This window comes from Bradyrhizobium sp. FW305-F6 (assembly GCF_058782905.1).
On sequence record NZ_JBYSYD010000004.1, the window covers coordinates 55380 to 111907 of the forward strand.

51 protein-coding genes (1 of these 51 only partly in view) are annotated in these 56528 nt (G+C 65.4%); 22 read left to right on the forward strand and 29 right to left on the reverse strand.

From position 1 onward, the window contains the following. The 3 genes from AC3WLX_RS24805 to murJ form a co-directional block, all read right to left on the reverse strand. Positions 1 to 306, reverse strand: the 5' portion of a protein-coding gene (locus AC3WLX_RS24805; protein ID WP_492337960.1) for a universal stress protein. 189 nt of this gene lie to the left of the window's left edge; 306 of the gene's 495 nt are visible here — the first part of the coding sequence; it begins with the start codon at positions 304 to 306; its stop codon lies beyond the left edge, outside the window. Positions 307 to 412: 106 nt separating this feature from the next. Next, complete coding sequence (trpS, locus tag AC3WLX_RS24810; RefSeq protein WP_492337961.1) at positions 413 to 1465, reverse strand: tryptophan--tRNA ligase; 1053 nt, start codon at positions 1463 to 1465, stop codon at positions 413 to 415. 81 nt (positions 1466 to 1546) lie between these two features. After that, on the reverse strand, positions 1547 to 3079 hold the full coding sequence (gene murJ / locus AC3WLX_RS24815; RefSeq protein WP_492337962.1) for a murein biosynthesis integral membrane protein MurJ: 1533 nt from the start codon (positions 3077 to 3079) through the stop codon (positions 1547 to 1549). 124 nt (positions 3080 to 3203) lie between these two features. Between murJ and AC3WLX_RS24820 the strand changes: the two genes are divergently transcribed. Beyond that, positions 3204 to 4205, forward strand: a complete 1002-nt coding sequence (locus AC3WLX_RS24820) for an adenosine kinase (RefSeq protein WP_492337963.1) — start codon at positions 3204 to 3206, stop codon at positions 4203 to 4205. A 108-nt stretch (positions 4206 to 4313) separates the two neighbouring features. Here AC3WLX_RS24820 and AC3WLX_RS24825 read toward each other — a convergent pair whose 3' ends face one another. Then, entirely contained in the window at positions 4314 to 6008 is a 1695-nt protein-coding gene (locus tag AC3WLX_RS24825) for an AMP-binding protein (RefSeq protein WP_492337964.1), read from the reverse strand. Positions 6009 to 6098: 90 nt separating this feature from the next. Next, the gene (locus tag AC3WLX_RS24830; protein ID WP_492337965.1) at positions 6099 to 7292 is read right to left on the reverse strand and encodes a serine hydrolase domain-containing protein; all 1194 of its coding nucleotides are present in this window, start codon (positions 7290 to 7292) and stop codon (positions 6099 to 6101) included. A 345-nt stretch (positions 7293 to 7637) separates the two neighbouring features. On the opposite strand from AC3WLX_RS24830, the gene AC3WLX_RS24835 reads away from it, so the two are divergent. Continuing rightward, positions 7638 to 7958, forward strand: coding sequence for a hypothetical protein (locus tag AC3WLX_RS24835; protein WP_291628533.1), 321 nt, complete (start codon positions 7638 to 7640; stop codon positions 7956 to 7958). A gap of 169 nt (positions 7959 to 8127) precedes the next feature. Further along, complete coding sequence (locus AC3WLX_RS24840; RefSeq protein ID WP_492337966.1) at positions 8128 to 9621, forward strand: NAD-dependent succinate-semialdehyde dehydrogenase; 1494 nt, start codon at positions 8128 to 8130, stop codon at positions 9619 to 9621. Positions 9622 to 9750: 129 nt separating this feature from the next. Here the strand turns inward: AC3WLX_RS24840 and AC3WLX_RS24845 are convergent, their stop codons facing one another. From AC3WLX_RS24845 to AC3WLX_RS24855, 3 genes are all read right to left on the reverse strand, one after another. Next, entirely contained in the window at positions 9751 to 11967 is a 2217-nt protein-coding gene (locus AC3WLX_RS24845; RefSeq protein WP_492337967.1) for a SulP family inorganic anion transporter, read from the reverse strand. A gap of 239 nt (positions 11968 to 12206) precedes the next feature. Continuing rightward, positions 12207 to 13121: a phosphoribosylaminoimidazolesuccinocarboxamide synthase gene (locus AC3WLX_RS24850; protein ID WP_492337968.1), complete on the reverse strand. Its 915-nt coding sequence runs from the start codon at positions 13119 to 13121 to the stop codon at positions 12207 to 12209. A 63-nt stretch (positions 13122 to 13184) separates the two neighbouring features. Beyond that, a complete protein-coding gene (locus tag AC3WLX_RS24855) occupies positions 13185 to 14102 on the reverse strand; it encodes a pirin family protein (protein ID WP_492337969.1) in 918 nt (305 codons plus the stop codon). Between the two features lie 294 nt (positions 14103 to 14396). On the opposite strand from AC3WLX_RS24855, the gene AC3WLX_RS24860 reads away from it, so the two are divergent. Both AC3WLX_RS24860 and AC3WLX_RS24865 read left to right on the forward strand, forming a co-directional pair. Continuing rightward, the gene (locus tag AC3WLX_RS24860; protein ID WP_492337970.1) at positions 14397 to 15452 is read left to right on the forward strand and encodes a helix-turn-helix domain-containing protein; all 1056 of its coding nucleotides are present in this window, start codon (positions 14397 to 14399) and stop codon (positions 15450 to 15452) included. Between the two features lie 145 nt (positions 15453 to 15597). Further along, positions 15598 to 17025, forward strand: a complete 1428-nt coding sequence (locus tag AC3WLX_RS24865; RefSeq protein ID WP_492337971.1) for a serine hydrolase domain-containing protein — start codon at positions 15598 to 15600, stop codon at positions 17023 to 17025. A gap of 213 nt (positions 17026 to 17238) precedes the next feature. Here AC3WLX_RS24865 and AC3WLX_RS24870 read toward each other — a convergent pair whose 3' ends face one another. Next, a complete protein-coding gene (locus AC3WLX_RS24870) occupies positions 17239 to 18606 on the reverse strand; it encodes an MmgE/PrpD family protein (protein WP_492337972.1) in 1368 nt (455 codons plus the stop codon). Positions 18607 to 18723: 117 nt separating this feature from the next. Here AC3WLX_RS24870 and AC3WLX_RS24875 point away from each other — a divergent pair, with 117 nt between their 5' ends. Both AC3WLX_RS24875 and AC3WLX_RS24880 read left to right on the forward strand, forming a co-directional pair. Next, positions 18724 to 19839, forward strand: a complete 1116-nt coding sequence (locus AC3WLX_RS24875; RefSeq protein WP_492337973.1) for an FUSC family protein — start codon at positions 18724 to 18726, stop codon at positions 19837 to 19839. Positions 19840 to 19854: 15 nt separating this feature from the next. Next, a complete protein-coding gene (locus tag AC3WLX_RS24880; RefSeq protein WP_492337974.1) occupies positions 19855 to 20268 on the forward strand; it encodes a barstar family protein in 414 nt (137 codons plus the stop codon). A gap of 29 nt (positions 20269 to 20297) precedes the next feature. On the opposite strand, the gene AC3WLX_RS24885 is transcribed toward AC3WLX_RS24880, so the two are convergent. Genes AC3WLX_RS24885 through AC3WLX_RS24895 form a run of 3 tightly spaced genes read right to left on the reverse strand, consistent with a single transcriptional unit; the run spans position 20298 to position 22830 of the window. Next, entirely contained in the window at positions 20298 to 20948 is a 651-nt protein-coding gene (locus AC3WLX_RS24885) for a 2-hydroxychromene-2-carboxylate isomerase (protein ID WP_492337975.1), read from the reverse strand. After that, a complete protein-coding gene (locus AC3WLX_RS24890; protein ID WP_492337976.1) occupies positions 20945 to 21433 on the reverse strand; it encodes a DUF2867 domain-containing protein in 489 nt (162 codons plus the stop codon). The genes AC3WLX_RS24885 and AC3WLX_RS24890 overlap by 4 nt, the downstream gene beginning before the upstream one ends. Then, positions 21430 to 22830 (reverse strand): MATE family efflux transporter, encoded by a 1401-nt coding sequence (locus AC3WLX_RS24895; RefSeq protein ID WP_492337977.1) that lies wholly within the window; start codon positions 22828 to 22830, stop codon positions 21430 to 21432. Before AC3WLX_RS24895 ends, AC3WLX_RS24890 begins: the two co-directional genes overlap by 4 nt. Before the next feature lie 160 nt (positions 22831 to 22990). Here AC3WLX_RS24895 and AC3WLX_RS24900 point away from each other — a divergent pair, with 160 nt between their 5' ends. From AC3WLX_RS24900 to AC3WLX_RS24920, 5 genes are all read left to right on the forward strand, one after another. Beyond that, positions 22991 to 23725: an outer membrane protein gene (locus tag AC3WLX_RS24900; protein ID WP_492337978.1), complete on the forward strand. Its 735-nt coding sequence runs from the start codon at positions 22991 to 22993 to the stop codon at positions 23723 to 23725. Then, positions 23607 to 24422 carry an RNA polymerase sigma factor gene (locus AC3WLX_RS24905; RefSeq protein ID WP_492338404.1) on the forward strand — a complete coding sequence of 272 codons (816 nt, stop codon included), beginning with the start codon at positions 23607 to 23609 and terminating at the stop codon, positions 24420 to 24422. Before AC3WLX_RS24900 ends, AC3WLX_RS24905 begins: the two co-directional genes overlap by 119 nt. Beyond that, positions 24419 to 24847, forward strand: coding sequence for a hypothetical protein (locus AC3WLX_RS24910; protein ID WP_492337979.1), 429 nt, complete (start codon positions 24419 to 24421; stop codon positions 24845 to 24847). The genes AC3WLX_RS24905 and AC3WLX_RS24910 overlap by 4 nt, the downstream gene beginning before the upstream one ends. Continuing rightward, positions 24844 to 25293 carry a periplasmic heavy metal sensor gene (locus tag AC3WLX_RS24915; RefSeq protein WP_492337980.1) on the forward strand — a complete coding sequence of 150 codons (450 nt, stop codon included), beginning with the start codon at positions 24844 to 24846 and terminating at the stop codon, positions 25291 to 25293. Before AC3WLX_RS24910 ends, AC3WLX_RS24915 begins: the two co-directional genes overlap by 4 nt. 78 nt (positions 25294 to 25371) lie before the next feature. Continuing rightward, positions 25372 to 25674 (forward strand): cysteine rich repeat-containing protein, encoded by a 303-nt coding sequence (locus tag AC3WLX_RS24920; RefSeq protein ID WP_492337981.1) that lies wholly within the window; start codon positions 25372 to 25374, stop codon positions 25672 to 25674. Positions 25675 to 25680: 6 nt separating this feature from the next. On the opposite strand, the gene murA is transcribed toward AC3WLX_RS24920, so the two are convergent. The 11 genes from murA to rpsT form a co-directional block, all read right to left on the reverse strand. Then, positions 25681 to 26973, reverse strand: coding sequence for a UDP-N-acetylglucosamine 1-carboxyvinyltransferase (gene murA / locus AC3WLX_RS24925; RefSeq protein WP_492337982.1), 1293 nt, complete (start codon positions 26971 to 26973; stop codon positions 25681 to 25683). A 120-nt stretch (positions 26974 to 27093) separates the two neighbouring features. Further along, positions 27094 to 27561 (reverse strand): hypothetical protein, encoded by a 468-nt coding sequence (locus AC3WLX_RS24930; protein ID WP_492337983.1) that lies wholly within the window; start codon positions 27559 to 27561, stop codon positions 27094 to 27096. 267 nt (positions 27562 to 27828) lie between these two features. Continuing rightward, positions 27829 to 30264 (reverse strand): DNA topoisomerase (ATP-hydrolyzing) subunit B, encoded by a 2436-nt coding sequence (gene gyrB, locus AC3WLX_RS24935; RefSeq protein WP_492337984.1) that lies wholly within the window; start codon positions 30262 to 30264, stop codon positions 27829 to 27831. 283 nt (positions 30265 to 30547) lie between these two features. Then, complete coding sequence (locus AC3WLX_RS24940) at positions 30548 to 31231, reverse strand: hypothetical protein (protein ID WP_492338405.1); 684 nt, start codon at positions 31229 to 31231, stop codon at positions 30548 to 30550. Between the two features lie 100 nt (positions 31232 to 31331). Next, positions 31332 to 33488 carry a hypothetical protein gene (locus AC3WLX_RS24945; RefSeq protein ID WP_492337985.1) on the reverse strand — a complete coding sequence of 719 codons (2157 nt, stop codon included), beginning with the start codon at positions 33486 to 33488 and terminating at the stop codon, positions 31332 to 31334. Positions 33489 to 34490: 1002 nt separating this feature from the next. Beyond that, on the reverse strand, positions 34491 to 35234 hold the full coding sequence (locus AC3WLX_RS24950; RefSeq protein WP_492337986.1) for a hypothetical protein: 744 nt from the start codon (positions 35232 to 35234) through the stop codon (positions 34491 to 34493). 109 nt (positions 35235 to 35343) lie between these two features. Further along, positions 35344 to 36480: a DNA replication/repair protein RecF gene (recF, locus tag AC3WLX_RS24955; RefSeq protein WP_492337987.1), complete on the reverse strand. Its 1137-nt coding sequence runs from the start codon at positions 36478 to 36480 to the stop codon at positions 35344 to 35346. Positions 36481 to 36526: 46 nt separating this feature from the next. Continuing rightward, on the reverse strand, positions 36527 to 36802 hold the full coding sequence (locus tag AC3WLX_RS24960) for a GIY-YIG nuclease family protein (RefSeq protein ID WP_291626296.1): 276 nt from the start codon (positions 36800 to 36802) through the stop codon (positions 36527 to 36529). Between the two features lie 64 nt (positions 36803 to 36866). Then, positions 36867 to 37985 carry a DNA polymerase III subunit beta gene (gene dnaN / locus AC3WLX_RS24965; RefSeq protein WP_492337988.1) on the reverse strand — a complete coding sequence of 373 codons (1119 nt, stop codon included), beginning with the start codon at positions 37983 to 37985 and terminating at the stop codon, positions 36867 to 36869. A 255-nt stretch (positions 37986 to 38240) separates the two neighbouring features. Further along, positions 38241 to 39650 (reverse strand): chromosomal replication initiator protein DnaA, encoded by a 1410-nt coding sequence (gene dnaA / locus AC3WLX_RS24970; RefSeq protein WP_291629967.1) that lies wholly within the window; start codon positions 39648 to 39650, stop codon positions 38241 to 38243. 1281 nt (positions 39651 to 40931) lie between these two features. Continuing rightward, complete coding sequence (gene rpsT / locus AC3WLX_RS24975; RefSeq protein WP_035704405.1) at positions 40932 to 41198, reverse strand: 30S ribosomal protein S20; 267 nt, start codon at positions 41196 to 41198, stop codon at positions 40932 to 40934. 422 nt (positions 41199 to 41620) lie between these two features. Between rpsT and AC3WLX_RS24980 the strand changes: the two genes are divergently transcribed. Both AC3WLX_RS24980 and AC3WLX_RS24985 read left to right on the forward strand, forming a co-directional pair. Next, positions 41621 to 41938, forward strand: a complete 318-nt coding sequence (locus AC3WLX_RS24980; protein WP_291629963.1) for a hypothetical protein — start codon at positions 41621 to 41623, stop codon at positions 41936 to 41938. 278 nt (positions 41939 to 42216) lie between these two features. Further along, positions 42217 to 42957: a polysaccharide biosynthesis/export family protein gene (locus tag AC3WLX_RS24985; RefSeq protein WP_492337989.1), complete on the forward strand. Its 741-nt coding sequence runs from the start codon at positions 42217 to 42219 to the stop codon at positions 42955 to 42957. 151 nt (positions 42958 to 43108) lie between these two features. Here the strand turns inward: AC3WLX_RS24985 and AC3WLX_RS24990 are convergent, their stop codons facing one another. The 3 genes from AC3WLX_RS24990 to AC3WLX_RS25000 form a co-directional block, all read right to left on the reverse strand. Then, the gene (locus AC3WLX_RS24990; RefSeq protein ID WP_492337990.1) at positions 43109 to 43780 is read right to left on the reverse strand and encodes a dienelactone hydrolase family protein; all 672 of its coding nucleotides are present in this window, start codon (positions 43778 to 43780) and stop codon (positions 43109 to 43111) included. A 207-nt stretch (positions 43781 to 43987) separates the two neighbouring features. Further along, positions 43988 to 44323, reverse strand: a complete 336-nt coding sequence (locus tag AC3WLX_RS24995; RefSeq protein ID WP_492337991.1) for a hypothetical protein — start codon at positions 44321 to 44323, stop codon at positions 43988 to 43990. Between the two features lie 24 nt (positions 44324 to 44347). Further along, positions 44348 to 45112: an alpha/beta fold hydrolase gene (locus tag AC3WLX_RS25000; RefSeq protein ID WP_492337992.1), complete on the reverse strand. Its 765-nt coding sequence runs from the start codon at positions 45110 to 45112 to the stop codon at positions 44348 to 44350. A 488-nt stretch (positions 45113 to 45600) separates the two neighbouring features. On the opposite strand from AC3WLX_RS25000, the gene AC3WLX_RS25005 reads away from it, so the two are divergent. The 3 genes from AC3WLX_RS25005 to AC3WLX_RS25015 all read left to right on the forward strand — a co-directional run bounded on the left by AC3WLX_RS25005 (position 45601) and on the right by AC3WLX_RS25015 (position 49850). Continuing rightward, entirely contained in the window at positions 45601 to 46092 is a 492-nt protein-coding gene (locus AC3WLX_RS25005; protein WP_492337993.1) for a (2Fe-2S)-binding protein, read from the forward strand. Beyond that, the gene (locus AC3WLX_RS25010; protein WP_492337994.1) at positions 46089 to 48371 is read left to right on the forward strand and encodes a xanthine dehydrogenase family protein molybdopterin-binding subunit; all 2283 of its coding nucleotides are present in this window, start codon (positions 46089 to 46091) and stop codon (positions 48369 to 48371) included. Before AC3WLX_RS25005 ends, AC3WLX_RS25010 begins: the two co-directional genes overlap by 4 nt. A gap of 384 nt (positions 48372 to 48755) precedes the next feature. Then, a complete protein-coding gene (locus AC3WLX_RS25015; protein ID WP_492337995.1) occupies positions 48756 to 49850 on the forward strand; it encodes an HD-GYP domain-containing protein in 1095 nt (364 codons plus the stop codon). Positions 49851 to 49968: 118 nt separating this feature from the next. Here AC3WLX_RS25015 and AC3WLX_RS25020 read toward each other — a convergent pair whose 3' ends face one another. Then, positions 49969 to 51549: an AMP-binding protein gene (locus tag AC3WLX_RS25020; RefSeq protein ID WP_492337996.1), complete on the reverse strand. Its 1581-nt coding sequence runs from the start codon at positions 51547 to 51549 to the stop codon at positions 49969 to 49971. A gap of 223 nt (positions 51550 to 51772) precedes the next feature. Further along, the gene (locus tag AC3WLX_RS25025) at positions 51773 to 52180 is read right to left on the reverse strand and encodes a VOC family protein (RefSeq protein WP_492337997.1); all 408 of its coding nucleotides are present in this window, start codon (positions 52178 to 52180) and stop codon (positions 51773 to 51775) included. Between the two features lie 141 nt (positions 52181 to 52321). On the opposite strand from AC3WLX_RS25025, the gene AC3WLX_RS25030 reads away from it, so the two are divergent. The 3 genes from AC3WLX_RS25030 to AC3WLX_RS25040 all read left to right on the forward strand — a co-directional run bounded on the left by AC3WLX_RS25030 (position 52322) and on the right by AC3WLX_RS25040 (position 54010). Next, positions 52322 to 53296, forward strand: a complete 975-nt coding sequence (locus tag AC3WLX_RS25030) for a Bug family tripartite tricarboxylate transporter substrate binding protein (protein ID WP_492337998.1) — start codon at positions 52322 to 52324, stop codon at positions 53294 to 53296. Between the two features lie 78 nt (positions 53297 to 53374). Continuing rightward, positions 53375 to 53644 (forward strand): DUF3551 domain-containing protein, encoded by a 270-nt coding sequence (locus AC3WLX_RS25035; protein ID WP_492337999.1) that lies wholly within the window; start codon positions 53375 to 53377, stop codon positions 53642 to 53644. Between the two features lie 99 nt (positions 53645 to 53743). Further along, positions 53744 to 54010, forward strand: coding sequence for a DUF3551 domain-containing protein (locus AC3WLX_RS25040; RefSeq protein ID WP_492338406.1), 267 nt, complete (start codon positions 53744 to 53746; stop codon positions 54008 to 54010). 66 nt (positions 54011 to 54076) lie between these two features. Here the strand turns inward: AC3WLX_RS25040 and AC3WLX_RS25045 are convergent, their stop codons facing one another. Further along, on the reverse strand, positions 54077 to 55324 hold the full coding sequence (locus AC3WLX_RS25045) for a S1C family serine protease (protein ID WP_492338000.1): 1248 nt from the start codon (positions 55322 to 55324) through the stop codon (positions 54077 to 54079). Positions 55325 to 55526: 202 nt separating this feature from the next. Between AC3WLX_RS25045 and AC3WLX_RS25050 the strand changes: the two genes are divergently transcribed. Then, complete coding sequence (locus AC3WLX_RS25050; RefSeq protein WP_492338001.1) at positions 55527 to 56144, forward strand: hypothetical protein; 618 nt, start codon at positions 55527 to 55529, stop codon at positions 56142 to 56144. After that, complete coding sequence (locus AC3WLX_RS25055; protein ID WP_291618711.1) at positions 56131 to 56505, forward strand: transcriptional regulator; 375 nt, start codon at positions 56131 to 56133, stop codon at positions 56503 to 56505. Before AC3WLX_RS25050 ends, AC3WLX_RS25055 begins: the two co-directional genes overlap by 14 nt. The last annotated feature ends 23 nt before the right edge of the window (positions 56506 to 56528 follow it).

A 56528-nucleotide genomic window follows, 5' to 3' on the forward strand; every position in this document is an offset into this window, starting at 1 on the left:
CGGTGCGCCCTCGCGGATCACCCGCTCCGGCGTGATCGCGGCGATGCCGTTGGCGCGGCCGGCGGCACGGTCGAGCGCGGCTTCGGCGGCCTCCTGCGCCTCGGCGCGCATGATGTCGGCGACGCCCAGCCATTCCTGGCTCTGCTGCTCCGGCTCGATGATGCGCAGCATCACGACGCCGCCGCCGGCGCGGATCGCCCAGCGGCTGGCATAATAGACGGCGCGATCCCATTCGGCGGTGTCATCGACGATGACGAGGCATTTGGGCTTGTGGCCCGGCTCGTAGCAAAGTCGCTTGCTGGTCATGCATGTCCCGGAATGTGCATGGCGACCATGCTGCCACACTCCCGCGATGTTTGGGAGAGGCGAAGCGGCGGGCGCCGCGGCGCCAGCCGGTCTTGCAAAGCGCGCCTTAGCGCCGGCGAATGAAGCCGACGATGTCCTTGGAGAGCTTCATCGTCTCGTCCGCGATGGCACGGGCCCGGTCCGAGCCGTCGATGAGGATCGCGTCGATATGGCCGGGGTCGGCGACGAGGCGTTTCATCTCGCCGGCGATCGGCGCGAGTTTTGTCACGCACAGCTCCGCCAGCGCGTTCTTGAAGCTGGAGAACTGGCCGTTGCCGAATTCGCGCAGCACGTCGGCCTTGGAGCGGCCGGAGAGCGCGGCGAAGATGCCGACGAGGTTGTCGGCCTCGGGCCGGGCTTCCAGGCCCTTCTCTTCCGTCGGCAGCGGCTCCGGATCGGTCTTCGCCTTGCGGATCTTTTGCGCGATGGTGTCGGCATCGTCGGTGAGATTGATGCGCGAATTGTCCGACGCATCCGACTTCGACATCTTCTTGGTGCCGTCGCGAAGGCTCATCACGCGCGTCGCCGGGCCGGTGATCAAGGGTTCGGGCAGCGGGAAGAACAGGCCGTCATCGGTGCCCTGGGCCCGGATGGAATCGGCGAAATCGTTGTTGAACTTCTGCGCGATGTCGCGCGAAAGCTCGAGATGCTGCTTCTGGTCCTCGCCGACCGGCACATGGGTGGCGCGGTACAGCAGGATGTCGGCCGCCATCAGCACGGGATAGTCGAACAGGCCGACGGAGGCATTCTCGCGGTCCTTGCCGGCCTTCTCCTTGAACTGGGTCATGCGGCCGAGCCAGCCCATGCGGGCGACGCAGTTGAAGATCCAGGCGAGCTCGGCATGGCCGGAGACCTGGCTCTGGTTGAACACGATGTGCTTCTTCGGATCGATGCCGGCCGCGATGAACGCCGCGGTCACCTCGCGGGTGTTGCGCGTGAGCTCGGCCGGTCCGCCCCAGACGTCGACGCCCTGCGTGATCGCGTGCATGTCGACGACGCAATAGACGCAGTTGTGGGTTTCCTGCATCTTCACGAAGTTGACGATGGCGCCGAGGTAATTGCCGAGGTGCAGATTGCCCGTCGGCTGGACGCCCGAAAAGACCCGTTCAACGAATGGCATGGTCAGCCTTCCCATAGGTATTCGGCCGTCGTTTCCAACAGCGGCGCTGCCCCGTCAAGGGTCTTTCGCGGCAGAGGTGGTTCAGCTCGGTCGTTTCAGGGCATTGGTGGCCTCGCGCCAGGAGGCGACGCCGAGGGTCTGCAGCAGCAGGCCGTAGACGGCAATCCCGGCCGCGATCTGAGCGGCCAGTGCGATGAGTTGGATCAACCCATGGCTCTCCGCAGGCACCAGACCCGTCGTCAGCCAGAGCAGGGCGCCCATGACGATCGCGGCAAGCACGATGCGCGGCAGTCGCGCGCGGGCGCTCGCATCGACCGAGAAGCCGAATTCGCTCGAGCCTTTGCGAAGCAGGAAGAGCGTGCTGCACCAGGCGCCGGCCGCGATGCTTGCGGCGATCCCGCTCGCGCCGAAGGCATGGCCGAGCAGCAGCGCGAGCGCGACGGTCACCACGAAGCCTGCCATGGTCGCGCGCAACGGCGTCATCGTATCGCCGCGGGCATAGAAGGCCGGCGACAGCGCCTTGATCAGCACATGCGCCGGCAGTCCCAGCGCCAGCCACATCAGCGCGCGCGCGGTGGCCGCGCTGTCCTCGGCGCCGAACGCGCCACGTTCGAACAGCAGCCGCACGATCGGCTCCGCGAGCACGATCAGGCCGAGGGTTGCCGGCAGCGCAAGCCCGGCCGCAAGCTCCAGCGCGCGGGATTCGGCGTGCGCCACGGCACCGCGGTCGCCGCTATTCACCGCACGCGTCAGCTCCGGCACTAGCACCGTTCCCATGGCGACGCCGACGATGCCGAGCGGCAGCTCGATCAGGCGGTTGGCGAAATAGAGCCAGGACACCGCGGACGGCGTGGCGGAAGCGATGATCGCGCCCGCCACCATCAGCCATTGCGGGCCCGAGCTTGCGATCATGCCGGGAATGGCCTTGGCGAAAAACGCCCGCATCTCCCGGTCGAAGCTGACGCGCAGCGGCGTCGCAAGGCGCGCGCTTCGCTGCGACAGCAGCATCATCAGTTGCAGCAAGCCGGCGACGCCGACGGTCGCTGCCAGGATCCATGCGGCGGAGCCGGCGTCTGCGTGCCGGACGAGCAGCACGGCGATGGCGGCGATCAGCACGATGTTGAACAGCAGCGGAGAGAACGCCGTCAGCGCAAATCGACCCTGCGCGTTCAGCAGCCCCATCAGCACGGTGACGGGGCCGGCAAAGGCGAGATAGGGCAGCATCAGCTGCGCATACTCGACCGCGCGATCGAGCGTGCCGCTGCCGACGAATCCCGGCGCGATGACCGTCATGATCAGCGGCATCAGGAGCGCAAGGACGATCGAGGTCGCGATCAGCGCCGCGCTGACGGTGCCGAGCACGCGTCCGGCGAATGCCGCCGCAGCCGCCGCCCCGTCGCGGTCGCGGCTCCGTAGCCAGGCCGGGATCAGCGCCGCGTTCAGCGCGCCCTCGCTGAGCAGCCGCCGCACCACGTTGACGAGCTGAAACGCCGCCAGGAACGCGTCGGCCACGGCACCGGTGCCGAGCAGCGCCGCGATCAAGGAATCGCGGGCAAAACCCAGCAGCCGGGAGGCCAACGTGCCGGTCGAGACGGTGAGAAAGGAACGGATCATTGCTCTCGAGAATACCGTTGCTTGCCCGCCGAGGCCCGGTCGTGATAGGCCGCGAGCCAGATTTCAGGCCGACAGGAAGCGGATTTCCGCGGGGACCGCAATCCGGCAAACAGGATCAAGGTGAATGGCTGACGTGAAATATGACGTTCTCGGCATCGGCAACGCGCTGTTCGACGTTCTGGTTCGGACCGACGAGGCCTTCCTGGCCAAGCATGGCATGACCAAGGGCAGCATGTCGCTGATCGACGAGGCGCGCGCCGCGGCCATCTACAAGGACATGGGGCCGGCGACCGAGGTCTCGGGCGGCTCGGCCGCCAACACCATCGTCGGCATCGGCAGCCTGGGGGCGCGCGCCGCCTATGTCGGCAAGGTCAAGGACGACCAGATCGGCAAGCTCTACGTCCACGACATCCGCGCCGCCGGCGTTGCCTTCAACACCCCGGCCGCGCAGGACGGTCCCGCCACCGGCTGCTCCTACATCCTGGTCACCGGCGACGGCGAGCGCACCATGAACACCTATCTCGGCGCGGCGCAGGACCTGTCGCCCGCCGACATCGATCCGGCGGAGGTCGCTGCTGCCGGCATCGTCTATCTCGAGGGTTATCTCTGGGATCCCAAGAACGCCAAGGACGCGTTCGTCAAGGCGGCCAAGATCGCCCATGACGCCAAGCGCAAGGTGGCGCTGACGCTGTCGGATTCCTTCTGCGTCGACCGCTACCGCGACGAGTTTCTCGCCTTGATGCGCGACGGCACCGTCGACATCGTCTTCGCCAACGAGTCCGAGCTTCACTCGCTCTACACGACCTCGGACTTCGACGCCGCGCTGAAGCAACTGCGCGACGACGTCAATCTCGGCATTGTCACCCGCAGCGACAAGGGCTGCATGGTTGTCTCCTCCGAGGACGCCGTTGCCGCGCCGGCGTTCCCGGTCGACAAGGTGATCGACACTACCGGCGCCGGCGACCTCTTTGCGGCGGGCTTCCTTTATGGCCTCGCGCGCAACCTGGCCTACAAGCAGTGCGGCGAACTTGGCGCGCTCGCCGCCGCCGAAGTGATCCAGCACATCGGCGCGCGGCCGCAGGTGTCGCTGAAGGAGCTGGCGCAGCAGCGCGGACTGACGGGGTAAGTCCCGCGCTCGCCCCGTCATTGCGAGCGTAGCGAAGCAATCCAGTCTGTCTCCGCGGAAAGATTCTGATTGCTTCGTCGCAAGAGCTCCTCGCAATGACGATGCGCCTCACGCCGTCTTCGCCGCCTTCAATCCCAGCCGCTGCTCGACGGCATCGCGCATCAGGAATTTCTGGATCTTTCCGGTCACGGTCATCGGAAACTCGTCGACGAATTCGACGTAGCGCGGGATCTTGTTGTGGGCGATCTGGCCCTCGCAGAAGGCGCGGACCTCCTCGGCGGTCAGGGCCTCGCCCGGCCTGACGCGGACCCAGGCACAGAGCTCCTCGCCGTAGCGGGTGTCTGCGACGCCAAAAATCTGCACGTCCTGGATCTTGGGATGACGGTACAGAAACTCCTCGATCTCGCGCGGGTAGAGATTCTCGCCGCCGCGGATCACCAGGTCCTTGATGCGCCCGACGATGTTGCAATAGCCCTCGTCGTCAATCGTGGCGAGGTCGCCGGTGTGCATCCAGCCGTTGGCGTCGAGCACATCGGCGGTCTTCTCCTTCTCCTCCCAATAACCCAGCATGACGCTGTAGCCGCGGGTGCAGAGCTCGCCGCGTTCGCCCCGCTTGACGATCCTGCCCTCGAGATCGACGACCTTGACCTCGACATGCGGGTGGACGCGGCCGACCGTGGAGACGCGCCGCTCGAGCGGATCGTCGGTTGCACTCTGAAAACTGACCGGGCTGGTCTCGGTCATGCCATAGGCGATGGTGACCTCGCGCATGTTCATTTCGGTGTTGACGCGCTTCATCACCTCGATCGGGCAGGGCGCGCCCGCCATGATGCCGGTGCGAAGTGACTTCAAATCGAAATTCTTGAACTCGGGGTGATCGAGCTCGGCGATGAACATGGTCGGCACGCCGTACAGCGCGGTGCATTTCTCCTGCTCGATTGCGCGCAGCGTCGCGAGCGGATCGAAGCCCTCGCCCGGATAGACCATGGTGGCGCCGAGCGTGACCGCGGCGAGGTTGCCCATGACCATGCCGAAACAATGATAGAGCGGCACGGGAATGCAGATGCGATCCTGTTCGGTCAGGCGCATCGCGCGTCCCGTGAAATGGCCGTTGTTGAGGATGTTGTGATGGGTCAGCGTCACGCCCTTGGGCGATCCCGTGGTGCCGCTGGTGAACTGGATGTTGACGGGATCGTCGAACTGCAGCGCGGTGCCGAGCGCGGCGAGCCGTTCGCGATGCGCCGCTCTGCCCATGCCCGCGACCTCTTCGAACGGCATCGTGCCTGACGCCGCCGGGCCGCCGACCTGGATCACCATCCGCAGGGCCGGCAAGCGCGCCGCTCGCAACTGTCCAGGCCTGGCGCCAGCCAGCTCAGGCAACAGCGTGTTGAGCATCTCCATGTAATTGCTGGTCTTGAACGCGGTGGCGGTGACGATCGCCGCGCAGCCCACTTTCCGAAGCGCAAATTCCAGCTCGCTGAGGCGGTAGGCGGGATTGATCGTCACCAGGATCAGGCCGGCCTTGGCGGCGGCGAACTGGGTCAGCGTCCATTCCGGCCGGTTCAAGGACCAGATGCCGATCCGCTCGCCGCGGTCGAGCCCGAGCGCGAGAAAGCCCGCGGCAAGTGCGTCGACGCGCTCGGCGAATTCTCTCCACGTCCATCTGACGCCGTGGCTGGGCGAGACCAGCGCCTCGCGGCTTCCCCAGCGCCGCACCGCATGGTCCAGGCTGCGGCCAATGGTTTCGCCGAGCAGCGGCGTGTCCGAGATGCCGCAAACATAGCTGTCCGCTTTATCAGCCAAGTGGAAATCCCCCGTCAAAATCCCCAGCATGCTCTCTCAGTCGTCATGCCCGGGCTGCCCCGGGCATGACGTGTGGAGAGCGCCTTCCTATCACGCCGCCTTCTGACCGCTCCCCGCATCGAGCCCGGCATAGACGCCACGCTCGAATCCCGCGAACGCCTCCAGGCATTTCGCGTCGCCGAATGGCAACACCTGCATCAGGATCACGCCGGTGACGTCGCGCGCTGGATCGATCCAGTAATAGGTGTTGGCAAGGCCCGCCCAGGCGAGGCTGCCGGCGCTGCGGCCTTCGGCGGTCTTGGCGGTGTTGATCATGAAGCTGAGGCCCCATTTCTTCACCTGCTCCGGATAGAGATCGACGTCGTTGGTGTACATCGGCGCCGCTGTCGTCATCTTGGTCATGTTGAGATCGCCCATCTGGTTCTGGCTCATCATGGCGATCGTGTCGGCCTTCAGGACCTGATTGCCGTTGCCACGGCCCTTGTTCAGGATCATCTGGGTGAACTTGATGTAGTCGGCCGCCGTCGAGTAGAGGCCGCCGCCACCCATGTGGAATTCCGGCTCCTGCTCGAGCTCGAACGGGATCGACGCGAGCTGGCCGTCCTCGCCGCGCGCATGCATGCCGACCAGCCGCTTGCGCATGCTGTCGGTGATCTTGAAGGCGGTGTCGCTCATGCCGAGCGGGTTGAACAAATTGTCGCGCAGATAGGCGTCGAGCCGCTTTCCGCTGGCCGCTTCCACCGCCTTGCCGACGAAGTCGATGTTGGTGCCGTACTCCCAGCGCGTGCCGGGATCCGACATGATCGGCGTCTTCAGGGCCGCGTTCTGGCAGGTGGTGATGGCGGGAATGCCGTTCTTGTCCAGATAGACCGCGAGATCGCCGTTCCACATATTGTAGCAGAAGCCGGCGGTGTGGGTCATGAGCTGGCGCAGCGTGATCGGCCCCTTGGCCGGGCGCAGCTTCGCTTCGCCATTGGCGTCGAAACCTTCGAGCACCTGCGGATTGGCGAGATCGGGCAGCACATCGCCGATCGGCGCATCCAGCGACAGCTTGCCCTGCTCGACCAGCTGCATCGCGCCCGCCGTCGTCACTGCCTTTGTCATCGATGCGATCCAGAACACGCTGTCGGCGGTCATCGGATCGGGCTTGGACAGATCGCGCTTGCCGAACGCGCCCTGGTACAGCACGTCGTTACCGCTCGCGGCGATGGCGACGACGCCGGGAATCTCCTTGGCCTCGCTCTTCTGACGCAGAATCTCGTCGATCTCGGCTTTGCTCTGCATGGGTTTCCTCGGGTTTGATTATTGTTGGAAGCGATCGATTGTCCTCCCGGATGTCCGGCACGGCAAGCGCCATCTATGGACCTGCACCGGTCGCGATGTCGTGACTTGACGGTCTTGATCCAACGCAGGACGACAACGAAGCTGAGCGCGTCCGCTCGTTTACAATTTGAGGTAGATTGTCGTACCTCGTCTCACCTTGGATGGGTTTCTCGCGACAAGCTTCGTGGCTTTCGGACCCTTGAAACATTTCGTGAGCTGCCGCGTTCAGCACCCGGCCCATCCGCGGGCCGACAGGACTTGATGCAAATGTTGCCGGCCGTGGATGGGCGGCGAGGGGGACCTCAGATGATTTCGACCTGGAGCGAATGGAAGCGCTATCCCCGTCCCGGACGGGGCGAGAACCTGGAGGCGCCGATTTTGCCGGGGATCTACGAGGTCCGCGTCGCCGGCACCGGCGCGCTTTACTCCTTCGGGGCGGTGGACAATCTGGCGCAGGCGCTGGCACTGTTGCCGGTCGGCTCGAAATCATGGTTCGGCCGCCGCGACACGTCTCATGTCCCCGATCTCGAATACCGGACCTGCGCGACCTCGTCGAAAGCCGATGCCAAGGCCGCCGCCGAACGGATGATCGGCCGCCGCGAGACCTATATGAGCGGCGCGGCGTAATCACGGACAGCATCTGCTTCCGCGTTCGCGGTGCCCACCTCTCCCCGCTGGGGAGCGGTGAATAACCAGCCGCTCCCAGCTCTCATCTGACGTGCGTTGCGGGGCGGTGCATTGCGCACCGTCTGTCCCTATATTGCGGCCGATCCGATCGCCGCCAGGGAGAAACGCCATGACCCAGACCGCCGCCGCACGCGCCTCGCAAGCCACCGCCACCCTCCGTGACCGGCTGAAGGACCCTTCGCTGCTGAAGGAGGCCTGCTACATCGATGGCGCCTGGGTCGGCACGCCGGTCTTCGCCGTCAACAATCCCGCGACCGGCGCCGAGCTCGCCAAGGTTCCGCAGCTTGGCGCGGCTGAGACGACCAAGGCGGTCGAGGCCGCCGAACGTGCCTTTCCGGGCTGGGCCAAGCACACGGCCAAGCAGCGCTCCAACATCCTGCGCAAATGGTTCGAGCTGATCACGGCCAACCGCGAGGACCTTGCGCTGATCCTCACCTCCGAACAGGGCAAGCCGCTCACCGAGGCGCTCGGCGAGGTCGATATCGGCGCGGCCTATATCGAATTCTTCGCCGAGGAAGCACGCCGCGTCTATGGCGAGACCATCCCGACACAGCGGCCCGATGCGCGCCTGCTCGCAATTAAGCAGCCGATCGGCGTCTGCGGCGCCATCACGCCGTGGAACTTCCCGAACTCGATGATCACGCGCAAGGTTTCGCCGGCGCTCGCGGCCGGTTGCACCGTCGTGCTCAAGCCCGCCAACGAGACGCCGCTGTCGGCGCTGGCGCTGGCGGTGCTTGCCGAGAAGGCCGGCATCCCCAAGGGCGTGCTCAACATCATCACCGGTGATGCGCCCCCGATCGGCAAGGTGCTGTGTGAGCACCCGGCCGTGCGCTTCGTCGGCTTCACCGGCTCGACCGCCGTCGGCAAGATCCTCTACCAGCAGGCTTCCGTCGGCGTGAAGCGGCTCGGCCTCGAGCTCGGCGGCAATGCGCCGTTCATCGTGTTCGACGACGCCGACGTCGATGCCGCCGTCGAGGGCGCGATCGTCTCGAAGTATCGCAACATGGGCCAGACCTGCGTCTGCGCCAATCGCATCTACGCCCAGGACAAGGTCTACGACGAGTTCGTGCAGAAGCTCTCGAAGAAGGTCGCGGCGATGAAGATCGGCGACGGCACCGAGAGCGGCGTCACGCAGGGGCCGCTGATCAACATGAAGGCGGTCGACAAGGTCGAGCGCCACATTGCGGACGCCGTCAAGCGCGGCGCCAAGGTCGTGACCGGCGGCAAGCGCAGCGAGCTCGGGCGCTCCTTCTTCGAGCCAACCGTGCTGGCCGACGTCAAGCCGGACTCGCTGGTGTCGCAGGAGGAGACCTTCGGCCCGCTCGCGCCGGTGATCCGTTTCAAGGACGAGGCCGACGTGATCGCGATGTGCAACGCCTCGCCGTTCGGTCTTGCATCGTACTTCTATTCCCGCGATCTCGGCCGCGTCTGGCGCGTTGCCGAAGCGCTGGAAACCGGCATGGTCGGCGTCAACACCGGCCTCATCACCACCGAAGTCGCGCCCTTCGGCGGCGTCAAGGAAAGCGGCCTCGGCCGCGAAGGCTCGCGTCACGGCATGGAAGAATATGTCGAGATCAAATACGTGATGATGGCGGGGGTGTGAGGGCATCGTCATCTTCACACGTCATGGCCGGGCTTGACCCGGCCATCCATGTCTTAGCTGCAGCACGAAGAACGTGGATGCCCGGGACAAGCCAGGGCATGACGAAGGCTCATGCGGGCGACGCGTCGACTACCGCCGCAGCACCGCGATCGTCCGGTTCGCAAACGTGAGCCGCTCGGCCATGACCGACACGAAATACGTCAGCAGCTTGTGGCTGAGCGCGGGGTCCTCGGTCTTGATCGCGTCGAACTGGTGGCTGTTGAGAACGTAGAGCACGCTGTCGACTTCGGCCTGGATCGTCGCGCTGCGCGGCGTGTGCGACACCAGGCCCATCTCGCCGATCGTGGTGTAGCGGCCGAGGCTGCGCACGCGGGTGCTGCGACCGTCTTCGGCGGGCACCATCACCCCGACGCGTCCCTCGAGGATGAAATGCATGGAATCGGCGGGGTCGCCGGCCTGCACGATGACCTCGCCGGCCTCGACCTCGATGCGCTGGCAGCGGTGGATCAGTTCGTCGGCATGCTTCTCGCTGCCGAGTATCCTCGTGAACCAGTCGCGCAGGCTGGCTTCTTCCCGCACCAGGCCCTGATGCTGCGAGATGATCTCGTTCTCGCACCATTCCAGCGCATGATCGAGCTCGGCTATGATGGTGACGCCTTCGCCGACGAAGTCGCTCGAGCGCAGCACCTTTTCGGCTGCGGTCGGCAGGTGCACCAGGATAAGCTCGACGCCGAGATCGGCCGCGATCCGCTTGATCTGGGCGAAGCTGTAGGCCGCCGACGAATCGACGCCGGTGACGAGCTTGAAGTCGAACAGCAGGTAGCGGCACTCCGGACGCTCCTGAAGCAGGCGCTTGACGTGCTGGTAGAGCCGGTTGGCGGAGCCGAAGAACAGATAGCTCTGCAGGTTGAGCCCCTGGATTTGACCGCCATGCGCCAGCAGCACCTCCTGGTCGTCACGCGAGCGATCGAGCGAGGAGCGGTATTCCGAGCCGTCGAAGCTGTACTTGATCGACTCCACCCGCGCCGCGCTGAACGCAAAGGTCGCGCAGCCGATGATCACGCCGATCAAAATACCTGGCACGAAGCCCCAGGTGACGATGATGACGATAATGGCGATCAGCGAGAGATATTCGAGCTTCGAAAGCCGCCTGCGCGATTCGACGATCCATTTGTGCAGCTGGTCGGCGCCGAGATAGAGCAGCAATCCGCCGAGGACGAATTTCGGGATGTAGCCGAGCAGCTCGGGGGCGACCGCCAGCACCAGCAGCGACAAGGCGGAGACGGTGAGGCCGGACAAGCGGCCACGGCCGCCGCTGGAGAAATTGAGGATCGTGCGGCTGACCGAGATGCAGCCGGCATAGCCGCCGAGCAGGCCGGTCAGCATGTTGGCCGCGCCGGTGACGTTCAGCTCGCGCTCCAGATTGGCCTCGCGATGCACGGCCACCTCGATGCCGGTGGTGTTGAACAGCGTGCTTGATGCGGTGACGAAGATGACGGCGACGAGATTGCCCAGCAGGTCCGGCACCGCGAACCAGGGATATCGAACGAGGCCGTCGGTGTGCCAGGGCACCGTGAAGGAAGCGGCCGGCGGCGGCCGGAAGGTCCAGCCGAGCGCGCGGGCATCATCGGGCGAGATGCCGGAGATCCAGAACGCCAGATGCGCCGTGAGCACGCCGCCGATCAAAATGATCGGGAGTCCGAGCGGCCCGCGCGAGCGATGCCAGGTCAGGTACAGCACCAGCGCCATGGCGCAGGCCGCGCCCAGTTCCGAGAGGGCGACACCGTCGACCAAGCGCGTCAGCGTGGCGAGCTGCACGGGATGATCGGTGATCACCCGGATCGCACCCATGACGATCAGCAGCCCGGTGGCACCGAGGAAGCCGCCGACCACGGGATAGGGCACGTAGCGGATGGCGCGGCCCATCCGGGTCAGGCCCAATCCGCACAACGCGACGCCCGTCAGCACCGTGGACAGGCACAGCGTGATCAGCACGGGTGAGAGCAGCGATGTCGACGGGTCGGCCGCCACGACGCGTTCGACCAGCGAGGTCGCCAGGATACCCGTCACCGCGGCGGTCGAGCTGTCGGGCGCGGCAATCGCGAAGCGCAGGGAGCTGCCGAGCGCGATGACGGCTGCAAGCACCGCGGAGCTGATGAAAGTCGCCGCGATCCCGTAGGATAAAAAGGGCGACAAGGGCCCGGCGAAGATCAGCAGCGAATAGGACAGTCCGAACGTGACGGTCAGGACGCTGGCGGCACTTCCGCCCAATATATCGTTCAGCGCACGCCTGATGGCCGGACTCAATCGATGCGCCGGGCTGAAAATAATGGCTGGATCGGTCACGCCGTCGTGCTCGCCCCTGAAAAGTCCGTCGTAGACGACTACAGGCTTAACGCAACAGGATTCTCGAAACTATGAAACCTTCGACGGTCTTGCGGAGGTTTGCCGAAGGTGCGGCGCACGGCGTGCGAACGGCCGATCACATGCCGCTGGCGGACGACGAGGCGAAGCATCGTCCGTCGCCGTCGTGAATCCGCCCTCCGCTTAGCTGCGCGTGTCCAGGACGACATCAGGAGCCGCGCCTAAACCTCCAGCTCATTCCCCGTCACGCGCCGATAGGCTTCCAAGTATCGCTTGCTGGTCGCGTCCACCACGGAGACCGGCAGCGGCGGCGGCGGGGCGTCGCCGTTCCAGCGGCCGGCGCTGCGCTCGGCGTCGAGATAATCGCGCAGCGGCTGCTTGTCGAAGCTCGCTTGCGGCTGGCCGGGCTTGTAGGCGTCGACCGCCCAGAATCGCGACGAATCCGGCGTCATCACCTCGTCGATCAGGATGATGCGGCCGTCCTTGTCGCGGCCGAATTCGAACTTGGTGTCGGCGATGATGATGCCCTGCTCGCGGGCGAGCTCCTCGCCGAGCGTGTAGATCGCCCGCGTCATGCTCTCCAGCGTATAGGCGACCTCGTCGCCGACGACGGTGCGCATCTGCGCGATGGTGATGTTCTCGTCATGGCCGCTCTCGGCCTTGGTCGCGGGGCTGAAGATCGCGGGCTCCAGCTTCTCGCTCTCGACGAGGCCAGCCTTCAGCTTCTCGCCGGCGAGCGTGCCGCTGGCCGCATATTCTTTCCAGGCTGAGCCCGACAGATAGCCGCGGATGACGCATTCGATCGGAAACACGGTGGTGCGCTTGCACAGCATGGCGCGGCCCAGGATCTCGGCGCGGTGCGGCCTCAACGCCGGCACGGCCGCAACGATCTCGTCGGTGTCCGCGCTGATCATGTGGTGCGGCACCACGCCTTCGAGCTCGTTGAACCACCACGCGCTGATCTGCGTCAGCACCGCGCCCTTCATCGGGATGGTCTCGCCCATCACCACGTCGAAGGCGCTGATGCGGTCGGTGGTGACGAGCAGCAGGCGGTCGTCGTCGACGGCGTAGATGTCGCGCACCTTGCCGCGTCCGATCTTGGGGAGCGGCAGGTCGCTGGAGAGCATGGTGGTCATCGGCAAGGCCTTCGCACGAGAATTCCGGCCGCACCTGGTTACGCGGCTGGAAACCGGATTAGCCTATTCCGGCAGCGGAATGAACTCATGTTCCTGCGGAACCGGCGCGAAGCGGCCGGTTTTCCAGTCCTGCTTGGCCTGCTCGATCCGCTCCTTGCTGGAGGACACGAAATTCCACCAGACGTGGCGCGGGCCTTCCAGCGCATCGCCGCCGAGAAACATCATCCGCGTCGCCTTCAGCGCCTTCACGGTGATGCGGTCGCCGGGCCGGAAGATCAGCAGCCGCGGCCCTTCGTAACGCTCGTTTGCGATCTCGACCTCTCCCTCCACCACGTAGATCGCGCGTTCCTCGTGGTCGGGGTCGAGCGGCACGCTCGCGCCCGCGACCGCCGTGACTTCGGCGTAGAACCAGGGAGAGACCATCGAGACCGGCGATGTGATGCCGAACGAGGATCCCGCGATCACCCGGGCGGTGAAATCGCGCTCAGAGATCATCGGCAAGTCGCCCGCCGCATAATGCTGGAACGACGGCGCGATCTCCTCGGAGCCGGCCGGAAGCGCAATCCAGCTCTGCAGGCCCAGCATCTTCTGCCCCGAGGCGCGCTGCGCATCCGGCGTGCGCTCGGAATGCGCAATGCCGCGCCCGGCCGTCATCAGGTTCATCGCGCCCGGCGCGATCTCCTGGACGTTACCCTCGCTGTCGCGATGCATGATCGCGCCGTCGAACAGATAGGTGACGGTGGCAAGCCCGATATGCGGATGCGGCCGCACGTCCATGCCCTTGCCGGAGACGAACTGCACCGGGCCGAAATGGTCGAAGAAGATGAACGGCCCGACCATCTGCCGCTTGCCGTGCGGCAGCGCGCGGCGTACCGCGAACCCGTCGCCGAGATCGCGCGTCCGCGGCACGATGACGAGATCGAGCGCATCGCAGGACATGGGATCGCCGAGCACGGGATCGTTCGAGGGCTGCCAGCTCATGGGGGACTCCTTGTTGGATTTGTTGGACGCGACGATAGCAGAATTTCGCATCGTCGTCGCGACGACGCCGGCGCCACATACATTCCGTTGTCATGCCCCGGCTTGGCCGGGGCATCCAGTACGCCGCGGCCTCTCGATTGATCACTGCTGCCTCGGAGTACTGGATCGCCCGGTCGGAGCCGGGCGATGACAGGGATGGGTGCCGCTGCAACATTGGGTGCGGTTGGTCCTTGAAAAAACAAGCGCAACGAACGATGGTCGGCTGCATTCAACCGCGACCGTTCGTCCCAGCCGATGACCCTTGCCGCTACCGAGCTCGCCTTCCGCGCTGCCAGCGTCGCGCTGCTGCTCGTGCTCGCGGCAGCGCTTTTCTCCCAGTTCCGTCATGTGCTCGCCGCCCGCCTTGGCGCGGCCTTCGCGCTCGGCTCGGCCGCGCATGCGGCGAGCTACTCGATCGGCGTCTCGCCGCTCGTTCCGGCCTGGCATGCACCGCTGATCGCAGTGTCGACCGGAAACATCGTCGTGTTCTGGCTGTTCACGCGCGCGCTGTTCGACGACGAGTTTCGCGTGCGATGGTGGCACGGGCTGATCTGGGGGCTGGTGACGGCGTTCAGCTTTGCGGGGTGCGTCTGGATTGCACCAGGCGGCAACGCGCGGTTCTCCGTGACCGTGGTGAACCTGATCGTGCTCGGATTCATCGCGCTTGCGATCGGGCAGACAATCGCCTCGTGCCCGGCCGATCTGGTGGAGCGGCGGCGGCGCGTTCGGGTCTTCATCGTCTGCACGTCGGCGATCTATGGCGGGCTGAGCGCGCTGCTTCAGATCGCGATCGGCGGCAGTGCCGGCGACGTCGCCAACACCGTCAATACCGGTGTGCTCGCCTGCGTCGTCGCGATCATCACCTATGCGATGATGCGCGTCGATGGCGCGGATTTGTTTCCGGCCCCGGCGGCGACGCCGGCAATTCTGACGCAGGCTGCGGCGGTCGATGAATCCACCGACCAGAAACTCATTCACGCCCTGATGCGCCTGATGGCGGACGAGCGGATCTATCGCCACGAAAACATCACCATCGGCGTGCTGGCGGGGCGGCTCAAAATTCCCGAGTACCGGCTGCGCCGGTTGATCAACCAGCGCCTCGGCTATCGCAATTTCAATGCGTTCCTGAACAATCACCGGATCGAGGAGGCCAAGGCCGCGCTGGCCGATCCGGCCCAGGCCGAGGTCCCCGTCATCACCATCGCGATGGACGCCGGCTTCCAGTCGTTGGGGCCGTTCAACCGCGCGTTCAAGGCCGTGACGGGCGTCACGCCGACGGAGTACCGGCGGCTGAAGGCTGTCGAGGCCTAGATCCTCAGGTCTTTGAAATCACATAAGAATTCCGAAATCTACCAGCCTCGGCAATTTTCGACGAGGTCGTCTTTCAAATCCGGCGAGCGCATATCGGCTGCATCCTGCCTGCTCTCCCGCATTCGCCCGAAGCCGGAGAAAGCCCGTGATCCGCCGCCGCAAGATCATCCTCGTCACCACCGCCATAGCCTGTGCCGGCCTCGCGCTCGGCGCAGCGCGAGCCCACGACGTCCCGAAGGTCGCCACCGGTTTCGTCGCCGACATCCTGTGCTCCGAGACGTTTGTCTCCGGCCTTGACCCGCAGCGCACCTTTAACGAGACCACTGATGCCATGCCCGGGACCGGCCTGATTGCCTGGGCGATGGACTACCAGGTCGATCGCATCCGCAAGGACGTCACGGTGACGCTGTTCGGCCTCGGCCGCAGCCGTGCCGTCTATCGCGAGGGGCTCGGCTGCACGCTCGACCATGGCGTGGGAAGCGCTGTCGTCGAGCCGCCCGCGACCGACAAGCAGCCCGCGCTGCTGCCTGAGATCGCCGGCCCCGGAATCGTGCCGCCGCAAAGCCCGTCGCTTGCCGCCGCGATCGAGCGCGCCTTCGCCGAGCCTGTGCAGCCGCCTTACCGGCATACCCGCGCGGTGGTCGTGATGAAGCGGGGCCGCGTCATCGCGGAGCGCTATGCGGACGGCATCGGTCCGCAAACGCCGCTGCTCGGCTTCTCCATGACAAAATCTGTGGTCTCCGCACTAATCGGCGTTCTGGTGCGCCAGGGCAAGCTGAAGCTCGAAGGTCCTGCGCCGGTCGCGGCCTGGAAGGACCCCGGTGATCCCCGCCACGTCATCACTGTCGACCAGCTGCTGCGCCACACCGCGGGCCTCGCGCTCGGCAGCTCGTTGCAGGCTTCGCTTCTCTCCGCCTTCGAGCCGGTCAACCGGATGAAGTTCGTCGAGTCCGACATGGCGGCCTATGCCGAGACGATTCCGCTCGAGACCGCGCCCGGCACGGTGTGGAATTATCACGACGGCAACATCCTCATTCTGTCGCATCTGATCCGCGGTGCGGCCGGCGGCACGCCGGAAGACGCGCTACGCTTCGCGCGCCGCGAATTGTTCGCCCCGCTCGGCATGCGCGACGTCGTGCTTCAGCTCGATGGCTCGGGCACGATCGAAGGGTCGACCGAGATGCTCGCCTCAGCGCGCGACTGGGCCCGTTTCGGCCAGCTCTATCTCAATGACGGCGTCGCCGGCGGCAAGCGCATCCTGCCGGAAGGCTGGGTGAACTATTCGGCGACCGCCACGCCGAATGCATGGGTCGGCATCGGCGCCGGCTTCTGGACCAACCAGGGCGACAGCTTCGGCGCAAGTTTTCGCGTGGAGCACGGCTGGCCGCGCGATGCCTTCTTCGCCAAGGGCACGATCGGGCAGTACACCATCGTGATCCCGTCGGAGCAGCTGGTGATCGTGCGCCTCGGTCGTTCCCCAAACGCACCGCCCCAAGCCGACGGTGTGTTCGATCTTGTGCGCGATGTGGTGGCGGCCACGCGCGAGAGGGGGAAACTGGCGGGAGGGGATTGATCGATGGTGTGAGGCGCACTCTCTTCCCTTCTCCCCTTGTGGGAGAAGGTGGCGCGAAGCGCCGGATGAGGGGTATGCCTCCGCGGACTCAAATGCGAGAGAAGTGCGAGCGGAGAGAGACCCCTCACCCGTCTCGCCGCTATGCGGCGAGCCACCCTCTCCCACAAGGGGTCCCACAAGGGGAGAGGGTACAGCGGTCGCGCTGAGAGAGCCCTAACGCCCCAATTCCGTCGCCTGCGCCACGCGGTCGAACCGCTCCAGCGTCATGATCGCATCGGCAAACTTTTCAGCGCGCGCGTCCAGCACGGGGCGGGCCAGCGTCAGAAATTTCTGCTGCATCGCCTGCGTATCCGGGAACGAGGTCGGCTCTCCGGATGGATCGGCGTAGAGCCGCTCGTGCACGCCATCATCCGTCGTGATGCTCACGCGCGCGCCAAAGGGGTGGGTGCGGCCGATCTCGAGGCGGTCGTCCTGCACCACGTCGAACTTGTCGGCGAGCGCGTCGATGGCGGCATCGCCGAGCCGGCTGTAATCGTCCCAGCCGAACGAGCCCTGGTCGAGCGCGAGCGCGCCGGTGAAGAACATCGAGAACTGGCCGCCGACGATCGAGCGCGGGTGCCGCTTGGTGGCGGCATCGCCGGTCAGGGTGATGCCGTTGCGGTGCAGGCCGATCTCGACGCGCTTGACCTGGTCCGGCGTCAGATTGTGCTCGCGCCGCATCGCGATCAGCGCGTCGATCGCGGCATGGGTGTAGCGGCAGCTCGGATACGGCTTCACGCCGATCTTCATGGTCTCGTAGGTCTTGCCGAGCTCGGCGACCGCCTTGTCCGGATGCGCGTCGTCGGTGTAGCCGGCGAGCAGGCCGTGCTTGCCCTCGACCGATTCGGTCGCGCCGACGAAATCGTTGCGCGCCAGCGTCGCGGCGATGACGCCGTTCATCGCGGCGGCGCCGACCTGGTAGCGCTTGTTCCAGGCGCCGTTGACGAGGAATTGCAGCGAGCCCGCGGCCTGGCTGCCGGAGACGCCGAAGGCAGCGACGAGCTGCTTCTCGCTGAGGCCGAACAGTTTCCCGGCCGCCGCAGCAGCGCCATAGGTGCCGGCGGTCGCGGTCGGGTGGAAGCCGCGCGCATAATGCGAGGTCGGGTCGAGCGCGTTGCCGAGCCGGCAGCAGACCTCATAGCCCGCCACGATCGCGGTCAGCACGTCGCGCCCGGACGCGCCGACCATCTCGCCGACGGCGAAGGCAGCCGGGACGACGGGCGCGCTCGGATGCAGGGAGGAATCGGCGTGGGTGTCGTCGAAATCGAGGGAATGGCCGAGCGCGCCGTTGAGGAGCGCCGCGACCGCCGGTGTCCAGGTCTTGGTGTCGCCGAACACCGTGGACTCGCCCTTGGTGTCGAGCGCCAGCGCCTCCAGCATTTTCAGCATCGACGGGGTCGATTCGGCCTCGCGTCGCGCCCGGATCGCGCTGCCGAGAAAGTCCAGCGTCAGCACTTTGGCGCGATCCAGCACCTCCGCTGGAATATCCTGGTATTTCAGGTTGAAGACATAGGCGGCGAGCGTTGCGGTTTCGTGAGCCATCGTGTTTCCTCGTTTTGGCGCGCAAGTTAGGCGGGCTGATTTGGCCTTTCAAGCGGCCTTGCGGCCGCGGGCATCAGCCATGCTTTTGGTCGGCTCAAGAGGATCGGGATATTCCGCATGACGCGCGCAAGGCAGCTGCTCGACCGGATCAGGTCGCGGCGGACGCAATTGGGATTGGCGATCCGGGTCACGGTCGCCGCGACCGCCGCCTATGCGATCGCGACCGCGCTGCACCTCTTGCTGCCGCTTTGGGCGGTGCTGACCGCGCTGATCGTGACCCAGATGAGCGTCGGCCGCTCGCTGAAGGCGACGCGCGACTATATGCTCGGCACCATCGGCGGCGCGATCTATGGCGGTGCCCTCGCGATCCTGATTCCGTACTCCACGGAGGCAGGCCTCCTCGGCCTGCTGGTGCTGTCCGTGGCTCCGCTCGCCTTCATCGCCGCAATCAATCCGAGCCTCAGCGCTGCCACGGTGACGGCCGTGATCGTGCTGCTGGTTCCGACCATGCATCATTCCGATCCCCTGGCGTCGGCGATCGACCGCGTTAGCGAGGTCGGCGTCGGCGCGGTCACCGGATTGCTGGTCTCCTTCCTGGTGCTGCCCTCGCGCGCGGTGCGTCAGATCCGCGCCAGCGCGGCGACGCTGCTCGAATTGATCGCCGATGCCTTCACCGAGCTGCTCGCGGGCCTGACGCGCGGCCGCGACAACGATGCGCTGCACCGGATCCAGGACGGCATCGGCAGCGCGATGGTCAACCTCAATGCGATCGGCTCCGAAGCCGAGCGCGAGCGCGCCGCGCGGCTGTCAAGCGGTCCGGATACCGGCCCGTTGCTGCGAACGATCCTGCGGCTGCGCCATGACGTCGTGATGATCGGCCGCGCCACCGTGGTCCCGCTGCCGATCGAGGTGCAGACGCGGCTGGCAGGCCCTCTGGCGGAGGTCTCCACCGTGATCGAGCGCTTTCTCCGCTCCGCCGCCGCGGCCTTGCGCGAAGGTGCCGGCGCGCCGCCGATCCACCCCGTCCACGTCGCGCTCCAGCATTACGCCGAGGCGGTGGCGTCCGTCCGCCAGGACGGCCTGATTCGCGGCCAGCCCGGCGATACCGCCGAGCGCTTCTTCGCGATCGGCTTCTCCCTGGAGCAGATGCATCAGAATCTCTGCGACCTCGACCGCGTCGTCGGCGAATGGTCGGAGGCGGCAAGCGCCAAGTCGGTGCGCGTGGCGGAGTGAGACGGGGCTACACTGATGACGGCATCGAAGCAAGAACTGTGTATTGACGGGTCGGAATTCGCGACGCTGGAGGAGTTCTACGATCAGATCGGCCTTCGCATCATCCCAGGAGCCGAGTGGGGCCGAAATCTTGACGCGTTCAATGATATTCTAAGGGGCGGATTTGGCACGCCGGAAGAAGGGTTCGTTCTCTGCTGGCGAAATCACGAAATCTCTAAGCGAAATCTCGGATATGACGAGACTGTTCGCCAGCTCCAGCAGAGACTAAAGCGATGTCACGCTTCGAACATTGCTTCTGTTGAGAATTATCTGGCCGATGCGCTGAGGCACGAGGGACCGACGGTATTCGATTGGCTTATAGAGATCATCCAGCGCCATTGCCCCGGCGGCGCCGAAGCGGAGGATGGAGTCGAGCTCGTTCTTCTATGACGAGCTCTGCAGATTTGTGAATGGACACTCTATCGCTTCGTCAGCCCTTTGCCCCGCATCCGCCAGAGAAGCAGATCGATGCGATCCTGACCGAAGAACGGCTCGTTCTCGAATACGAAAGTCGGCACGCCCCAATGGCCTGATGCGGCGTGGTCCTTCTCGTTCTCGGCGATCACCCGCTCGTAGCGATCGGCGTCGGCGCTGATCGCCGCATCCATCGCGGCGAGGTCGAAGCCCGCCGTCTCGGCGGCGCGGGCGAGATGGTCGCCTTCGTTCCATCCCGCAACCGACCCGTCCCACAGCACACGCGCGATCGCCGACGTGAACCGGAGCGAGCGTCCCTCGAGCTGCGCCATCGCACCCAGCCGCGTCAGGCGATAAATGTAGGGCTGCTCGGCTGCGACTTCGAGCGTCGTCATGTCCTGCACGATCGGATCGGGCCGCGGAAAGCGAAACGGAATGTTCTGATATTCTGCCACCCGGGTGGAATCGCGCACGACATAGCGCGCGAATTGCGGGTTGGCCTTCTTGAAGAAGCCCGGCACGCGCACCGCCAGCGGATAGACCGGCCGCAAATTGACGTCCAGGTCGTAGTCCTTGACCAGCCCGAGCGTCTTGGGCAGCGCGAGGTAGCTGTAGGGGCTGCGGAAAGAGTAAAAGAGATCGACTGTGAGCGTCACCGGCGCGGCTCCGTGATGCGGCGCATCATGCTGCGAACGACGAACTTGTGAAAGGGCATGATGAGAATGAGGTAGCTTCGGCCGAGGAGATTATGCGTCCGCACCAGCGTGGTCGAGGTGACGCGCCGGTTTGCGGCATCCCCGTCCACGTCGACCACGATGCGGAAATCGAGATGATAGTCGTCGAAGCCTGCCACCAGCCGCTCGGGCGTTTCGCCGATCACCGGGAACAGGCCGATCAAGCCGTGCGGCGCCGGAGCGCCTTCGCCCGAAGTCTTCAGCCCAAACGGCTTCACCAGAACGTTGCGCAGGCGCAGCAGCGTGTCGATCCATCGCGGCCCGTCCAGCACCATTCTCGTACAGGCTTCGCGAGCACTCATCACGGTGGCTCCGAGGTCCACGCGAAACGCATCGATGAACTGCGCGCCGCCCAGCAGCGCGTCGACATGAACCTCGGGGGTGATTTCGCGGACTGCTGACGTCATCTCGCCAGTCTGCGCGTCAGCATCCGAAAGCGCAAGATCAGGAGGCCGGCATAGACGAAGGTGCCGACCGAGAATCCGACCCAGACGCCGGTCGCGCCCAGTCCCGTGTGGAATGCCAGCAGCCAGGCGACGGGAAAGGCGACGCACCAATAGCCGATCACTGCGAACACCAGCGTCATCCTGGTGTCATTGAGGCCGCGCAGCGCACCGCCCACGATGGTCTGCAGGCCGTCGGCGATGAAGAAGGTGGCGCCGACCACCAGCAGCGTAGCCGTCAGTTCGACCGTTGCTGCGCTCGCGCCGCTGCTGCCGAAGAACAGGCGGCCCAGTTCATAGCGACCGAGGATGATCGCGACTGTCAGGGCGGAGACGAGCGCGACACCGAGCACGGCCGCGGCGAGCCCTGCGCGCCTCACCGCCGCCGGATCGTCGCGACCGAAGGCATGGCCGACGCGTACCGTGGCGGCCATGCCGATGCCGAGCGGGACCATGAACAGCACGGCCGTGACCTGGAGTGCGATCTGGTGCGCGGCGAGCGCGGTGGTCGAGATCAGCCCCATCAGCAGCGCCGCCGAGGAGAATAGGCCGTATTCCATCAGCAGCGAGAACGAGATCGGCGCGCCGACCGCAATCAGCTGGCGCATCAACGGCCAGTCGATCCGCCACAGATGGGCGAGCGGATGATAGTCCGCGAACGGCTTTCGCCATGCGGCGATCGCGAGCGCGGCGATGAAGGTGCCGAGATTGACCAGCGTGGTTGCAAGCCCCGCGCCGAACAGGCCGAGCTCCGGCAGGCCGAACAGGCCGTGGATCAGGACATAGACGAGGCCGGCATTGACCGGGATCGCCGCCACCGTGATCCACAGCGGCGCCTGCGGCCGGTTCACCGCGCTCATCATGCCGCGCAGCGCGATGAAGCCGAGCGCCGGCGCGATGCCCCAGGCGAGGCCGCTCAGGTAGCGTTGCGCCAGGGCGGCCAATTGCGGGGTCTGCCCGAGCGCGAGCAGGATCTGCTCGCCATAGAGCGGCGAGGCCATCATCGGCAGCGAGATCAGCAGCGCAACCCACAGGCCGACGCGCAGGGAGCGGCGGATCAGCCTGACGTCGCCGGCGCCGAACGCCTGCGCCGCCAGCGGCGACACCGCGGAGGTCAGTCCGAGCCCGAAGGTGAAGCTGACGAAGTAGACCGTATGGGCCAGCGCCGCCGCGGCCACCGCGTCCTCGCCGAGCCGGCCGATCATCGCCAGATCGGTCGTGATCATCGCGATCTGGCCGAGCTGCGTCAGCATCAGCGGCACGGCGAGTCGCAACGTCTCGACAAATTCTTCGGCGAGACGGTTCGGCGGCGCATCCGAGCCTGCGAGGCCCGGCTGCCTGGTGTCCAAAAGCCCGGTCATGGCAAGGCCATAGCAGCCTCGATCGGCGAAGTAACGGCAAAGAAACGTCGGACCGGGTCGCGCCGGAAAAAAGATCGCGCTGGGCCGAAGGAAAGTTCGACCTGCGCCGTATTCGTCATGTGCGGCGAACCGGCGCCGGTCTCACATTGGGAAGTTGAGCATGACAACGAGATTCAGGCTGAGGTTTGCCGCGCCGTTCATCGGCTCGGTCATTATCGCTGCCGGCCCCGCCGCAGCGGCAGATCTGAGGCTTCCCGCATCGCCGCCCCCGCAAATCCAGGCGGCGTCGGCGGCTCTGCTGAGCTGGGCGGGGCCCTATCTCGGCGTGCAGGCCGGCTATCTCTCCGGCCGCTCCGATGTTTCGTTTCCCGCCACCGGTGAGTTTCACTTCGTCGATCCCAAGGGCGCGACCGTGGGTGCGACCGCTGGCTTCTCGGCGCAATGGGGCCGGATCGTCGCCGGCGTGGAGGGCGACGTGAATTTTGTCGATGCGCGCGCGACCATCGACACCGGCTTTCCGCCGACGCCATCGCTCACGCAGCTTCAATCCGCCGTCAACTGGAACAGCCATCTGCGTGGGCGCATCGGCTATTCCTTCGGCCGGACGCTGCTGTTCGCCAGCGGCGGCCTCGCCATCGCGGGCGTCGAGAGCAAGGCGTTCGACAATGCGAGCGGGGCGGTTGCCAATTGGAGCGATACCCGCGTCGGCTGGTCGATTGGAGCGGGCACTGAATTCCGCTTTGCACCGAACGCCTCCGCCCGGCTCGAATATCTCTATGACAATTACGGCTCGAAAACCCTCGGAAGCCAGACGGTCGGCGCCGTCAATTTCGCCGATCGCACGTCCAAGCTCGATACGCACACCGTTCGAGCCGGTGTTTACTGGCGCTTCTGACGGGCGATCGCGACTTGTTGCCGCAGATGATACGATTGAGGAGGCGTCGCATTCGAGCGATGCAGCATACCCTCACGGTCGGGACCAACGCGTGTTCCGCAGCAATGGCGGCCGCAGGCCAGAGCAACAGATCGGGATGATGGAAGAGCCTTCGGACGAGGCTTTGATGTCGGAGGTTTCGGCGCGGCGGCAGCAGGCGTTTCGCATCCTGATGCGGCGTCACATGCCGCGGGCACTCCGGGTCGCGCAGCGGATCGTGCGCGATCCGGCCGAGGCTGACGACATCGGCCAGGAGGCCTTCATGCGGGTCTGGACCCACGCCGCCTCGTTCGATCCGCAGGTCGCGAAATTCACGACCTGGCTCTACCGCATCGTCCTCAACCTGACCTTCGATCGCACGCGGCGCCGAACGTTTCTGCCGCTCGAAGAGGCCGGCGATGTGCCGGATTTGGGACCGCACGCCGTCGAGCGTCTGATCGCCGACGAGGAGCTCAGTCTGCTCAATCGCGCGATGGCCGGCCTGTCGGACCGGCAGCGCGGCGCGATCGCGCTGTTCCACATGGAAGGATTGAGCGGCGAGGAGGCTGCGAAGGCGATGGACGTCAGCGCCAAGGCGTTCGAGTCGCTGCTGGGCCGCGCCCGCGCGACGCTGAAGGCAAACATACAGAAAATACAGGAGACGGGGAGCTACGCATGACGCCCGAACAGTTCAGACAATTGGCCGAGACATGGGGAGGCGATGTCGAGCGCTGGCCCGAGGCAACGCGCGAGGCCGCGCGGCGACTGGCGGCGAGTGCGGAAGGCGCAGCCGTCCTGGATGAGCAGGGGCGCCTCGACCGCCTGCTCGCTGTCGCCCCGGAGATCGAGACTGCGCGGGCGGATCGGTCGAGCTTGCTTGTGCTGCAAAGACTGGCGGCGATGCCGCAGCAGAACCATCGGCCGTCATGGTATCGCCTGCTGCGCTGGCCCGCGCTCGTTCCCGCCGCAAGTCTCGCCTGCTCTGCCTTGGTCGGCGTGTGGCTGGCGGGGGCGATGCCTTATGTCCATTCGCCGTCGGACCCCTTGTCCGTCATGAGCGGCGTCTTCGATGTCTACGCAATAGGATTTGGATCGGTGCAATGAAGTTCTGGCGAGAATGGTCCACTCCCTGGCGGGCGCTCATGCTGTTGTCGCTGTGCGTCAACGTCATCCTGTTCACCTATGTCGCGGCGCAATGGCTGCGGCCCGGCGGCTTCATGCCGGGCGCGGGTGCGGGCGTGCCGCTCCGCATGATCGAGCGTGTCGCGGAGCGATTGCCCGCGGAAGACGCAGAGATCCTGTGGGGCATCTATCGCGGCAAGGAGGCCGAGCTCCAGCCTCTCCAGTCCGAGTACCGGCTCGCGCTGATGAAGGCGATGAAGACGGCGGCACAGGCGAATCTGGACAAGGCCGAGCTGGAAGCAGCCGTGAAGGATGCCCGCGACAAGCGCGTGAAGATAGGCGACCTCGTCGTCGCCACCTTCGTCGAGATGCTGGAGCGTATTTCACCGAAAGGACGCCGCCAACTCGTCGGCGGCTATTTTCGCTGAGCCGCGCCGAGTGAACGAGGGATTCGGCCCGTCCAGACGTATCACCTACATCGATGTCTGCGACATAGTGGAGATGATATGGTGCAACGATCTGGCAGGACGGCAAGCGGACCGGCGGTGAGGTTCTCGCGTCGGGCGGCCGTCTACGTGCGTGCGGCTCTTGCGGCCGCGAGTTTGATCGCACTTCTCGTGTTGTTTCTTTCGCAAGCTTCCGCAGGCGATGCGCGGAGTGAGGCAAAGCAGGCCTGCAAGGCCGACTATTCGCGGTTCTGCGCTGGCACCATGCCCGGCGGCGGCCGCATCCGCAAATGCCTCGGCGACAATTACGCGAGCTTGTCAGCGGCCTGCAAGCAGGTCTTCGACGCGAACCCGCCAAAGTAGGATAGGCTAAATCCGCTCCGGCACGCGCTTGATCTTCGCCCCAAGCGCGTTCAGCCGCTCCTCGATGCGCTCATAGCCGCGCTCGATCTGGTCGGCGTTGTTGATGGTCGAGGTACCCTCGGCGCAGACTGCCGCCAGCAGCATCGCCATGCCGGCGCGTATGTCGGGCGAGGTCATCGTCGCGCCGTGCAGGCGGCTGGGGCCTGCGATGATGGCGCGGTGCGGATCGCACAGCACGATCCGCGCGCCCATCGCGATCAGCTTGTCGACGAAGAACATCCGGGATTCGAACATCTTCTCGAACATCAGGATCACGCCCTCGCATTGCGTGGCTGTGACGATGGCGATCGACATCAGGTCGGCCGGGAAGGCCGGCCAGGGCTGGTCCTCCAGCTTGGGCACGTGGCCGCCGAAATCGTCCTGGATCTTCAGCGTCTGGTTCGAGGGCACGATGAGGTCGTCGCCCTCGACGCGGCAGACGATGCCGAGCCGTTCGAAACCCATGCGGATCGAGCGCAGATGCTCGACGCCGGCGCGCGTGATGCGCAAGGGCGAGCGCGTCACGGCGGCCAGCCCGATCAGTGAGCCGACCTCGATGTGGTCGGGTTGGATCCGGTAGGTCGTACCGCCGAGCGTAGCGGGACCATGGATGATCATGGTGTTGGTGCCGATGCCATCGATCTGCGCGCCGAGCGCGACCAGGAAATTGGCGAGGTCCTGCACATGCGGCTCCGATGCAGCGTTGCGCAAGTATGTGACGCCGTCGGCGGCAACCGCCGCGACCAGCGCGTTCTCGGTCGCGGTGACGCTCGGCTCGTCCAGGAAGACATCCGCGCCGGCGAGCTTGGCCGCGCGGAATTCGAGCCGGTCGGTCGCGGTGACCTTTGCCCCCAGCTGCTCCAGCGCCAGCACATGCGTGTCCAGCCGGCGTCGGCCGATGACGTCGCCGCCCGGCGGTGGCAGCATCACCTCGCCGCAGCGGGCGAGCAGGGGCCCGGCGAGCAGGATCGAGGCGCGGATGCGCACGCACAATTCAGGATCGAGGTCGGCGGCGCGGATGGTCTTGGCGTGGATTTGCAACGTGTTGCGCGCGGTCCATTCCGCCGTGGCGCCCACCGAGCGAATCAGCTCGACCAGCGTCTCGGTGTCGCGGATGCGCGGCACGTTCTCCAGCGAGACCGGATGCTCGGTGAGCAGCGCCGCGGCGATGATCGGCAGCGCCGAATTCTTGTTGCCGGACGGCTCGATCGAGCCCGAGAGCCGGTGACCGCCCTCGACGATGTATTGGATGGGCGCCAATTGGATACTCGCTGTCCTGATGGGTGGGGCTGTTTCGGGCGGGAAACTACAGAGAATTGAGCGCGGGAGCAATTGTGCTGGGCGGCACTTGCAGGTCCGAGCTTGAGGCAGCAAGCCGCCTTAGAACAGTCCGATGATATTCCCGATCACATAGAGGATTGCGATCAGGATCAGCGCCCCCATCATGAAGAAGGAGATTTCGATCGCGATGGCGCCGGTGCCGAGTGTGGCAGCGACGGCGGCAAGGAGCCGCTCCTCCCGGAAGATCAGCGAGAGAACCGAAAACAGGATGGCGAGCAGGCCGAGCGAGATTGCTGTGACCGAGGCGGTTTCACTCCAGCTTCGTCCAGCCGACTTTTCGACCTTCGGAGCCTGATACTCCACGCCCTTCACCTTGGCGACGATGCGGTCCTTGATGCGATGGCCGGTGTCGACAATCACCTTGTCCGCCGGCGGCGGCGGAAACACGATCGGCACCACCCAATGCGGCAGCACCGCCGCCATCAGCGCCAGCACGCCGACAATGCTGCCGATAATGCCGAGGCGGCGGGGTGGGACGGTGGAACGGGGCGTTGCAGAGGCGACCATGGCGCGAGGTTTCCCGGCCGGAAGGGCCGACGGGTTCATGCCACTTCGTCGCGACGGCGCGTGGTGAGGTTCAGGGCGGTGTTACCCAGGAGGTGGTGCGCTCCCTCCCCGCTTGCGGGGAGGGCGGGAGAGAGGGGGTCTCCACAATGGGATAATCCCCTAGAGGAGAAAGCCCTCACCCGCCGCTTCGCGTCGACCTCTCCCGCAAGCGGGAGAGGTGCAGCAACAGCTTGGTTGGCAGGTCAAATTCCAAGGCGGCCAGCCGCCTCAAATATCGATCGTCGCGCTCAGCGAGTGTTCCTGGATGAAGTCGCGGCGCGGCTCGACCACGTCGCCCATCAGCTTGGTGAAGATGTCGTCGGCCTGGTCGACCTCCTTGACCTTCACCTGCAGCAGCGAGCGCGCATTGGTGTCCAGCGTCGTCTCCCAGAGCTGCTCCGGGTTCATCTCGCCAAGACCTTTGTAGCGCTGCAGCGTGACACCCTTGCGGCCGGCGTCGGTGACCGCTTCGAACAGGTCGACCGGGCCGTAGACCATGTGTTCGACGTCCTTGCGCCTGAGCTTGCCGGGGCGGGCATAAACGTCCTGGAGCTTCACGGTGTACTCGTCGAGCTTGCGGGCTTCGGCCGAGCCCAGGAAGGCATCGTCGATCACGGCGGCTTCCTTGACGCCGCGGATAGTGCGCTCGAACAGGAAGCCCTGGCCTTCGACGTACTGGCCGACCCAGCCGCGCTCGACCTCCTCGGACTGATTGTCGAGGCGGCCGGCGATGTATTGCGCCGCCGCGGCAGCCTTCTCCGGATCGCCGTAGATCGCCTTGTTCAGCACGCCGGTGATTGCAGCCTGCTCGATGACCTTGCGATGGTAGCGGCTGTGCAGATTGCGAAGGATGCCGCGAACGACGCGCGCATCCTCGACCAGCGAGCGCAGGTCGCGCCCGGTGCGGTCACCGCCCGCGCCGGCAATGAACACGCAGTCGTCAAGGCCGGTGTCGATCAGATAGTCCTCCAGCGCCCGCTCGTCCTTCAGGTACTGCTCGGACTTGCCGCGTGAGACCTTATAGAGCGGCGGCTGCGCGATATAGAGATAGCCGCCGTCGATGATGGCGGGCATCTGCCGGTAGAAGAAGGTGAGCAGCAGCGTGCGGATATGGGCGCCGTCGACGTCGGCGTCCGTCATCACGATGATCTTGTGATAGCGCAGCTTCTCGATCGAGAACTCGTCGCTGATGCCGGTGCCGAGCGCGGTGATCAGCGTGCCGATCTGCTCGCTTCCCAGCATCTTGTCGGGACGGACGCGCTCGACATTGAGGATCTTGCCGCGGAGCGGCAAGACGGCCTGGAATTCACGGTTACGGCCCTGCTTGGCGCTGCCGCCTGCCGAGTCGCCCTCGACGATGAACAGCTCGGATTTCGCGGGGTCCTTCTCCTGGCAGTCGGCGAGCTTGCCGGGCAGCGAGGAGACCGAGAGCGGGCTCTTGCGCGTCAGCTCGCGCGCTTTTCGCGCGGCCTCACGCGCGGCCGCGGCCTGGATCACCTTGCCGACGATCATCTTGGCTTCGGAGGGGTGCTCCTCGAACCAGGCGGCAAGCGCCTCGTTGAGCACGTTCTCGACCACGGGGCGCACTTCCGAGGACACCAGCTTGTCCTTGGTCTGCGACGAGAATTTCGGATCGGGCACCTTCACCGAGAGGACGGCGGTGAGGCCTTCGCGGCAATCGTCGCCGGTCAGCGCGATCTTTTCCTTCTTGGCGTTGGCCTCGGCATAGCCGTTGACCTGGCGCGTCAGCGCGCCGCGGAAGCCGGCGAGGTGGGTGCCGCCGTCCCGCTGCGGGATGTTGTTGGTGAAGCACAGCACGTTCTCGTGGTAGCTGTCGTTCCACCACAGCGCCGCCTCGACGCCGATGCCGTTGGCCTCCGAGCGCACCATGATCGGCGCCGGCACGATCGGGCTCTTGTTGCGGTCGAGATATTTGACGAACTCCTCGACGCCGCCGGAATAGTGCATCTCCTCGCGCTTCTCGACCGCATGGCGCATGTCGGAGAGGGCGATGTGAACGCCGGAATTGAGGAAGGCGAGCTCGCGCAGCCGGTGCTCGAGCGTGGCGAAGTCGTATTCGATGTTCTTGAAGGTCTCGGGCGAGGCCATGAACGTCACTTCGGTGCCGCGCTTGCCCGGGGCATCGGCGACGACCTTCAGCGGCGCGACGGCATCGCCATGTGCGAACTCGATGTAGTGCTCCTTGTTGTCGCGCCAGATGCGAAGCATTAGCTTGCTGGACAGCGCGTTGACGACGGAGACGCCGACGCCGTGCAGGCCGCCGGAGACCTTGTAGGAGTTCTGGTCGAATTTTCCGCCGGCGTGCAGCTGGGTCATGATGACCTCGGCCGCCGAGATGCCTTCGCCCTTGTGGATGTCGACGGGAATGCCGCGGCCGTCGTCGCGCACGGTGACGGAATTGTCGGCGTTGAGGATGACGTCGACGCGCGTGGCATGGCCCGCCAGCGCTTCGTCGATCGCGTTGTCGACGACCTCGTAGACCATATGGTGCAGGCCCGAGCCGTCGTCGGTGTCGCCGATATACATGCCGGGGCGCTTGCGGACGGCATCGAGGCCCTTGAGGACGCGGATCGATTCCGCGCCGTAGTCGCTCGGATTTGAGGGCTCGTTTTCGGCAGCGGGCTGCCGAGCAGGTTCTGTCATGAGAGGCCTTCGAGATGTCGCCCGAATCAGCGGCGCTAAGGCGCTGATTTGCGGGCCATTTGTGCCATGAAAGACCGCCTGCGCCTAGCGCAAAGTATCCTCCGGCAACCCTTTGAATAAATAGGGTTTTTTGGCTGGCTTTCAAGGCTTCTGAACGGCGGTTTGGGGCGCTGCAAAAAGCCCGATTCGAAGGCCCGTTCTGGGGCTCCGGAAAGCGTGGACTTGCGGGGCGCAGTGGCCTGTTCCGAGGCGTCGCCGGGCCCCGGGACATAGGCCACTGGATTCAGTAGACCTGGGAGGGCTCCTTATCGTCGCTGAGGGACCATGCCTCGCCTGCGGCCACGGTGATGGTATCGGTGCGCATCCGAAGGCCCGACACAAGCAGCGCGCAGGAATACGTGCCGGGCGGCAGATCCAGCACTTGTGGATGATTTTCGCCGCCAGAAATCTTGATGGTTTGATCGTTGATCACAAGCGAAGCCACGTCTTTCACGAGATAGCCGAAGATCAGCCGCGCTTGTCCTGCTGTCGGCAGGACATCGGCCCTGGCTGCGGCTTCCGGATTCCTTTGCGCCAGGTTGATCGTGGTCTCGCCCTTGGCGCGGCCAAGCTTCAACGTGGCCGGGCCCTTTGGAGAGGCGAAGGCGAGCTGCACGCGATCGGCGGCGATTACCGCATCATCCGGCTTCTCGTGCCAGCCGCGCTGCCCGAGCTCTCTGCGGTAGAAGGCAAGCACCTCGCTGAGCTCGGCAGGCACGCGGGCTTCGATCTCGAGCCGGACCGGGGTCGCGGCACCACGCGCATGCGTGGAGCGGGATTGACTGAAGCTGCTTTGCTTCGGCGCTGGCATTTCGACGCCGGGATCTGCGGTCAGCGGCTCTTTCGAGCAGCCTGCGAGAAGGGTGAGGGCGCACACCAGCAGCCGCCATCCCGCCCGGACCTTCGTCCCCTGCCTTGCCGTCGTCATGCCCACTCTCCGGGGATGCCGGGTCTTCGCGCCTCCCGACGACTAGTCGTCCCGCGAACGGGACAGGTTCACCCGGCCGTTTCGGACGCAGGCGGCGGGTTCAATACATCTGCACCGGCAGCACGTCGCCGCTGGGGCCCACCAGCAGACCCCAGGCCTCGCCGGCGGCCACGGTCAGGGACTCGCTGCGTGCGGGGCGGCCGGGCAGGCGCAACGCGTACGCGTATTTGCCGGGCGGCAGGTCGAGCATCGGGCCTTTCGGTGATTGCGGGCCGCCGGCGCCGGCTGCGATTTTCACGGTTTGCTTGTTGATCGTGAGCGAGACTTCCTTATCGCCCATATTGCCCGTCATCAATCGGGCCTGTCCCGCCTTCGGCATGATGTCGGCCTTGGCCGCGGCATCGGCATTCTTCTGCGCCAGGCTGACAAGGGTCTCGCCCTTGGTGCGGCCAAGCTTGAGCACGGCGGGACCTTGCGGTGAGGTGAAGTCGATCTGCGCGCGTTCCGCTGCTACAACTGCGCCCGCGGTTTTCTCCTGCCAGCCGCGCTTTGCAAGCTCGGTCCGGTAGAAGGCGAGAACCTCGTCGAGCGAAGCGGGGATGCGGGCCGTCAGTTCGCTGCGGAGCGGCGCTTCGCCCCCGGGGACCTTCGTGGTCTCGAGCGCTTTGGAAGAACGCTGCGTCGGCACCGGCAGGGGGGACTCGGGATCGGGCTTGAGCGGCTCGGCAGATCGCGCCTGCACCTCCACCTCCGCGCCGGGCGCAGGCTTGGCCGCTCCCGTCACCAGACCCGATCCATCGGCGCGGACATTCACCTTCGGGCCCATCTGCATCACGGTCATCGAGATCGACTTGCCGCCCTTGGAGAACGCCATCACAGCCATGTTGGGCTGGTTGATCACCGAGGGCTGCTCCTTCCAGCCCGAGCTCTTCAGCGTCGAGCGATAGAACGTGCTGAGCGCCTTGACGCTCGATGCCGAGGAGAATTGCAGCCGGCCATCGCCGCCTTCGAATTTCACGTCTTCGGCGTTTTCAGGCAGCGGCACCGGCGTCTTGCCGTCAGCGAGCGCATTGAGCGGAGCGTCCGACAGGGACGCGGCCTGCGTCTTGCGCCTGATATCATCGGCCGCAATGAGCTGCTGAGCCGTACCCAAGGCATCGCTCAGGAACTTCGCGTCGGCCTCCCTCTTCGCCTTGGCACGGGCGGCGAGCGCGGATTCCTTTACCTGCGCGGTCAGGCTGACCATGGTGAAATCATATTTGCGGCCAAGCCGCAGCACGCCCGTTTCCTCAGCTGAGGAGATCTTGATCGCCACCTCGTCGCCGGGCGCGAGCGGCGCGCTGCCGTCCTCCTGCCACCCGCGCGCGGCGAGCTCACGGCGGTAGAAGGCGAGCACGGCAGGCAGCTCGGCGATCGCGGCGGCCGACATCTCGCGCGTGTTGGAGCTTGTGCTGCCGAGGCCCCTGGCAGATCTGGTCGGCTTGGGCCGCGGCAGGCCGGCCATGTCATCGTCGGCCTCGAGCACCTCGGGCAGCGCGAACGGCGCCACCCTGATCTCCACATTGGTGCGACCGTCGTCGCGGCGCATCAAGGTCAGCATCACCGGCTTCTGCTTGTAGAACTGCGTCGTGTCGCCGCCGGGATGATCGTAAAAGAAGCGCGCGCCGTTCGGCACCGTCTCGCCGAGGTCGGCACCGGGCCAGCGGGCGGCCGTCTCGGGCGTGAGCTTGCGCCAGCCGATCGCCGCCATCTCCTTGGCGAAGAAAGCGGCGGTTGCATCTAGGGCGCCAGGCGCGATGCAGCCGAGATAGGGCCGGGTCTCGTCGAACACGAGTTCGGTCGCGCCGTCCGGAAACGGCACATTGGAATAGATCCGGTTCGGCGTGTAGGACACGGCGGACTGGCCGCGGGCCTGCGTGAAGGAGGCACGGAGCCCTTGGCGTCCCTTCTTGAAAGTCAGCGCGGAGCTGTTCTCGTTCAGTGGATACACATAGGGCACCCAGCCGTCCGCACTCAGCAGCTTCTTCGTGGCTTCCGACGCGGCGGCAACCCCGGTCGGCACGGTGTATGTCACACGGTGGGTGTCCCGGCGCGAGCTATCCTCCACCGCGCCCTCCAGCCGCGGCAGGAGATGGACGTCGACCATGCCCTCGTCGGCCGCGCGCGCGGGACGTGAGGCGCTCGCCATCGCGAGCATACCGCAGGCAAGCAGCAACCATCTTGCCGGGACTTGCGTCCCGCGCCGGATCATCGGCATCGTCAGAGCTCCGGATTTGGGCGCGGCGTGAAACCCGCGCAATTGCAGGCTGCGGCACCGTCGGCGCGGCCTCAGACGAGAAGTCGTGGCACGAACCGGCCAGGTTCAACAGGCAGCGCAGGAGCTGCGCGGTGCGAGGCAGGGCTCAATAGCTGCAGCGGCGGCCACGGCTCTCCAAAGCGCCCGACCGTGAGCTCCCACGTATCGCCCGCGATGGTCAGCATGCTCGTGCTGGCCGGACGACCCGGCACGCTCTCGCCGTAGGCGTATTTGCCGGGCGGCAGGTCCATCGCAACGGCGGTGGGCGCCGGCCTGGCCGGCGGCAGGCAGGACGTTCGTCGGGGTCGCGACCTCGAGATTCGTCTGCGCCAGCTGCAGCGCCGTCGTTGCGCGCGCGAACTCCAGCCCTGCCAGCCTCTGCTGCGCGGGAAAGGCGCCGAGGCAGCGTCGCGATGGGTGAGGGAATTAGCCCCTGGTCTGCAACCGCTTAGCGGGGGCCGAACTCGACCAATATCGGACCGGGATTTTGCCCACGGTCGTAGACGATTGTTCGCGGATAGCGCATTTCGGGCAGGCTAAGGACGACCACAGTGGTCGCGGCGGCAGTGACCAATACCAGGACACCGCAAGTCGCGCCGAGGGCCGTGAACACGCGCATGGCCTGCTGCTTCGCTGCGTCCCTGTTCACCGCCCTGAGAGCTGCCCGCCCTCGCATGACCGATTGCATCGCCACGTCCAGGCTCAAGGCTGGAAGGAGCGCCACCGCTCGCATGAACCACCAACTCAAGACACCAGCGATCGTCAGCAGCTGGACGGCCGCTTGCTTTCTCTGATGAGACCCCACTTCAGCCCCCAATTGTCGCGGGAATTCGCAGTTCCCGCCCCTGCACGCCCATGCTTGCACGGGTGCCCGAGGCCCGTCTTTTAAGCAATACAACTGATCCGGGCAATACCGAATCACGCGCGCATTCAGATAGGATAAACATGCAAAAGACAGACAGGTCAATAAAGCTGGAGCGGTGGCCATGGCTCTCCGTTGCGTCCGACCGTGAGCTCCCAGCTATCGCCGGCTGCCATGGTGAGCATGTTCGTGCTGGCCGGACGGCCCGGCACGCTCACCCTGTAGGCGTATCTGCCGGGCGCCAGGTCCAGCGCGACGGCGTTGGCGCCGGCCTGGCGCGGGATGGTACGCTCGTCGATTGTGAGCACGGCTTCGGCCTCGCCGATATTGCTGAACACCAGCCTGGCCTTGCCGGGTTCGGGCAGGACGTTCGTTCGGGTCGCCACCTCGCGATTCTTCTGCACCAGCTGCAAAGCGGTGCTGCCGTCCTTCCACGCGAGCTCCAGCGCTGCCGGCCCGACCGGAGAGACGAAAGCGAGCCGCGCATGATCGGCGCTGACCAATGCGTCATCCGGCTGTTCCTCCCAGCCGAGCTTTCGAAGCTCGGCACGATAGAAGGCGAGGACGTCGGCGAGTGTTGCGGGCACGCGCGCCTCTAACCTGGTTCGGAGCGGCTCTTTGATGCCGGGCATCACGGTGGTGTGGATTCCGCGATAGCTGTAACGGGTCGGTGCGGGCAGCCTGGCAGCAGGGTCCAGCGTCAGCGACGTCGAGAACAGCGGCGGCAGGCTGGAGACCAGGGCGCCGGCGCTGGCCGCAAGCAGGCAGCTCGCGAGGAGAGCGAGGCCGCACGCAATGAGTTGCCATCGTGCCGGAGCTTGCGCTCCACGCCCCACCGCCGCCATGCTCGTGCTCCAAGGATATCGCGCATGCCTGAAATCCTGCGCGATCGCCGCTGCTCGCGGCCTCAAGCAGCTAGTCGCGGCCGCGAACAAGCGGGTTCAACCCGCCGGCCTAGCGTCGGGCCGTCACTCGTCCGCTCTCGACGTCAAACACTTCGCCGCCTGCGCCAATGTCGGCGAAGGCGGCAGGGTCCGCACCGGTGAGCCAGACCTGCGCGCCGAGCTTCGTCAGCTCCGCAAACAGCGCCGCGCGGCGGTTCGGATCGAGATGCGCGACCACCTCGTCGAGCAGCAGCAGCGGCACGATGCCGGTCATTTCCGCCACCAGGCTCGCATGCGCGAGCACGAGGCCGATCAGCAGCGCCTTCTGCTCGCCGGTGGACGCATCGCGCGCGGGCATGCCCTTGGGCGCATAGACGACCTGGAGGTCGGTGAGATGCGGACCATCGGTGGTGCGGCCGGCAATCGCATCGCGCGGACGGTTGTCGCGCAGGATCTGACGGTAGCGATCCTCGACCGACGTCGCGGTCTCCTGCAGCAGCGCGTTCTCCATCCAGCCGTCGAGCGCGATTTGAGCCGAGGGGAAGGCGGAGTCTTGCGCGCGCGCGTTGAGCATGCCGGTGAGTCTTGCCGCGGTCTGGCCGCGCGTTGCCGCCACGGCGACCGCAAGCTCCGCCGTCTCGCGCTCGATCGCGTCGCACCAATGGTCGTCGTAATTGCGCGTCTCCAGCAGGCGGTTGCGCGAACGCAAGGAGCGCTCGAGCGCGTTGATGCGGCTGGAATGCTCGCTGTCGATCGCGAGCACCAGGCGGTCGAAGAAGCGCCGCCGCTCGGAGGCTGCGCCCATGAACAGCCCGTCCATTGCCGGCGTCAGCCACACCATGCGGATGTGGTCGCCGAAGGCGCTGGCCGAACCCACCGGCTCGCGGTCGATGCGGCAGCGCCGGCTGACGGATGCGTCCGCGCGCGGCGGGTCGATGCCGGTGCCGAGCGTCGCCAGCCCCAGCGCGCCCTCGACCTGCGCGGAAACGGCCCAGGAGCCGTCGCCCTGGTTGTCGGCGACATCCTCCAGCGTCGCGCGGCGCAAGCCCCGTCCCGGCGACAGAAACGAGATCGCCTCGATGCAATTGGTCTTGCCCGCCCCGTTCGGCCCGACCAGCGCCACCATGTCAGCCGCCGTCTCGAGCCCCGCCGCCCGGTAATTGCGAAAATGCGTCAGCGTCAGGCGGTGAATGCGGGAGGGAGTCATGCTGTCTCGTCATTGCCGGGCTTGACCCGGCAATCCATCGTCCGCATCAGCGGACTATTTCATCATACAGGTCTTGCCACGCGGGGTTGCTTTTGACGATCAGGTCGATCTTCCACTCGCGTGACCAGTGCTTCATATTCTTTTCGCGCTGAAGGGCAGCGGCGATCGTGTCGTGTGCCTCGAAATAAACCAGGGTCTTCACGCCGTAACGCTTGGTGAAGCTGTCTGCCAAGCCTTCGCGATGTTCATAGATGCGCCTGACCAGATTGTTCGTGACGCCGATGTAGAGCGTTCCACCGGGCTTGCTGGCGAGGATGTACACCTAATAGGTCATTTCGATGGATGGCTGGGTCAAGCCCGGCCATGACGAAAAGAGAGAAATCGTCTCACACCCGCATCGGCATCAGCACGTAAAGTGCGCTCTTGTCGTCGCGGTCCTGCACCAGGGTCGGTGAGCCAGGGTCGGCGAGCCTCAAGGTCGCGACGTCGCCTTCGATCTGGGCGGCGATGTCGAGGAGGTAGCGGGAGTTGAAGCCGATATCGAGGGCGTCGGAGGCGTATTCGACCTCGAGCTCTTCGGTCGCGCTGCCGGAATCCGGGTTGGTCACCGACAACACCAGCTTGCCCGCCGACAGCGACAGTTTGACCGCGCGGCCGCGCTCGCTCGAAATCGTCGAGACGCGGTCGACCGCGTTCTCGAAATCCTTCTTGTCGACGACGAGCTCCTTGTCGTTGTTCTGCGGGATGACGCGGCCATAGTCGGGGAAGGTGCCGTCGATCAGCTTCGAGGTCAGCACGACATTGCCGATCGTGAAGCGGATCTTGGCTTGCGACAGCTCGATGGTCATCTCGGCCTCGGTGTCCTCGATCAGGCGCTGCACCTCGCCGACGGTCTTGCGCGGCACGATCACGCCGGGCATGCCATCGGCGCCCTTGGGCTGCACCAGGTCGAGCTGGGCGAGGCGGTGGCCGTCGGTGGCGACGCCGCGCAGGGTCGCGGCCTTGGGCGTGCCGGCGGCATGCAGATAGATGCCGTTGAGGTAATAGCGCGTCTCCTCGGTCGAGATCGCGAACTGGGTGCGGTCGATCAGCCGCTTGACGTCCTTGGCGGCGAGCGAGAACGAATGCGACATGTCGCCGGCGGCCAGATCCGGGAAATCATTCTCGGGCAGCGTCTGCAGCGTGAAGCGGGAGCGGCCGGCGCGAATGGCCAGCACCGCGCGGTCGCCGTCGGCCTCTAGCACGATCTGCGAGCCGTCGGGCAGCTTGCGCACGATGTCGTAGAACATGTGTGCCGGCACGGTGGTGGAGCCCGCGGTCGCGGTTTCCGCCGGCAGCGTCTCGGTCACCTCGAGGTCGAGGTCGGTCGCCTTCAGCGACAATTTCGCGTTCTCGGCCCGGACCAGCACGTTGCCGAGGATCGGGATCGTGTTGCGGCGCTCGACCACGCGATGGACATGGCCCAGCGACTTCAGGAGTTGCGCGCGTTCGACCGTAACCTTCATTGCACTACTCGCCCGATCCCAAGAAAACACTGCACTGAGAAGGCCGGGCGGCGGGACGCGCGCCACGGCACCGAAGCCCCGACAAAGCCGGATCATCCAGCCGATATGACCAAAGCTGTCAGGGCCGCACAAGGTGGCCCGGATGGCCCCCGGATTCAAGGGATTGGGGGCAGTTCCCCACGATTTACCGCCCGGAACGAAGACCGCCGCCCAGGCGAGCCGGAGCGGCGGCAGAATGGCGGCAGCCCTGGGCCTTTATTCCTGAAGCTGGCGCTTCAGCGATTCCACTTCCTCCGACAGCGCAGTGTCCTTGGAGACCAGCGCCTCGATCTTGCGCACCGCGTGCAGCACGGTGGTGTGGTCGCGCCCGCCGAAGCGGCGGCCGATCTCGGGCAGCGAGCGCAGGGTCAGGGTCTTGGCGAGATACATCGCGACCTGCCGCGGCCGGACCACGTTGGCGGTGCGGCGCGAGGACAACAGGTCGGAGCGGCTGACATTGTACTGCCGCGCTACCACGCGCTGGATGTCCTCGATCTTGATCCGCTTCGGCTCCTGCGGCCGCACCAGGTCGCGCACCTCGTGCTCGGCCATCTCCAGCGTCACCGGCCGGTTGTTGAGCTTGGAATGCGCCAGCAGGCGGTTGATCGCGCCTTCGAGATCGCGGCCGTTATGGGTGATGGTGCGCGCCAGATAATGCAGCACCTCCTCGGGCACCTCGAACGTCGCATGATGGGCGCGGGCGGCTGCGACGCGCGACTTCAGGATGCCGTGGCGCAGCTCTTCGCCGAGCGAGCCCATCTCGACCACGAGCCCGCCGGCAAGGCGCGAGCGCACGCGGTCGTCGAGGCTCTCGAGGTCGGACGGCGGACGGTCGGCCGCGATCACGACCTGGCGGCCCGCATCGATCAGCGCGTTCAGCGTGTGACAGAATTCGGCCTGGGTCGACTTGCCCTGCAGGAACTGGAGATCGTCGATGACGAGAACGTCGATGCCGCGCAGCGCTTCCTTGAAGGCCAGCGCCGTCTGCGTCTTCAGCGCGGCGACGAAGCCGTACATGAATTTTTCAGCGGTAAGATACAGCACCTTGCGCTCATTGCCGGAATTGCCGGCCCAGGTCACGGCCTGGAGCAGATGCGTCTTGCCGAGGCCGACGCCGGCATGGATGTAGAGCGGATTGAACATCACGGGGTCGCCGCGGCGTCCCTCGGCAACCTGCCGCGCGGCGGCGTGCGCCAGCGTGTTGGAGCGGCCAACGACGAAGCTCGCGAAGGTCAGGCGCGGGTCGAGCGGCGAGCCGCCGAGCGCGTCGTGATTGGCCGAGACCGGCGCGGTCGCAGTCGAGCGCAATTCCGGCGACGGCGCACGGCGCGCCTCGACCGGCGCGGGCATCTCCTTCGGCTGCGCCGAGGGGCGCACGGCGGACCGCACCGTGAGATCGATGCGATGCACTTCGGGCATCTCGGCCTGCCAGCACGACAGCACGCGTTCGGCATAATGGGCCTGGATCCAGCTCTTCAGGAACCGCGTCGGCACCGAGAGCCGCACGCTCTCGTCCTGCACGCCTTCCAGATCCATGCGTGCAAACCAGCTCGTGTAAACGTCTTCGCCAACGCTCGAGCGCAACCGACCCTTCACGCGTGACCAGCGATCCTGTTCCATTGTCATCGTCAGAAAACTTCTCTTGAGAGATTTAGTTGCGTGGTGAGCGCCATGCAGGGTTCCTGCCGGTCCCTGAACTGGCGTGACCTCGAGCGAGTCCATCGTCGGGCATGGCTCGACCGTTCGGCGCGAACGCCGCGGGTCGGATCAGCGATGTCAGAGATGGATGGGTCGCGAGGTCAGCGCGTACTCGGCGCTCCGTCACACGCGGGAGGCTGAATATCCGACGGAGCTGAAACGGCATCGTTGAAATGGGAAACGTGCTTCAATACCGCGTTGAGTCCGTAAGACATGATACCTCCCCGTCTTGCCGTGATCGCTCACGACAAGGTCCTGCGTGTCCTGAAGGCAACCGCGCCGTACTCCTGTCACGGATGCCTGCCCAATGTACTGGTCGTCCGCTCGACTTCGCCGCCTTGCGTGCCGGGTAGCTTTGCGATGCCTCTCATATGCGCATGGCGCGAGCGGGAAGATCCCGCTTGGAGACATTCAGACAACGAACTACCATGCCCATATTGCTATGGGTTTTGTACCGACATCACTTGTTGAAGCGTCGCCTACGTGCACACCGCCGCCGATCCGCACGTTCGCCCCGTTTCCTAAACCGCGCTGGTCTGAAGATCGTGGGCGCCGCTGACGACTAAGGAATACACTAAGCGAAAAGACTCGCAACGAAATTGATTCAGAGTTGAGGCGTCAAAAAACTTGACGTCGGTTAACGCGCGCACGTCTGTCCACAGGCTCGCGAAGCAAGTTTTTGGATTCGTGCACAGAATCGAGCATGCCGCGCGTGATGTGACAATTCTTCGCCATCGCCAAAATTTTTTTACAAATTCGTCACGCGCCCGACGTGCGGGCGAATTTTCCAAATGCTTGTCCCTGCTATGTTGATAAGTGATTATTGAGTCATCGCTTTTCGAGACTCTTTTTGCAGGGTAACTCCACGGTCAAACGCGTTCCGGTGAATCTACGGTGTGCAGAACTGCCTCCCGCCACGATTCAATTCGAGCCCGCAGCACAGGGGTTTTTGCAACGCAGTGAGTTTCCTCTGTTGCAGACCATCGGCCGGTAGAACTACGGTGCGAAGAATAACGCTGACGATGCAAATCGTCCGAGCGAGACAACAACCTCGCGCGACGGCTTGCGTGAATGATGCCAGCCAATAAAAAAGCCCGGCGCGATGCCGGGCTGTATCGATGTGCTGATCGGATCAACCGATCGATGTCTTCCGCGAGATCACCTCGCAAGAGGATCTCATGAGGTAACCTCGTGAGGTTAGTTCCGAGGTTACTTGGCGAGCTTGGCAATCTGCGCGGTGAGGCGCGAGACTTTGCGGCTGGCGTTGTTCTTGTGAATGATGTTGCGCTGGGCGGCGCGCATCAAGGCGGGCTCGGCAGTCGCGAGTGCCTTCACGGCAGCAGCGCGGTCGCCGGTCTTGATGGCTTCCTCGACGGTGCGCACCGCGCCGCGCATCTGGGTACGGCGCGACTTGTTGACGGCGGTGCGGCGGGCGATCTTGCGCGTCGCCTTCTTGGCGGAAGTGGTATTGGCCATGGTCTCAATGTCCTTTGCGGGTACCGGTCGCGTCTTGGTCGGATAGCGCCGGCTTGCTTGACCGCGTAATCGACGCTTGGATTCAGGGTGTTCGGTTGCTGGGCCATTCCTGGAACATGAGCGACGGCCTTGCGGCTGTCTCTGAGGCTCCACCGAGGCGTCAAGCTCGAATGAGTCTTGAAGATCGAGGTGCCTGCAACTGCTCAAAGAACAGCGGCGGCGGGATTGCGCCCACCGCCAATTGGCGCCCTTATAGAGAGGGTCTTTGTCACCGTCAACGCTCTCGGGGACCGAAATCCTTCCTTTGCAGGTCCGGATCTGTACCGTAACGCCCTGAAGAGGTTGAATTTCTGCCGTCGCCCGGCTATTGGCTGGCAACGTTTCGCAAGCTCGTCCGATCGGACGGCCATCGCAGGTGAGGCATGATCCGCGGCTTTTTCCGACTGATTGGGCTGTTGCTGCTCGCCGGCGGGTTCATCTTCATGGTCTATGACGGCGCCCGCTGGGTGGCCGACCAGACCCTCAAATTCACCCGGTTCGGCCAGTTCTGGAACGACATCAATCAAGCCAGTCAGGCGGCCTTCCGCACCTGGGTCGAGGCCAAGGCGCCCTGGCTCTGGACCTCGGTGATCCGCCTGCTGCTCGAGCAGCCGGTCTTCGCCGTCCTCGGCATTCTCGGCATCCTGCTGATGATCCTGTTCCGTCCGCGGAAACCGCTGATCGGCTATTCCCGGGATTGAGCCGGGAACTGGTGCCCGCGTGACACGGCTCCTCTTACGCTCCCCTGGAGGGGGAGGGTCGGCACGCGATCGAGCGAAGCGAGATTGCGTGACGGGGTGGGGTGACGGTCTCTCCACATCCAACAGTGCCCGAGTGGATAGATCACGCCACCCCGCTCGCGCTTCGCGCGATCCACCTCCCCCTCCAGGGGAGGGTGGCACAGACGCGGCCCATTCAACGCTTTATTAACCATAACCGGTGCATCACTTGAGCTGTCTCGTTTCGAGGGATGGGTCCGGTGCCGGTTGCACGCGCGTTTCGATGGTCGAACTTGGCGTCCTTGGCAGCGTCCGCCGCGCTCGTCCTCGGCGGCTGCATGCAGACGACCGGTCCCGTTGCGGTGATGCAGCCTCGTCCCGATCTCGATTCCATGGCCTATGGCCAGCCTTACCCTGCGCCGCAGCCGGTCGTGGTTGCCAACAACGGCGGCGGTGCCATCGCGGCGCTCAGCAACTCCTTTGTCGCTTCGCCTGCTCCCATCCCGATCGGCTACGCCGCGCCGATGGTGGTGCGCAATGGCGCCTCCTACCATCTCGACGCCGGCGACAAGCTGCGAGTCGTGGTCTATGGCCAGGAAGGTCTCACCAACAGCTATGCGATCGACGCCGGCGGCTCCATCACCATGCCGCTGATCGGCGCGGTGCCTGCACGCGGCCGCACCACCGCAGGCCTTGCCGCCGAGATTGCCGCACGGCTGCGCAACGGCTACATCCGCGAGCCGTCGGTGGCGGTCGAGATCGAGACCTATCGGCCGTTCTTCATCCTCGGCGAGGTTCTCGCGCCCGGCCAATATCCCTACGTGCCGAACATGACGGTCGAGAGCGCCGTTGCCATCGCCGGCGGCTTCTCGCCGCGCGCCAAGCGCGACATGGTCACCGTCACGCACACCGAGAACGGCGGCGCCATGCGCGCCGTGGTGCCGCTCGGCACCCCGCTCGCGCCGGGAGACACCGTCTTCGTCGGCGAGCGCTGGTTCTAGGTTTCAGTCCGACTCTCTCCTCGTCATTCCGGGGCGCGACGAAGTCGCGAGCCCGGAATCCATTCCTCGACCGGCTCTGACGCCCGATGGATTCCGGGCCTGCACCGCTTCGCGGCGCATCCCGGAATGACGGTGGAGAGAAGCGCGCGCCCTATTTCAAATGCTTCGCGAAAAAATCCATGCTCCGCGGCCAGGCGATGTCGGCGCTGGCCTTGTCGTAGCTGGCGCGCTCGTCGCAATGGAAGCCGTGCTGGGCGTTCGGATAGACGAAGACCTCCACCTCGGGCCGCTTCGCCTTGATGGCCTCGACGTCGGCGAGCGGAATGCCGGCATCCTTTTCGCCGAAATGCAGCTGCGTCGGCACCTTCGGCGTCTCGTCGGCAAAGCGCACCACCGCCCCGCCGTAATAGCCGATCGCGGCCTTCAATCCCGACAGCCGCGTTGCCGCGACGAAGGCGATGCTGCCGCCGAGACAGAAGCCGATGATGCCGACGGGGCCGGCGTCTTTCACCGCGTCGATCGCGGCCTGCGTGTCGCGCAGCATCGCGGTCCAGTCCGGATTGGCGACGAATTTGCGCGCCTCCGCGATCTCGTCGGGCGAATAGCCCGACTGGAAGTTCGGCGAGGTCCGGTCGAAGATCGACGGCGCGATCGCGACATAGCCTTCCTTCGCCAGCCGGTCGCAGACCGAACGGATGTGATGATTGACGCCGAAGATCTCCTGGATCACCACGACCGCGCCCTTCGCGCTGCCTGCGGGATCGGCGCGATAGGCGCCGAGCTGGAAATTGTCGGAGGCCGTCAGCTTGATGTCCTGTCCCACGCGAATTGTCCTTCTTCTTGATGGTCGTTAGTTGGGAATTCTAATCGCGCCACAATCTCGTCATGCCCGCGCTTGTCCCGGGCATCCACGTTCTTGGCGCCGCGCGAAGGATCGTGGATGGCCGGGACAAGCCCGGCCATGACGATGTGGCAACTTCAACGCAGGAAAGCGCGGAGGCGATTTCTCTACGACGTGAAGAACCGCACCTCACTCCCACATCCAGTTCTCGCCGTAATCTTCCTTCCATCCTGCCAGGCGTCCATGGCGGAATTGCAGGAACAGGCGATGGCGGTAGGGGATTAGGCCGCTGCCGCCGATGTTGCGCAGCGCGAGAAAGATTTCGCTGCCGGGACGCCCGCGCACATATTGCAGCGGCTGGCCCAGCGCGCGGGCGGTCTGTTCGGCGTCCATGCCGAAGGCGAGCGGGATGTTGTTCGACAGGGTCGTGACGAAAGGCTGCCGCGGCGGCCCGGCGCCGAACGGCTCGGCCTGCGCAGAGATCGACAGCAACATCGCGCCCGCAGCCAGCATCATCAGCTTCATTGCCTGTGTCCCTGCTCGATCGGCCTATGCCGGCAAGTTCTTCAGGAAAGGCGTGACCGCGTCAACAAAAGCCTGGGGCTGATCGATGTTGACGGCGTGCCCGGCCGCAGGGATCACGACCTTTTGTGCGCCGGGGATTTTTGCCGCCATGTAGTCGGACGCGGCGAGGAACGGGGTGTCGTCGGCGCCGACCACGATCAGGCTGGGCACCTTGATGTCGGGGAGCAGCTCGATCACGCGCGCATCGCGCTGGGTCAGCATCCCGCGCGCAGCGAATGCGAGGCCCCTGGCGTCGCGGTGGCTCGCGGTCGCACGCTCGCGCGTCGCCGATTTCAGGACGTCGAGACCTTCGCGGTCGAGCCGGTCGGCGGTGGCAAGCGCTCGCGCGTTCCAGGCCTCGCGCGCGTCGTCCTTCTTGAAGCCCGGGCCGGTGTCGATGATCAGGAGCGCGCGGGCGCGCTCCGGATGCGCACGATAGAACGCCAGCGACATGTAGCCCCCGAGCGAAAGCCCGCCGATGATGGCGCGCTCCGCGCCGACCGCATCGAGGATCGCCGCCATGTCGCCGACGGTCAGCGCTTCACTGTAGGCCTTGGGATCGTCGGGATAATCGGACTGGCCATGGCCGCGCATGTCCCAAAGGATCAGCTTGTGCTCCTTCGCGAGCGCGTCGACCTGTCCATGCCACATCGCCGAGGTCGAGGAATAGCCGTGCGTCAGCAGCAGCGGCGGCCCGCTGCCATGAACTTCATAGTAGATGTCGACGCTGTCGCGATCGATTTTCGGCATTGCTTCCCGCCCTTTCTTTTTTCTCGGTGTTTCACCCTCCCCTGGAGGGGGAGGGTCGGCACGTGATGGAGCGGAGCGAGATCGCGTGACGGGGTGGGGTGATCTCTCCACTCGGGCACTGTTCATCGCGGAGGGACCGTCACCCCACCCCGCTCGCGCTGCGCGCGATCGACCCTCCCCCTCCAGGGGAGGTAAGGATTGCGTACGACCGCACGTTAACGCGCCAAGTTACCTCGAAGAAACTGCCTGAATGCGATGGCACGCATGCCGAATGCACACGCTGTTGTGTCCAGCGACTGCGTCGCCCCCTTGGCGCGGCGCACAACGGGCGGGTGTGGCGTCCGTTTCTTCGACTCATTCCAAATTGCATTTGCCTCCGCGGCGGAACGCGATCATTCTCGCCGGCAAGGCTGGCGCCAGCCCGGTGGGCGCTGGCCATTCAAGTTGCCGCCGTAAGCGGCTTCATGCACCGGCAGGGGAAGACGCCTATGCCAACACTCACCATCAACGGGCGGAGTCTGTCCGTGGATGCGGCGAACGACACGCCGCTCCTCTGGGCGATCCGCGAGCAATTGCAGATGACCGGCACCAAGTTCGGCTGCGGTGCCGGGCTGTGCGGGGCCTGTACCGTGCACGTCAACGGCGAAGCGGTACGCTCGTGCCAGACGATGCTCAGCGACGTCGCCGGCAAGAAGATCACCACCATCGAGGGCCTGTCCGCCAAGGGCGATCATCCCTTGCAGAAGGCGTGGATCGCCGAGCAGGTGCCGCAATGCGGCTATTGCCAGTCGGGGCAGATCATGCAGGCGGCTTCGCTGCTTGCCAGGAATCCCAATCCGACCAAGGAAGAAGTGGTGGCGCATATGGACGGCAATCTGTGCCGTTGCATGACCTATTCGCGGATCCAGAAGGCGATCATGCGCGCCGCATCCGAGATGCGCACCGCCTCCACCACCTCCACCGAGCGGAGGCCCACATGAACAAGCATGTCAACAATGTCAATGCCGAGCCGATGGATCTCAGCCGCCGCTCCTTCCTGGTCGGCACGGCCGCAACCGGCCTCGTGCTCGGCTATGCCGGCTTGCCCGGCATTGGGTCGGCGACTGCCGCGCCCGCCAATTTCGAGCCCAGCGTGTGGTACGCGATCTCGCCGGAGGGCCTCGTCACGGTGACCTGCGGCAAGGCCGACATGGGCCAGCACATCGCCTCCACCATGGCGCAGATCGTCTGCGAGGAGCTGGGCGCGAAATGGAGCGACATGCGCGTTGCGCTCGCTTCCAACGATCCCAAGTTCAACGATCCCGTGCTCGGCGCGCAGATCACCGGCGGCAGCTGGTCGACCATGATGAACTTCGAAGCGATGAGCCGGGCCGGAGCGGCCGGGCGCATCGCGCTGACCGAAGGTGCCGCCGCCGCGATGGGCGTGCCGGCATCGGAGCTCGTGGTGCGCGATTCCATGATCGTGCATCCGAAGTCCAAGAAGCAGATGTCGTTCGCCGATGTCGTGAAAAACGGCAAGGCGACGAAAACCTTCACGCCGGACGAGCTCAAGGCGATCAAGCTGAAGACGCCCGATCAATACACCATGATCGGCGTCTCGGTGCCGCAGCTCGACATACCCTCCAAGACCAACGGCACGGCCAAATACGGCATCGACGTGATGCTGCCGGGCATGGCCCATGGTGCGCTGGTCACGCCGCCGGTGCGCTTCGGCGCCACGGTGAAATCGGTCGACGACAGCGCGGCGAAAAAGGTGCCGGGCTTCATCAAGGCCGTAACGCTGGACGACAAGACCGGCACGACGTCGGGCTGGGTCGTCGCCGTCGCCAGCACCTATGCCAACGCCAAGAAGGCGGCGCAGGCGCTGAAGATCGCCTATGATTCGGGACCGAATGCGAAGGTGTCGAGCGAGTCCCTGCTCGACGAGGCCAAGCGGCTCCAGAAGCTGGACGATTCCGGCCAGTTCTTCGTCAAGGACGGCGATCCCAATGCCGCCTTCGGTTCTGCGGCCAAGGTGGTGGAGGCGGAATACACCACCAGCATCAACATCCACGCGCCGCTGGAGCCGATGAACGCCACCGCGGAGTTCAAGGGCGATATCCTGCATATCTATTCGGGCAACCAGTTCGCGACGCGCTCCGGCGCGATCGCTGCGGGAGCTGCCGGGATCGATCCGAAGTTCGTGGTCATGCACCAGATGTGGCTGGGCGGCGGCTTCGGCCGCCGTCTCGATGCCGACATGATGATTCCCGCCGTGCAGGCGGCGAAGGCGGTCGGCAAGCCGGTGAAGGTGATCTATTCCCGCGAGAACGACATGACCATGGATTTCTCGCGTCCGCTCACCTACCAGAAGGTCAAGGCGGGCGTGGATGGCGATGGCAAGCTCATCGCGATGAGCCACGACGTGGTGTCGGCCTGGCCGACCGCGCGCTGGGGAATCCCCGATTTCCTGACGCCCTCGGTCGACAAGCGGGGCCCGCTCGATTCCTTCACGGTCAATGGCGCGGACTTCTTCTACACCGTGCCCAACCATTATGTGCGCGCGATCAAGAACGAGCTCGCGCATAATGCGACGCCCTCCGGCCAGCTTCGCTCGGTGGCGCCGGGCTGGACCTTCTGGGCGGTCGAAAGCATGATCGACGAGATCGCGGCGGCGACCGGCAAGGATCCGGCCCAGTTGCGCATCTCGCTGCTCGACGGCGCCGGCAAGAACGACGGCGGCGCGCAGCGGCTGCGCAACACGCTGCTGGCGGCGATGGGTCTGGCCGGCTACGGCACGCGCAAGCTCCCGAAAGGCGAGGGCATGGGCGTTGCCTGCGTGTCGTCGCAGGAACGCGCATCCGCGAGCTGGACGGCGTGCGTGGCTCACGTCGCCGTCGCGCCGTCGGGGGCGGTGACCGTGAAGAAGCTCACGGTCGCAACCGACGTCGGCACCCAGGTCCATCCCGACAACATCCGCGCCCAGGTCGAAGGCGCGGCGCTTTGGGGCCTGTCGCTGGCGATGTACGAGAAGGCGACGCTGAAGGACGGTGGCATCGAGCAGACCAATTTCGACGGCTATACGCCCTTGCGCATGAGCCAGACGCCCGAGGTCGCGGTCGCCGTGATCGCCAATGGCGAGAAGGCCACTGGCGTGGGCGAGCCCGCCGTGACCGTAGTCGCTCCCGCCATCGGCAACGCCATCTTCAACGCGAGCGGCGCTCGCGTCAGAGCGCTTCCGATCACGGCGGAGGCCGTGAAGGCGAGCATGAAGGCGTAAGGCGGACTGCGACTGCAGAATGAGACGTTCCGCCGGAGGGCAAACCTCCGGCGGAATCGTTGGAGCCACTTTCCGCCACGCCGACCGTCATGCCCGGGGCTCGTCCCGGGCATTGACGTTCTCCGTGTGCCACTCCGCCAAAGTCCGTGATGGCCAGGGACAGGCCCGGCCATGTCGGAGAAATTTCCCTTTGTTATCAATGCCCGTTCTACTGTGCATGGGGTTGTTTTCGATGGTCATGTTGCGCCCCGCCTCCGCGGCACTGCAAAATCCATCAAATTGCACCCGATTTCCCAAGGTTCCATTGAGCACGCCTCTTAAGACCCGGAGAACCTGATCCGACTTAGGCTGGCGCCAAATCCAGTCCCGCGCTTTGGGGAAGCCATGAACGCCTCAGCCAAACCCGCCGTCAAACGCCGGCTTTTGCTCGCCTCCGACCGGAGCGATGCGAGCAGCGAGCTCGCCAGCATCTTGAAGGCGGTCGGCGACGTCTCGACGGTGAAGACGGAGGATATCCCCGCCCAGCCGGCGCGCGATCTCTCCGGCCTCGTGGTCGACATCAACCTGCGCTCGCCCGAAAGCGTGCAGCGGGTCCGCAACAAGCTGCGCGGCGATGCCTATCGTTCGATGCCGCGTCTGTTCGTGCTCGCGGACGCCCTGCATCACGGCACCATGCAGGCCTGGGCGCTGGGGGCCACCGACACCATCGCAAGGCCGCTGCAGGCGGACGCCATCCTGCAGCGCGTCCGCGCCGCCTTCCCGGACACCGCCGCTTATGACGCGACCGATCGCGGCAAGACGCTCAACCGCGGCGTCGAGGCAGCGCACGCGGTGCTCACCAAGATGTTCGAGAAGCTGCCGCTTGGCACGCCGCTGACCTTCGACGACGTCGTCGCCGCCGAAAGCAAGATCCTCAAGGCGATCAAGCATTCCTCGCTGCGCGAATGGCTCACCACCGTCGGGTGCCATCATGTCGGCAGCTATCGCCACTGCCTGTTCGTCACCGGCTTCGCGGTCGCCTTCGCCCAGCATCTCGGCATGCGCGAGGACGACCAGCGCCGCCTGACCCGCGCCGCGCTGCTGCACGATGTCGGCAAGGCCTTCGTTCCCGCCTGGCTGCTCGACAAGCCGAGCAAGCTCACCGACGAGGAGCTGGACGAGGTCCGCCAGCATCCGCGCCGCGGCTATGACGCGCTCGCAGCGCAAGGCGGCTTCCCGCCGGAGATGCTGGATGTCGTGCTGCATCACCATGAATTCCTCGACGGCTCCGGCTATCCGAACGGCCTGTCGTCGAACCAGATCAGCGACATCGTGCGCCTGACGACGATCGTCGACATCTATGCCGCTCTGGTGGAGAAGCGGGCCTACCGCATGCCCTTCACGCATTCGCGCGCGTTCACGATGATGGAAGGCATGGGCGGCAAGCTCGACCAGCAATTGCTGCAGGCGTTCCGCCCGGTGGCGCTGGGGTCGTTCTGACAATCTAATCCGTCATTCCGGGGCAACGCGTAGCGTTGAACCCGGAATCTCGAGATTCTCAGGTGCGCAAGTGCGCACCAGAGTTCGATGCTCCGCATCGCCCCGGAATGACAATCCGTCACCCCACCATCTTCCGCAGCTCCGCCTTTGCCACCTTCTCCAGCGTCGAGCGCGGCATGTCGTCGACGAGCCTGATTTCGCGCGGCACCTTGAAGTCGGCGAGGCCTGCGCGGCAGGCTTCCAGCACGCGATCGTGCAGATCTGGCGCGGCGCCCGCGGTGCCGCCTTGCGGGATGATGAAGACCACGGGCACCTCGTCCAGCATCGGGTGCGGCTTCGCCACCACGGCGGCCTCGCGCACGCCCGGCACCACCGCGATCACCTGCTCGATCTCGGAGGCCGCGACGTTCTCGCCGCCGACCTTGAGCATGTCCTTGGCGCGGTCGCCGAACTTGATGAAGCCGTTCTCGAGACGCTCGACGCGGTCGCCGGTGAGGAAGAAGCCGTGCTCGTCGAAACTCTCGCGCGTCGCCTTCTCGTTGTGCAGATACTCGGCGAACAGCGACAGGCCCGGGATGCCCTTGATTGCGAGATTACCGGTGCCGCCGACCGCGGTCGGCCGACCGTCGTCGTCGGTGATGCGGATCTGGTACTCGGGCGCGGCCCGGCCGATCGACATCGGGATGTTGGGCTGATCGACCTCGCCGACGATGCCGTGGGTGATGGTCTCCGTCATGCCCCACCAGCCGATCATCTTGATACCGAAGGCGGCGAAAGCCGGCGGCTCGTTGATGGCGGTGCCCCAGAGCCGGAATTTGTGGTCCTTCGGGATCTCCTGCTCGAGCAGCGCCTTCATGCAGAACGGAATCGTCGAGGTCCAGGTCGCGCCGTGCTCGCGCGCGACGCCCCAGAAGCGGCTGGCGGAGAAGCGCGGCTGGATCACGCAGGTGGCGCCGACCCACAGCGTCGCCAGCATGGAATAAGCCAGCGCGTTGGTGTGGAACAACGGCAGATACGCCTGGTGCACGTCGCCGGCGTGGAGGTCCTCGTGCGCGGCGTTGATCTTGGCGCCCCACAGCGCATTGGCGTGGGTCCACAGCACTGCCTTCGGCCGCGACGTCGTGCCCGAGGTGTACTGCACGCTGCATGGCGCGAGCGGATCGGTCGCTCGCCTGGGGCGATCGGCGCTGTCGGCGAACAGTGACTCGAAGCTGTCGCCGCGCGAGACGCTCCGCACAGGCGCCATGCCGGCGTCGTGCGAGGTCACGGCCATCCAGCTTATATTGCGGCAGTTCTGCGCAACGATCTCCGCATAGGCCGGCTGCGTGATGGCGGCGACCGCGCCGCAATGATCGGCGAAATATGCGATCTCGGCCGGCGCCGAGCGGGTATTGGTGGTGACCGCGATGGCGCCAAGCTCGACACAGGCAAACCAGGCCAGCATCGCCTCGATGCAATTGTCGAGATGAATGAGCACATATTCGCCGGGCTTGACGCCGCGCCTGGCCAGCCCCGCCGCGAGCGCGCCGACCTGCTCGTGAAATTCGCCATAACTCCAGCGCCGCGCCGGCGCATCGAACGGCGCCCAGATCAGGAACGGATGATCACGCCGGACCTCGGCGCGCATTTTGAGCAGCCAGGGGACGTCGAGCCCGTCGAACGGGCCCACGATTCCGGTGGCGGTCTGTTGAACTGGCATGGCTCCTCCCGTGCAGCCTGCATCTTGCTGGCGGCTGCCTTTTGATTATTGCGTCTTCCTGCCACCGGATGGCGCGGGACGCAAATCGCAGCAAGCTTGATGCGTAACCCTTTCTCCTCCGTCATGGCCGGGCTTGACCCGGCCATGACGCCTTGCTGCACGAAGAACATGGATGCCCGGGACAAGCCCGGGCATGACGACCAATTGGCTGCGAGGGCGCGTCTCAATCCTCGTACGACGAGATCTCGATCAGGCTCCCATCGGGATCCCGGCAATAGACCGAGCGCAGCGTGCCGCGGGCGCCTTGCCGCGGGCCCAGTCCGGCCTCGATTGCGACGCCATGTGCATTCAGATGCGCCACCACCTCGTCGGGTGTGGCCGAGGTGAGGAAGCAGAGATCCTCGGAGCCGGCGGTGGGGTGGTCGGCGGTGAACCATTCCACTTTGTCGGCATCGCGTTGCCGGACGTTGATCCTCTGGTTACCGAATTGAAGGAAAGTTCGCGGCGCTTTGCCGCCGCCGGGATCGAACACCTTGACTTCCATTCCGAGAATCTTGCGGAACCACTCCGCGGTCGCCGCGACGTCGCGGGCATTGATCACGAGATGATCCAGGGCGTGAACCTTGACCATGTTCTCATCCTTTCGTCAGCATGCGTCCCGCGCACTTTCCGCACTCCGCAAGCTTTGTTACAACCGCGCCGGCCTGACTTTAAAGCTGTCGAACTTTCAAGAACAACGACTTTCAAGAACAACACTGGGAGAACCCTCGAGATGATCACTCGCCGTACCGCGCTCGGCCTGCTCGCCGCCAGTCCGCTTGCAGCCAGCCCGCTGTCGAAGGCCCTTGCCGCAGATTATCCGGCCCGCCCGGTGAAATGGGTGGTCGGCTATCCGCCGGGCGGCGCCACCGACATCCTGGCGCGGTTGATCGGCCAGAGGCTCTCGGAAAAGCTCGGCCAGCAATTCGTGATCGAGAACAAGCCGGGCGCCGGGAACAATATCGCCACCGAATCGGTCATCAACGCGGAGCCCGACGGCTACACGCTGCAGCTGGTCAACCCGGCCAACTACATCAACGCCTCGCTCTACAAGAATCTCAAGTTCAACTTCGTGAACGACATGGCGCCGGTCGCCTCGTTCCAGCGCGTGCCCAACGTGATGACCGTTGGCAAGGACGTGCCGGCCAAGACCGTCGCCGAGTTCATCGAATACGTGAAGGCCAATCCCGGCAAGGTGAACATGGCCTCCTCCGGCAACGGCACCTCGGTGCATCTGTCCGGCGAGATGTTCATGGCCATGACCGGCTGCAAGATGCAGCACGTGCCCTATCGCGGCGCGGCGCCTGCGATCACCGACATGCTCGCCGGCCAGGTGCAGGTGATCTTCGACAACATGCCTTCGATCATCCAGCACATCCGCTCCGGCTCTTTGCGCGCCATCGGCGTCACCACCACCGAACGGTCGCCGCAGCTACCCGACGTGCAGCCCATCGCCGACACCGTGAAGGGTTATGAGGCCAGCGCGCTGTTCGGCATGGGCGCGCCCAAGAACACGCCGAAGGACATCATCGCCAAGCTCAACGCGGAGGTCAACGCGGTGCTCAGGGAGCCCGACATGGCCAAGCGCCTGGTCGAGCTCGGCGGCGAGCCGCGGCCACAGACTCCGGAAGCGTTCGGCGAGGAGATCAAAGCCGAGACCGAGAAGTGGCGGAAGGTGGTCGAGTTCGCCGGCCTGAAGGTCGAGTAGGCCGATAGCAACCTTGCGGCCTTGCCGGCGTTCTCCGGGAAGACTTCATTCGTGAAGCGTCGGACAAGGAGTACGAAGATGCGCAAGGCTTTGCTCGCAACGATCGCGCTGGCTGGATTGGGAGTCGGCAGCCTTGCCGGCATCGGTCCAGCCGCCGCTTATGATTATCCCTGGTGTGCTCAGGGACAAGGTTACGGCTACCCCGGTGAATGCTCCTACAGGACCCGGCAACAATGTCAGGCCAGCGTCTCCGGACGCCTTCTGACCTGTGGGATTAATCCGCGCACGGCCTATAACCAGCAGGGCCCTGCGCGGCGGTATCGGCACGACCCCTACGCGCCCTATTAGGACGCGACCCGGCTCCACGATCCGGACAAAGTGACTTGACGCGATCCGGATAAAGGCGACGCTCTGTCCTCGTTGGCGGGAGGATGGGGCGTGAGCAGGATTCAATTCGTTCTGGCGGGGCTGGCTGCCATCTGGCTCGCAGCCTTTGCAGGCCCTGCGCCGGCCGCGGCCCGAGACTACCCCTGGTGCGCCCAGGGCGGCGAGTATGGCTATCCCGGTGAATGCGCTTACAGCAGCTACGAGCAATGCCAGGCCAGCGTGTCCGGCCGGCTCTTGTTCTGCGACCGCAATCCGCGCTTCGCCTATGGCCACGCCCCGGCGCAACCGCGGCCGCAGCGGCGCGCCCGGCCCGTTGCTCCGTATTGAGGGCGAACCGGTTTCGTAGCCCGGATTGCGCTGCGCTCCATTCCAAGCAAGAAAGGCTGGCCGACGCTACCGCTTGGCGTCGGCTTGTTCCGTGCCGATACACGAGATCAGCATCGTGTAGGCACGGGCGTTCGCGGCGATCTCGGCGGCCTTCAGTTCGCCCTTCGGCTCTGCGGTCTGGTAGCGCACCACGGAATTGTCGAGGAAGTCGCGCAGCGCGCCGGTCTTGATGGCGAAGTTGATGTTCTCGGTCAGCTGCCCGGTCTCTTTGATCATTCTGAGCGCGTTGAGCTTGGCGACGACGACGCCTGCTACTTGTCCGGACATGTCGAACAGCGGGCCTCCACTGTTGCCCGACTGGATTGCCGCGCTGATCTGCAGGCGTCCCGTGTGATTGCGGAAGCCGCTGAGCGAGCTGACAATTCCCGTGGTCACGGTCAGGTCGGAGGAAAGATAGCCGTGCAGCGGGAAGCCGATGGCCACCACGGAATCGCCGGAGTGCATCGAGCGGTCCCGAATCCTGGCGAAGTCCTTGAACGATGCCGTCGCCGGCGCTTGCAGCAGCGCAAGGTCGTTGGTCGCGTCGCTGGAGACGACGCGCAGGACCATGGCGGCCTCTCCGGCGAGATTGCCCTTGATGTCGCCGGTGCAGCTGTCGATCACGTGACTGTTGGTGACGATATGTCCGTTGGGACTCACCACGAAACCGGTCCCTGTGAAAGTTCCGGTTCGAGCCGGTTTGGCAGGAGGCGTACCCTGCTTGTCGTTGGCCATTGCCGGCTTGGCCGCACCCTTGGTGAAGTCGCCGGCCTTGTCGAGACCGTCGGCCTTCACTCTCGTGACGCAATTGGCCAGTGCGGCGATGACCGGCCCGGTCGACGTCAGATCGAAGTTCAGAACGGTGCGGCCGGCGGTCGCCACCATCAGGCTCGCCTTCTGAAACGTCCGCACGACATTGAGCGGCATGACGGCCGTGAGCATGTTGGGCTGATACGCCGTCGCGTACAGTCTGGCCTGCTCCTGGCCATCGAAGGTCACGTCAATGGCGGCGTTCTCGCCCTTGTTGAAGCTGTAGCCGGGACTTGCAAAGGCCAGCAACCACGTGCCGGCGGAATTCTGGCTCACGACCAGGATGACGCCGTTCGCATAGGGCGATGTGGCGGCGCAATGCGAAAAGGCGCCGGTCTCATCGTTGCTGAACGCGCCCCCGATCCAGTTACCGATCTTGAGGCTGCCAAAGGGGCCTTTCGCATCGGCGGTGCCGGCGAAAGCCAATTGTGACAACAACGCAACGGCAAGCGACTTCAACCACATACCAGCCCCCGGGAACGCTCTTGCCATCTTATCCGTGAGGGCAGGCGAGGCGCAACCGTCAGTTGCTGGCCCCGACTTTCATCCTGCAGTCGCAACTTTCGGCCTTGAATTTACTTTGCGATGCCGTAAGCTTTGCAATACAAAGCAGCGGGGGCGGGCCGTCCGTCCCGACAGATGGGTGGAACGAGGTTTGGCGTTGCCGATGCGCGATCTCGACAAGGCGCTGGCCGATATCGTGGCGATCCGCAGTCAGATCGCGGCCGGCACCGCCTTCCGCGGCTACGGTCCGGCGACGATGGCGGCGACCGGTACCGTCGCGCTCGTCACCTCGGTGCTGCAATTCTGGCTGCTGGATGATCCCACCGGCGAGCCGCTCGGCTTCTTCATCGGCTGGTTCATGGCCGCCGTGGTCTCGGTGCTGGTGATCGGCATCGAGATGCGCGCGCGCTCGCGCCGCCATCATTCCGGTCTCGCCGACGCCATGATCCATCAGGCGGTCGAGCAGTTCCTGCCGGCGGGCGTTGCCGGCGTGCTGCTTGCGGTTGTGATGTGGAAGTTCGCGAGCGAGACGCTGTGGCTGCTGCCGGGCCTGTGGCAGATCCTGGTGTCGCTCGGCATTTTTGCCTCGGTCCGCTCGCTGCCGCGCACGGTCGCGCTCGCCGGCGCCTGGTATTTCGTGTCCGGCTTCGCGGTGCTGGTGCTCGCGAGCGGAACCCACACGCTATCGCCATGGACCATGGGACTGCCTTTCGTGATCGGGCAATCGGTGATGGCGGCGATTCTGCATTTCGCGTCCGGAGACAACGATGTCGAAGACTGACAGCGCACCCTTCTCCTATGAAGGGCTCGACCGCGTGATCCACGAGAAGGCGAGGCTCGGGCTCCTGACGTCGCTGATGGCGCATCCCAAGGGCCTCGCATTCGGCGACCTCAAGCAGCTCTGCGGCCTCACCGACGGCAATCTCAGCCGGCACCTCGCCGTGCTCCAGGAGGCAGGGCTCGTCGAGGTGACCAAGGGCTATGAAGGCAACCGCCCGCACACCACCTGCCGCCTGACCAAGGCCGGCCGCCGCCGCTTCCTCGATTACCTCGCCGTGCTCGAGCGGCTGGTGCGCGACGCGGCCAAGGCCGCCGGCCGCGAGGCTTTGCCACTCGGCCGCCTCGGCATCGCCTCGACTTGATCCGCCCCCCTTTTTGACCGGAG

Excerpts from the sequence above, each read along its gene's own strand:
- trpS (WP_492337961.1), bottom strand. The coding sequence starts at position 1,465 with ATGCCATTCGTTGAACGGGTCTTTTCGGGCGTCCAGCCGACGGGCAAT.
- murJ (WP_492337962.1), bottom strand. The coding sequence starts at position 3,079 with ATGATCCGTTCCTTTCTCACCGTCTCGACCGGCACGTTGGCCTCCCGG.
- AC3WLX_RS24820 (WP_492337963.1), top strand. The coding sequence starts at position 3,204 with ATGGCTGACGTGAAATATGACGTTCTCGGCATCGGCAACGCGCTGTTC.
- AC3WLX_RS24830 (WP_492337965.1), bottom strand. The coding sequence starts at position 7,292 with ATGCAGAGCAAAGCCGAGATCGACGAGATTCTGCGTCAGAAGAGCGAG.
- AC3WLX_RS24835 (WP_291628533.1), top strand. The coding sequence starts at position 7,638 with ATGATTTCGACCTGGAGCGAATGGAAGCGCTATCCCCGTCCCGGACGG.
- AC3WLX_RS24840 (WP_492337966.1), top strand. The coding sequence starts at position 8,128 with ATGACCCAGACCGCCGCCGCACGCGCCTCGCAAGCCACCGCCACCCTC.
- AC3WLX_RS24850 (WP_492337968.1), bottom strand. The coding sequence starts at position 13,121 with ATGACCACCATGCTCTCCAGCGACCTGCCGCTCCCCAAGATCGGACGC.
- AC3WLX_RS24855 (WP_492337969.1), bottom strand. The coding sequence starts at position 14,102 with ATGAGCTGGCAGCCCTCGAACGATCCCGTGCTCGGCGATCCCATGTCC.
- AC3WLX_RS24860 (WP_492337970.1), top strand. The coding sequence starts at position 14,397 with ATGACCCTTGCCGCTACCGAGCTCGCCTTCCGCGCTGCCAGCGTCGCG.
- AC3WLX_RS24870 (WP_492337972.1), bottom strand. The coding sequence starts at position 18,606 with ATGGCTCACGAAACCGCAACGCTCGCCGCCTATGTCTTCAACCTGAAA.
- AC3WLX_RS24875 (WP_492337973.1), top strand. The coding sequence starts at position 18,724 with ATGACGCGCGCAAGGCAGCTGCTCGACCGGATCAGGTCGCGGCGGACG.
- AC3WLX_RS24880 (WP_492337974.1), top strand. The coding sequence starts at position 19,855 with ATGACGGCATCGAAGCAAGAACTGTGTATTGACGGGTCGGAATTCGCG.
- AC3WLX_RS24890 (WP_492337976.1), bottom strand. The coding sequence starts at position 21,433 with ATGACGTCAGCAGTCCGCGAAATCACCCCCGAGGTTCATGTCGACGCG.
- AC3WLX_RS24895 (WP_492337977.1), bottom strand. The coding sequence starts at position 22,830 with ATGACCGGGCTTTTGGACACCAGGCAGCCGGGCCTCGCAGGCTCGGAT.
- AC3WLX_RS24900 (WP_492337978.1), top strand. The coding sequence starts at position 22,991 with ATGACAACGAGATTCAGGCTGAGGTTTGCCGCGCCGTTCATCGGCTCG.
- AC3WLX_RS24905 (WP_492338404.1), top strand. The coding sequence starts at position 23,607 with ATGACAATTACGGCTCGAAAACCCTCGGAAGCCAGACGGTCGGCGCCG.
- AC3WLX_RS24910 (WP_492337979.1), top strand. The coding sequence starts at position 24,419 with ATGACGCCCGAACAGTTCAGACAATTGGCCGAGACATGGGGAGGCGAT.
- AC3WLX_RS24915 (WP_492337980.1), top strand. The coding sequence starts at position 24,844 with ATGAAGTTCTGGCGAGAATGGTCCACTCCCTGGCGGGCGCTCATGCTG.
- AC3WLX_RS24920 (WP_492337981.1), top strand. The coding sequence starts at position 25,372 with ATGGTGCAACGATCTGGCAGGACGGCAAGCGGACCGGCGGTGAGGTTC.
- AC3WLX_RS24930 (WP_492337983.1), bottom strand. The coding sequence starts at position 27,561 with ATGGTCGCCTCTGCAACGCCCCGTTCCACCGTCCCACCCCGCCGCCTC.
- gyrB (WP_492337984.1), bottom strand. The coding sequence starts at position 30,264 with ATGACAGAACCTGCTCGGCAGCCCGCTGCCGAAAACGAGCCCTCAAAT.
- AC3WLX_RS24940 (WP_492338405.1), bottom strand. The coding sequence starts at position 31,231 with ATGACGACGGCAAGGCAGGGGACGAAGGTCCGGGCGGGATGGCGGCTG.
- AC3WLX_RS24945 (WP_492337985.1), bottom strand. The coding sequence starts at position 33,488 with ATGCCGATGATCCGGCGCGGGACGCAAGTCCCGGCAAGATGGTTGCTG.
- AC3WLX_RS24950 (WP_492337986.1), bottom strand. The coding sequence starts at position 35,234 with ATGGCGGCGGTGGGGCGTGGAGCGCAAGCTCCGGCACGATGGCAACTC.
- recF (WP_492337987.1), bottom strand. The coding sequence starts at position 36,480 with ATGACTCCCTCCCGCATTCACCGCCTGACGCTGACGCATTTTCGCAAT.
- dnaN (WP_492337988.1), bottom strand. The coding sequence starts at position 37,985 with ATGAAGGTTACGGTCGAACGCGCGCAACTCCTGAAGTCGCTGGGCCAT.
- dnaA (WP_291629967.1), bottom strand. The coding sequence starts at position 39,650 with ATGACAATGGAACAGGATCGCTGGTCACGCGTGAAGGGTCGGTTGCGC.
- rpsT (WP_035704405.1), bottom strand. The coding sequence starts at position 41,198 with ATGGCCAATACCACTTCCGCCAAGAAGGCGACGCGCAAGATCGCCCGC.
- AC3WLX_RS24980 (WP_291629963.1), top strand. The coding sequence starts at position 41,621 with ATGATCCGCGGCTTTTTCCGACTGATTGGGCTGTTGCTGCTCGCCGGC.
- AC3WLX_RS24995 (WP_492337991.1), bottom strand. The coding sequence starts at position 44,323 with ATGAAGCTGATGATGCTGGCTGCGGGCGCGATGTTGCTGTCGATCTCT.
- AC3WLX_RS25000 (WP_492337992.1), bottom strand. The coding sequence starts at position 45,112 with ATGCCGAAAATCGATCGCGACAGCGTCGACATCTACTATGAAGTTCAT.
- AC3WLX_RS25005 (WP_492337993.1), top strand. The coding sequence starts at position 45,601 with ATGCCAACACTCACCATCAACGGGCGGAGTCTGTCCGTGGATGCGGCG.
- AC3WLX_RS25010 (WP_492337994.1), top strand. The coding sequence starts at position 46,089 with ATGAACAAGCATGTCAACAATGTCAATGCCGAGCCGATGGATCTCAGC.
- AC3WLX_RS25015 (WP_492337995.1), top strand. The coding sequence starts at position 48,756 with ATGAACGCCTCAGCCAAACCCGCCGTCAAACGCCGGCTTTTGCTCGCC.
- AC3WLX_RS25020 (WP_492337996.1), bottom strand. The coding sequence starts at position 51,549 with ATGCCAGTTCAACAGACCGCCACCGGAATCGTGGGCCCGTTCGACGGG.
- AC3WLX_RS25025 (WP_492337997.1), bottom strand. The coding sequence starts at position 52,180 with ATGGTCAAGGTTCACGCCCTGGATCATCTCGTGATCAATGCCCGCGAC.
- AC3WLX_RS25030 (WP_492337998.1), top strand. The coding sequence starts at position 52,322 with ATGATCACTCGCCGTACCGCGCTCGGCCTGCTCGCCGCCAGTCCGCTT.
- AC3WLX_RS25035 (WP_492337999.1), top strand. The coding sequence starts at position 53,375 with ATGCGCAAGGCTTTGCTCGCAACGATCGCGCTGGCTGGATTGGGAGTC.
- AC3WLX_RS25045 (WP_492338000.1), bottom strand. The coding sequence starts at position 55,324 with ATGTGGTTGAAGTCGCTTGCCGTTGCGTTGTTGTCACAATTGGCTTTC.
- AC3WLX_RS25050 (WP_492338001.1), top strand. The coding sequence starts at position 55,527 with ATGCGCGATCTCGACAAGGCGCTGGCCGATATCGTGGCGATCCGCAGT.
- AC3WLX_RS25055 (WP_291618711.1), top strand. The coding sequence starts at position 56,131 with ATGTCGAAGACTGACAGCGCACCCTTCTCCTATGAAGGGCTCGACCGC.